53 protein-coding genes and 1 pseudogene (1 of these 54 only partly in view) are annotated in these 57,671 nt (G+C 46.4%); 28 read left to right on the top strand and 26 right to left on the bottom strand.

Features of this window, described 5'->3' with window-relative positions; translation table 11 throughout:
- Positions 1–1,325, top strand: the 3' portion of a protein-coding gene (locus BOW57_RS05220) for a hypothetical protein (RefSeq protein ID WP_129022521.1). The gene continues 58 nt to the left of window position 1, outside the view; the window shows 1,325 of its 1,383 coding nt (coding positions 59–1,383); the start codon falls outside the window, past its left edge; the stop codon is at positions 1,323–1,325.
- Positions 1,326–1,530: 205 nt separating this feature from the next.
- Here the strand turns inward: BOW57_RS05220 and BOW57_RS05225 are convergent, their stop codons facing one another.
- From BOW57_RS05225 to BOW57_RS05240, 4 genes are all read right to left on the bottom strand, one after another.
- The gene (locus BOW57_RS05225; RefSeq protein WP_129022520.1) at positions 1,531–2,604 is read right to left on the bottom strand and encodes a mechanosensitive ion channel family protein; all 1,074 of its coding nucleotides are present in this window, start codon (positions 2,602–2,604) and stop codon (positions 1,531–1,533) included.
- 109 nt (positions 2,605–2,713) lie between these two features.
- On the bottom strand, positions 2,714–3,763 hold the full coding sequence (locus tag BOW57_RS05230) for a succinylglutamate desuccinylase/aspartoacylase family protein (RefSeq protein WP_129053275.1): 1,050 nt from the start codon (positions 3,761–3,763) through the stop codon (positions 2,714–2,716).
- 370 nt (positions 3,764–4,133) lie between these two features.
- Positions 4,134–4,496 (bottom strand): hypothetical protein, encoded by a 363-nt coding sequence (locus tag BOW57_RS05235; protein ID WP_129022518.1) that lies wholly within the window; start codon positions 4,494–4,496, stop codon positions 4,134–4,136.
- Between the two features lie 211 nt (positions 4,497–4,707).
- Complete coding sequence (locus BOW57_RS05240; protein WP_129022517.1) at positions 4,708–5,097, bottom strand: hypothetical protein; 390 nt, start codon at positions 5,095–5,097, stop codon at positions 4,708–4,710.
- Between the two features lie 267 nt (positions 5,098–5,364).
- On the opposite strand from BOW57_RS05240, the gene BOW57_RS05245 reads away from it, so the two are divergent.
- The 11 genes from BOW57_RS05245 to BOW57_RS05290 all read left to right on the top strand — a co-directional run bounded on the left by BOW57_RS05245 (position 5,365) and on the right by BOW57_RS05290 (position 18,904).
- Positions 5,365–6,786 (top strand): DUF6602 domain-containing protein, encoded by a 1,422-nt coding sequence (locus BOW57_RS05245; protein ID WP_129022516.1) that lies wholly within the window; start codon positions 5,365–5,367, stop codon positions 6,784–6,786.
- An 83-nt stretch (positions 6,787–6,869) separates the two neighbouring features.
- On the top strand, positions 6,870–7,328 hold the full coding sequence (locus BOW57_RS05250; RefSeq protein ID WP_129022515.1) for a GNAT family N-acetyltransferase: 459 nt from the start codon (positions 6,870–6,872) through the stop codon (positions 7,326–7,328).
- A gap of 260 nt (positions 7,329–7,588) precedes the next feature.
- Positions 7,589–7,912, top strand: coding sequence for a DUF6660 family protein (locus BOW57_RS21030; protein WP_371413511.1), 324 nt, complete (start codon positions 7,589–7,591; stop codon positions 7,910–7,912).
- Positions 7,913–8,085: 173 nt separating this feature from the next.
- Positions 8,086–12,402 (top strand): CusA/CzcA family heavy metal efflux RND transporter, encoded by a 4,317-nt coding sequence (locus BOW57_RS05255; protein ID WP_129053276.1) that lies wholly within the window; start codon positions 8,086–8,088, stop codon positions 12,400–12,402.
- A gap of 65 nt (positions 12,403–12,467) precedes the next feature.
- On the top strand, positions 12,468–13,757 hold the full coding sequence (locus BOW57_RS05260; protein ID WP_129053277.1) for an efflux RND transporter periplasmic adaptor subunit: 1,290 nt from the start codon (positions 12,468–12,470) through the stop codon (positions 13,755–13,757).
- A 279-nt stretch (positions 13,758–14,036) separates the two neighbouring features.
- Positions 14,037–14,453, top strand: a complete 417-nt coding sequence (locus BOW57_RS05265; RefSeq protein WP_084607884.1) for a Fur family transcriptional regulator — start codon at positions 14,037–14,039, stop codon at positions 14,451–14,453.
- Positions 14,454–14,507: 54 nt separating this feature from the next.
- On the top strand, positions 14,508–15,389 hold the full coding sequence (locus BOW57_RS05270; RefSeq protein ID WP_129053278.1) for a bestrophin family protein: 882 nt from the start codon (positions 14,508–14,510) through the stop codon (positions 15,387–15,389).
- A 32-nt stretch (positions 15,390–15,421) separates the two neighbouring features.
- Positions 15,422–15,877 (top strand): MgtC/SapB family protein, encoded by a 456-nt coding sequence (locus BOW57_RS05275; RefSeq protein ID WP_129022511.1) that lies wholly within the window; start codon positions 15,422–15,424, stop codon positions 15,875–15,877.
- Between the two features lie 81 nt (positions 15,878–15,958).
- Positions 15,959–18,022, top strand: a complete 2,064-nt coding sequence (locus tag BOW57_RS05280) for a heavy metal translocating P-type ATPase (RefSeq protein WP_129053279.1) — start codon at positions 15,959–15,961, stop codon at positions 18,020–18,022.
- Positions 18,023–18,288: 266 nt separating this feature from the next.
- The gene (locus BOW57_RS05285; RefSeq protein ID WP_129053280.1) at positions 18,289–18,558 is read left to right on the top strand and encodes a hypothetical protein; all 270 of its coding nucleotides are present in this window, start codon (positions 18,289–18,291) and stop codon (positions 18,556–18,558) included.
- Between the two features lie 121 nt (positions 18,559–18,679).
- A complete protein-coding gene (locus tag BOW57_RS05290) occupies positions 18,680–18,904 on the top strand; it encodes a hypothetical protein (protein ID WP_041515732.1) in 225 nt (74 codons plus the stop codon).
- Between the two features lie 86 nt (positions 18,905–18,990).
- Here the strand turns inward: BOW57_RS05290 and BOW57_RS05295 are convergent, their stop codons facing one another.
- From BOW57_RS05295 to BOW57_RS05325, 7 genes are all read right to left on the bottom strand, one after another.
- Entirely contained in the window at positions 18,991–19,869 is an 879-nt protein-coding gene (locus tag BOW57_RS05295) for a diacylglycerol kinase family protein (protein ID WP_129022508.1), read from the bottom strand.
- Between the two features lie 3 nt (positions 19,870–19,872).
- On the bottom strand, positions 19,873–21,831 hold the full coding sequence (locus tag BOW57_RS05300) for an LTA synthase family protein (RefSeq protein ID WP_129053281.1): 1,959 nt from the start codon (positions 21,829–21,831) through the stop codon (positions 19,873–19,875).
- Between the two features lie 121 nt (positions 21,832–21,952).
- Positions 21,953–23,218 carry a HAMP domain-containing sensor histidine kinase gene (locus BOW57_RS05305; protein WP_241687388.1) on the bottom strand — a complete coding sequence of 422 codons (1,266 nt, stop codon included), beginning with the start codon at positions 23,216–23,218 and terminating at the stop codon, positions 21,953–21,955.
- Positions 23,215–23,889, bottom strand: coding sequence for a response regulator transcription factor (locus tag BOW57_RS05310; protein WP_129022505.1), 675 nt, complete (start codon positions 23,887–23,889; stop codon positions 23,215–23,217). The genes BOW57_RS05305 and BOW57_RS05310 overlap by 4 nt, the downstream gene beginning before the upstream one ends.
- 317 nt (positions 23,890–24,206) lie before the next feature.
- On the bottom strand, positions 24,207–24,857 hold the full coding sequence (locus tag BOW57_RS05315; RefSeq protein ID WP_129053283.1) for a DUF1345 domain-containing protein: 651 nt from the start codon (positions 24,855–24,857) through the stop codon (positions 24,207–24,209).
- 39 nt (positions 24,858–24,896) lie between these two features.
- A complete protein-coding gene (gene eptA, locus BOW57_RS05320) occupies positions 24,897–26,417 on the bottom strand; it encodes a phosphoethanolamine--lipid A transferase EptA (RefSeq protein WP_129053284.1) in 1,521 nt (506 codons plus the stop codon).
- Positions 26,404–27,303: a phosphatase PAP2 family protein gene (locus tag BOW57_RS05325; RefSeq protein WP_129053285.1), complete on the bottom strand. Its 900-nt coding sequence runs from the start codon at positions 27,301–27,303 to the stop codon at positions 26,404–26,406. Before BOW57_RS05325 ends, eptA begins: the two co-directional genes overlap by 14 nt.
- Before the next feature lie 358 nt (positions 27,304–27,661).
- Between BOW57_RS05325 and BOW57_RS05330 the strand changes: the two genes are divergently transcribed.
- The 3 genes from BOW57_RS05330 (at position 27,662) to BOW57_RS05340 (ending at position 34,199) form a co-directional block, all read left to right on the top strand.
- Positions 27,662–27,907: a hypothetical protein gene (locus BOW57_RS05330; RefSeq protein ID WP_041515741.1), complete on the top strand. Its 246-nt coding sequence runs from the start codon at positions 27,662–27,664 to the stop codon at positions 27,905–27,907.
- Positions 27,908–28,032: 125 nt separating this feature from the next.
- Positions 28,033–29,079 carry an MBL fold metallo-hydrolase gene (locus tag BOW57_RS05335; RefSeq protein WP_129053286.1) on the top strand — a complete coding sequence of 349 codons (1,047 nt, stop codon included), beginning with the start codon at positions 28,033–28,035 and terminating at the stop codon, positions 29,077–29,079.
- Positions 29,076–34,199: an ATP-binding protein gene (locus BOW57_RS05340; protein WP_129053287.1), complete on the top strand. Its 5,124-nt coding sequence runs from the start codon at positions 29,076–29,078 to the stop codon at positions 34,197–34,199. The genes BOW57_RS05335 and BOW57_RS05340 overlap by 4 nt, the downstream gene beginning before the upstream one ends.
- Positions 34,200–34,264: 65 nt before the next feature.
- Here BOW57_RS05340 and BOW57_RS05345 read toward each other — a convergent pair whose 3' ends face one another.
- On the bottom strand, positions 34,265–34,543 hold the full coding sequence (locus BOW57_RS05345; RefSeq protein ID WP_123902595.1) for a hypothetical protein: 279 nt from the start codon (positions 34,541–34,543) through the stop codon (positions 34,265–34,267).
- Positions 34,544–34,547: 4 nt separating this feature from the next.
- Positions 34,548–34,949: a hypothetical protein gene (locus BOW57_RS05350; RefSeq protein ID WP_041515745.1), complete on the bottom strand. Its 402-nt coding sequence runs from the start codon at positions 34,947–34,949 to the stop codon at positions 34,548–34,550.
- A 441-nt stretch (positions 34,950–35,390) separates the two neighbouring features.
- Here BOW57_RS05350 and BOW57_RS05355 point away from each other — a divergent pair, with 441 nt between their 5' ends.
- The 3 genes from BOW57_RS05355 to BOW57_RS05365 all read left to right on the top strand — a co-directional run bounded on the left by BOW57_RS05355 (position 35,391) and on the right by BOW57_RS05365 (position 36,759).
- The gene (locus tag BOW57_RS05355) at positions 35,391–35,855 is read left to right on the top strand and encodes a hypothetical protein (protein WP_129053288.1); all 465 of its coding nucleotides are present in this window, start codon (positions 35,391–35,393) and stop codon (positions 35,853–35,855) included.
- Between the two features lie 65 nt (positions 35,856–35,920).
- A complete protein-coding gene (locus tag BOW57_RS05360; RefSeq protein ID WP_129053289.1) occupies positions 35,921–36,313 on the top strand; it encodes a hypothetical protein in 393 nt (130 codons plus the stop codon).
- 14 nt (positions 36,314–36,327) lie between these two features.
- On the top strand, positions 36,328–36,759 hold the full coding sequence (locus tag BOW57_RS05365) for a DUF1810 domain-containing protein (RefSeq protein ID WP_129053290.1): 432 nt from the start codon (positions 36,328–36,330) through the stop codon (positions 36,757–36,759).
- Between the two features lie 23 nt (positions 36,760–36,782).
- On the opposite strand, the gene BOW57_RS05370 is transcribed toward BOW57_RS05365, so the two are convergent.
- From BOW57_RS05370 to dinB, 4 genes are all read right to left on the bottom strand, one after another.
- Positions 36,783–37,226, bottom strand: coding sequence for a hypothetical protein (locus BOW57_RS05370; protein WP_129053291.1), 444 nt, complete (start codon positions 37,224–37,226; stop codon positions 36,783–36,785).
- Positions 37,227–37,237: 11 nt separating this feature from the next.
- Positions 37,238–37,861 carry an SOS response-associated peptidase gene (locus tag BOW57_RS05375; protein ID WP_129053292.1) on the bottom strand — a complete coding sequence of 208 codons (624 nt, stop codon included), beginning with the start codon at positions 37,859–37,861 and terminating at the stop codon, positions 37,238–37,240.
- A 144-nt stretch (positions 37,862–38,005) separates the two neighbouring features.
- On the bottom strand, positions 38,006–41,059 hold the full coding sequence (locus BOW57_RS05380; RefSeq protein WP_129053293.1) for a DNA polymerase III subunit alpha: 3,054 nt from the start codon (positions 41,057–41,059) through the stop codon (positions 38,006–38,008).
- Between the two features lie 3 nt (positions 41,060–41,062).
- Positions 41,063–42,244, bottom strand: a complete 1,182-nt coding sequence (dinB, locus tag BOW57_RS05385) for a DNA polymerase IV (protein ID WP_129053294.1) — start codon at positions 42,242–42,244, stop codon at positions 41,063–41,065.
- 436 nt (positions 42,245–42,680) lie between these two features.
- On the opposite strand from dinB, the gene BOW57_RS05390 reads away from it, so the two are divergent.
- The gene (locus tag BOW57_RS05390) at positions 42,681–43,130 is read left to right on the top strand and encodes a response regulator (protein WP_129053295.1); all 450 of its coding nucleotides are present in this window, start codon (positions 42,681–42,683) and stop codon (positions 43,128–43,130) included.
- Between the two features lie 76 nt (positions 43,131–43,206).
- Here BOW57_RS05390 and BOW57_RS05395 read toward each other — a convergent pair whose 3' ends face one another.
- Together BOW57_RS05395 and BOW57_RS05400 are read right to left on the bottom strand one after the other, a co-directional pair.
- On the bottom strand, positions 43,207–43,503 hold the full coding sequence (locus tag BOW57_RS05395) for a hypothetical protein (RefSeq protein ID WP_129053296.1): 297 nt from the start codon (positions 43,501–43,503) through the stop codon (positions 43,207–43,209).
- A 174-nt stretch (positions 43,504–43,677) separates the two neighbouring features.
- A complete protein-coding gene (locus BOW57_RS05400; RefSeq protein ID WP_129053297.1) occupies positions 43,678–44,967 on the bottom strand; it encodes a hypothetical protein in 1,290 nt (429 codons plus the stop codon).
- Positions 44,968–45,302: 335 nt separating this feature from the next.
- On the opposite strand from BOW57_RS05400, the gene BOW57_RS05405 reads away from it, so the two are divergent.
- Complete coding sequence (locus tag BOW57_RS05405) at positions 45,303–46,820, top strand: MauE/DoxX family redox-associated membrane protein (RefSeq protein ID WP_129053298.1); 1,518 nt, start codon at positions 45,303–45,305, stop codon at positions 46,818–46,820.
- Positions 46,821–46,921: 101 nt separating this feature from the next.
- A complete protein-coding gene (locus tag BOW57_RS05410) occupies positions 46,922–47,191 on the top strand; it encodes a DUF6520 family protein (protein WP_129053299.1) in 270 nt (89 codons plus the stop codon).
- Between the two features lie 67 nt (positions 47,192–47,258).
- On the opposite strand, the gene BOW57_RS05415 is transcribed toward BOW57_RS05410, so the two are convergent.
- The gene (locus BOW57_RS05415; RefSeq protein ID WP_241687389.1) at positions 47,259–47,693 is read right to left on the bottom strand and encodes a S9 family peptidase; all 435 of its coding nucleotides are present in this window, start codon (positions 47,691–47,693) and stop codon (positions 47,259–47,261) included.
- A gap of 62 nt (positions 47,694–47,755) precedes the next feature.
- On the opposite strand from BOW57_RS05415, the pseudogene BOW57_RS05420 reads away from it, so the two are divergent.
- The 7 genes and pseudogenes from BOW57_RS05420 to traN all read left to right on the top strand — a co-directional run.
- A pseudogene (locus BOW57_RS05420) lies at positions 47,756–48,211 on the top strand (TraG family conjugative transposon ATPase); the annotation flags it as partial.
- 29 nt (positions 48,212–48,240) lie between these two features.
- The gene (locus BOW57_RS05425) at positions 48,241–48,873 is read left to right on the top strand and encodes a DUF4141 domain-containing protein (protein ID WP_129053301.1); all 633 of its coding nucleotides are present in this window, start codon (positions 48,241–48,243) and stop codon (positions 48,871–48,873) included.
- A gap of 2 nt (positions 48,874–48,875) precedes the next feature.
- On the top strand, positions 48,876–49,874 hold the full coding sequence (traJ, locus tag BOW57_RS05430) for a conjugative transposon protein TraJ (protein WP_129053302.1): 999 nt from the start codon (positions 48,876–48,878) through the stop codon (positions 49,872–49,874).
- 20 nt (positions 49,875–49,894) lie between these two features.
- Positions 49,895–50,518 carry a conjugative transposon protein TraK gene (gene traK, locus BOW57_RS05435; RefSeq protein ID WP_129053303.1) on the top strand — a complete coding sequence of 208 codons (624 nt, stop codon included), beginning with the start codon at positions 49,895–49,897 and terminating at the stop codon, positions 50,516–50,518.
- 9 nt (positions 50,519–50,527) lie between these two features.
- The gene (locus tag BOW57_RS05440; RefSeq protein ID WP_129053304.1) at positions 50,528–50,779 is read left to right on the top strand and encodes a nitrogen regulatory IIA protein; all 252 of its coding nucleotides are present in this window, start codon (positions 50,528–50,530) and stop codon (positions 50,777–50,779) included.
- Between the two features lie 17 nt (positions 50,780–50,796).
- On the top strand, positions 50,797–52,119 hold the full coding sequence (gene traM, locus BOW57_RS05445) for a conjugative transposon protein TraM (protein WP_129053305.1): 1,323 nt from the start codon (positions 50,797–50,799) through the stop codon (positions 52,117–52,119).
- A 19-nt stretch (positions 52,120–52,138) separates the two neighbouring features.
- Complete coding sequence (traN, locus tag BOW57_RS05450) at positions 52,139–52,999, top strand: conjugative transposon protein TraN (protein WP_129053306.1); 861 nt, start codon at positions 52,139–52,141, stop codon at positions 52,997–52,999.
- Positions 53,000–53,171: 172 nt separating this feature from the next.
- Here the strand turns inward: traN and BOW57_RS05455 are convergent, their stop codons facing one another.
- The 6 genes from BOW57_RS05455 to BOW57_RS05480 form a co-directional block, all read right to left on the bottom strand.
- Positions 53,172–53,918, bottom strand: coding sequence for a hypothetical protein (locus BOW57_RS05455; protein WP_241687390.1), 747 nt, complete (start codon positions 53,916–53,918; stop codon positions 53,172–53,174).
- Positions 53,919–54,033: 115 nt separating this feature from the next.
- Positions 54,034–54,840, bottom strand: coding sequence for a PRTRC system ThiF family protein (locus BOW57_RS05460; RefSeq protein ID WP_129053307.1), 807 nt, complete (start codon positions 54,838–54,840; stop codon positions 54,034–54,036).
- Positions 54,837–55,565, bottom strand: a complete 729-nt coding sequence (locus BOW57_RS05465) for a PRTRC system protein B (protein WP_129053308.1) — start codon at positions 55,563–55,565, stop codon at positions 54,837–54,839. The genes BOW57_RS05460 and BOW57_RS05465 overlap by 4 nt, the downstream gene beginning before the upstream one ends.
- Positions 55,558–56,727 (bottom strand): hypothetical protein, encoded by a 1,170-nt coding sequence (locus BOW57_RS05470; protein ID WP_129053309.1) that lies wholly within the window; start codon positions 56,725–56,727, stop codon positions 55,558–55,560. The genes BOW57_RS05465 and BOW57_RS05470 overlap by 8 nt, the downstream gene beginning before the upstream one ends.
- 22 nt (positions 56,728–56,749) lie before the next feature.
- On the bottom strand, positions 56,750–56,968 hold the full coding sequence (locus BOW57_RS05475; protein ID WP_008463865.1) for a PRTRC system protein C: 219 nt from the start codon (positions 56,966–56,968) through the stop codon (positions 56,750–56,752).
- Between the two features lie 11 nt (positions 56,969–56,979).
- On the bottom strand, positions 56,980–57,633 hold the full coding sequence (locus BOW57_RS05480) for a PRTRC system protein E (protein ID WP_129053310.1): 654 nt from the start codon (positions 57,631–57,633) through the stop codon (positions 56,980–56,982).
- Positions 57,634–57,671: the final 38 nt, after the last annotated feature.

Consider the following 57,671-nt stretch of genomic DNA (forward strand, 5'->3'; position numbering starts at 1 on the left):
AACTGCTGGACGGCTTTCCCGGTGAAAGCGGAGATTCGCAGTTTGATGCGAGACTGATTTATAACCAGAGAAGACCTGAAGAGGCGCAGCTGATTATTTATTATAAGCCCTCTGATCATCTGTACGAGAAATTCAGAGCACTTGCAGAAGCAGGAACCAGCATCCTGGACTTGGTAAATCCTGCATTATCGCCATATAAATGGGTGAACCCGGAGTTTTTTGAGTTTTCTGAAAGCTCTCTGATAGATTTTCATGGAACTAATTATTTCGATCATGACAAGAAATCCGTCATACTGGTTATTCGAAATTTCTGTCTTTTCCAGAATGGAAGGTATGCCGCTGACGCAAGATTCAGCCTGGCAGACAATGCCATTTCCCATCTCACAGGATATATCCAGTACGGCCAGCTTGGAACTTATGATTCAGATGACAAATTCATTGAACGGAACCATAACAGATGGACCAGGTTTGGTCCTGTCGAATTTATGCTTTCATTAAGCCATTCCTATAAACAGGGCGAACCAAAGAAGGATTTTGTAATAACCAGAGATGCGCAGCTGGCTCTAAGGGATGACAGCGAAAAAGTTAAAGATCTGGAGCTGCTTTCCCTCGGAGAAGACTTATGCCTGCTGATGTCCCTGTACTGGGAGAAGAACATTGATTTTTTCAATGCCCTGCTCAGGGTGAATGATAGGGATAATTTTGGCACCAGAGAAGTCTTTAAGCTTTCCGGCGAAAACTTTGATTCCTCGCAGGAATTTCATTTGAAGGACAAATATCAGAATATTTACGATTTTGCAGATTCGGTAAATTTTGAGAAATTCCAAACTTTCAGGGAGCTTATACAGGAGGCTGTTCCCAGACTCGTAAGGATAAAGCACCTTGATGATATTTCAGCTTTCATGGTTCTTTACAACATCGTTGAAAAGTTCAGGAACTATTTTCTAAATGAGCCCTTGGACGGCAGTGCTTTCACTGTCAAGGAAGAATATGCTTTTACAGGATCAGAAAGCTCTATTAATAAGTTCATAAAAAAGAAGATAAAAGAAATCGGTGAAATAGTCGCGGACGCAGATAAACAGGAATTTGATTCTAAAGCTTTTGAGAAAGTATCCTTTATTAAAAAGACCGGCCTAATCGATCAGTTTGAGGGTTTTATAAAATATCTCCATCTGGATCCGAACGATTATGATGTGGAATTTGGCCAGCTTATTAAAGTCAGGAACCTGATTTATCATGGAAATCCGCCCGACAGGGATTTATCGCTCTGTAATAAGGAGCTTAAAGCGCTTGTCTATGATATCATACTTGCCATTATTGCCTGATACTTTTTAGCATTCCGCTTGTGATGCCTTGGGAGCCTATTTTAAATATCGGAGCAGCCAAAATGGAAGGGAAAACGATTATTGACCATCAAAACCATTCGCCTGCGCTTTATGTCAGCAGAAAAAGAGACAATTATTGGTTAATTGTCTCTTTAATAAATGTGAAGATTTTTCAGCGAAAGAATATCGCCTAGTATGTTGTTATTTAGTTCCTTGCAACTGAGAATACCGGAAGGCTTTCAATCTGTATGGTCTGCGTTGGATATGCAAGCTCAATTCCTTTTTCTGTAAAGGCACTGAAAATTTCAAGATAGACGGCCTGCTGGGCGTCCATATAGAAATTGTAATCCGGGTCATCGACGTAGTAGACGAATTCAAAGTTAAGGCTGAAATCCCCAAAACCTGAAAAATGCCCCCTGTCATAGCTCAGTTTATCTTTCGAGGCTATTATTTCTCCAACAATACCGGGAATGTCCCTAAGCTGCATGTCAGTGGTCTGGTAGGTGACACGGATTGCGAAAACAATCCTTCTTCTTTCCATCCGTTTGAAGTTGCGCAGCCTGGAGTTGGTCAGGTCTGTATTGGAACAGACAAGCTGTTCTCCGTTCAGGGTTCTGATTCGGGTGGTCTTAATCCCGATATATTCGATAACGCCGCTGTCTGTGCCCACCGTTACAAAATCTCCGATTTCAAATGGACGGTCAAAGAAGATGACAAAATAGCTGAAGAGATCTCCAAGCACGGTCTGTGCCGCAAGCGCGATAGCGATACCTCCGACACCCAGACCCGCTACAATGGTTGTCACATTGTAGCCCATATTATCAATCAGAAATACGGCGCCTAATAGCCAGATGATGATATTGACTATGGCGATAAGCCCGCCTGCCTGCTTTTCTTTGCTTTCGCTGTCCTGGTCGCGTTTGATAAAGGACAGCACGAATTTTTTGAAAGCGGCAATTATTATTTTGATTACAAAAAAAGTGATGGCAATCATATATGCCGTATGAAGAATTTTTTTTGCCCTTAGGCCCAAGGCCAAAGTCTGCAGGGCAAAATAAACGGTGCTTATGTACAGCAGGGGAAGAATGTTCTTCTCAATGACTTCCATTGCGAATTCATCCCAGGATGTGGCGGTTGCAGCTGCCCATTTTTTGAGCCGCTTGAAAATGTACACTTTGAATATTTTTATAATCGCGAAAAGGACAATTATAATTATCAGTGCTGTGAGCCATTTAGATATTGTGTTTCCCCAAAGCGGGGTGGTTAAAATCTCATTCATGATCTTTGATTTAATTGTGTTAAAGAAATGGATAGAGGTATGCAGTGCGCAGCGTAGTTATCTGTCTTGGCAGAAACTGCTCCAAATCGAAATCCAGCAGATATTTCTGCTATTGGATCCTGTATCCGATGCAGATTACAGTTTCGTCAGCATTTACAGCATCTGCATCTGTTTTATAAAGTACGGTGCCCGACTCGGGCGCTCTGAGAGTTTTTTTCCTGTTGCCGAAAATATCGGTCAGATAGCCTATCTTCTGGCTTTCTTTGATTTTATCCCCTGGCTTAATGGAGCTGCAGAATATGCCCTGAAATGGAACCTTTATACAGGCCTTTCTGTTATACCTGGATTTCTTTGCGCGGGAAGGCTTTGTTGTGCCATTGTTGTAGATTTCCAATTCTGCCATAATCCTGTAAAGCGTTTCTTCAGCCGGTGGCTGGCTGGAGGATCCCTGTTTTTCATATCCGCCTAATGTCATGCTCAATGACGGAATTCCCAGCCTGACCGCCTGCTTCACGGCACATTTTGAAGGCTCTCCTGATGAGAGCGGGTACGGATGGCTCAGGATGGTGCCGAGTCCGCTTGCTTCGCTCAGGCGGTACGCCAGCATTGTCTGCTGCATGAATTCCGCATTGTCGTAGTAGCACATAAAAGCTATCGGTTCACTGCCGCAATAGCAGCCGTTCAGCTCCAGAAATACATCAGTGGCGTCAAAGACACCAGTCGAAATAAAATCGGCGATCAATTCTGCCGCGGTTCTCTTGGCGCTGCCCGGAAAAGCATCGGAAAGATGGGACATTCGGATGTTGTGGGATTGGGAGCTGCGGCCGCTGTAGCGCTGCACATCAGCGTCGGGAATTATAATGAGGTTTCCCTTGAGCTTTTCAGGCATTATCTCACGGCGAAGCTGCAGCAGGGAAGCGGCGGCGGAAAATCCGCCTTCGCGGATTCCGGCGGCTAGGGTAAGGGTTGGACCTTTTTCACGCCCCCTGATTAGGGTCACGGGAAGATCAGCCCAGACCGAATCCGAGGATTTCAAACAGATGACCGTATCGGTTATGGAAGCATCCTGTTTTTCGAGGTATCTCTTAAGCGAGTTTTTTTGTGACTGGGCGCTATGGACTGCCAAAAGTGATATAAAAGAAAGAATTAAATTTTTCATTGCATTAAATGATCGATGGTTATTCCGGCTGAATACAGAATAGCCATACTGATTTGCAGACCGTCGGCGGGTCTGGTTTTAATTGGTTTAAACAGGTTTTCAGCTGTATTGGAAAGCGCAGCGGGAGTGCGGGCTGCCATAGTTTTACAGGGCATATCAGACTCTTGAAGCCGAATGCTAAAAAACGGGCTTTTCTCGTAAGCCGGCACTTTTTATATATGATCTTGCAGCTGGATAGGTCGCTGTTTTACAGGCTGGAAATCGCAGGTTGCAGCAGAGAACATAAAAAACGGCCTTCTTTTACGATGTGATGAGCGTACTATCGATAGTTAAGCCAGCGAATCGGTAAATTTGAAACTGAATTTTGAGTCTAAAAGAAATGGAGTCTGTAGAGGGAGTTTTTTGAAGCGTCTGCAAATGCAGTGTTCAGCTTAAAATAGGCGGTGCTTTTGCTATGAGGAAGCGATAGCGCTTCATCAGTAAATTTTTCTGATAGCGATTTTAATAGCGCAGGGGTTTTATGCTTTTCTTTTTTGTCCTGGGAAGAAGCGCTTATGCGGATTTTCTTTTTGCTATGGGGCGCATCTACGGCGCACTGGTGGGCTTTCCTGCCTGAAATATTCTGCATCTCGGCGCAATCGGCAAGCACGGAAGAGACGCTGTGGATTTCAACGCCGTAAAGCATTCGCATGGCAAGGAGCGCCATTATCAATATGCCTTTAAAATGCTTCATGCTTGAGGGGAAATGCTGATTTTAATTGTTTGTTCCGGCCAAATATAACGCATTTTAAAGAAAATCAGCCGGCATAAAAACAAATATAGCAAAGATTTAACTTCGTCCATTTGTGCAGTAATGCCTATCCAATATTTAAATGCAGTGTCCGCAGCAGAGTGCAAAAATAATGCTGCGGACCGATAAAGGAAAATGCTTTTTCGTCCTTTTTCTATTCTATGGCTAAAATGGCGCGCTCTTCGGGTTTGCTTGACCACTGCACCTGCCAGACACGGCCGTCAAGCTGGTCCAGCAGAATGAAATTGTATATATTGGTGGTGGGGCTGAGGACAAATCTGCTGTTTTTTTCCTGATCGGGTGCGGCGAGCGCCTTGAGCGAAAGGGGAGACTCGAACCTGTTTTTTCCAGTGTCCCACTGGACCTGCCACATCTGTCCGTTTCGGGTGTTGAGTTTGATATAGGTCCACATATTGTTTGTGCTGTAAAGCCTGTATGCAGCGTCGATGCAGGGAAATGCATTGGTGCCGGAAGAAGGCTGGTTCTGGGCGGATGCGCTTATAGCCATTGCGAAGAACAGAAGAGAAAATAAAGTTGTTTTCATAATTTTCAGATTAGTTAATCAGCGGTAAATTAATGTTTTATAAAAAAAAAACAAATAACGTGCCGAAATTTGAGTGATCTCCAAATGCAAGAGGCTCAGGTGCGCTTTACGGTCTGAGCCGATAATTAGCGGCAGTATCTGGCGTAGGGCGAGAAATGCTAAGAAAAAAAATGGTAAATTCGCCTTGCACTGCAGCATTTCCTAGTGTATAAACTTGAAGAAAAACTGTAATGCCCAGTTTTAAATATTAACCTAAAAAACATCAGATTGCCGACAAAAGATTATTTAAAGTTTTTATTGGAAGGGAAACATCTTATTGTAAATAAGAACGACCATTATAACGCTGCCATGCTTGGGCAGATTTCGGAAATAGAGGAAAATGCAGTAAAATTTTTGTGGCACTCAATAGCTCCGGACGCCATGGCAAAAGGAACGGTCAGATATACAATAGAGGAGTTTGAGCAGCAGGTCGATCCGTTTTTAATTGTTGACAGGCGCCGTTCATTCGATTCGGGTCCATATCTTGATCTGCAGAAGAAGATCAGAAAAAATTGGCATATATTTATCAATACGCTGCATTTCTCTGACCAGTACCGATTAAAGACCGCTGAGTGCATCAATGTATTGGTTAAAGAACTTGGGGTTTCCGTGTCGGATGCAGAGGGAATAATTAAATCGCATATCGCACTCAATTCATTAAGATATGTCAAATTGAAGAGGGATGAGTTTATTGCTTTGAGTCCCGACAGGATCGAACTAGAAAACAAGAAAAGATATCTTTCCTCCATCTCAAATGAAATAAAGAGCCAGAGCGAGAGGATCAATTATGTAATAAGCCACGGACAGACTGTTGGAAATTATAGAGAGCAGCTTTTTATTTCCGTACTTCGAAAATATGTGCCAAAAAAGTTTCATGTGGCTACAGGATTCATCGAGGGCAGCAGCAAGCAGATCGATATCATAATTTACGACCAGCATAATTATATTCCGGTTTTTAGAGAGGATGATCTGGTCGTGGTCAAAAAGGAGGCCGTGATTGCCGTAATCGAAATTAAGACGACCCTTGATTCCGGTACACTGGCAGATTCGCTGGAGGGAATAGATAAAATATTCGACTCAGGTATGAGCTCCGTACCTTTCTTTAAAGGCATATTTGCATTTAACACTGATTTGACAAATAAATCGGCGGCTGTAACTATAGGCAATTTCTACAAAAAAAATGAAATCGCTGCAATCCATCATCATCTGGATGTGGTGTGCGTTCCCAATGCAGTTTGCGCGTATATTGATTACAGCGGGATTGATGCAGAGCAGTGTTCTTCTCCAGTATTATATACAGTTGAAGATTCAAAAGGATTCAGCGTTGGGGAATCTTTTTTCCTCCAAAGGCTTTTTGCCTTTCTTGAAGTTGAGAATTCGGCAAAAAAAATCAACGGATTATACTTTAGCGAACTTCGCGAGACCGCGGAGTCATCTCCATACGGAAGGCTGACGGAGGAGAATTGGCTGCCGTACAAGACTTTTTTTACAGAAGACAGGAGCACCGCTCATCTGGATCTCGATGACAGTGAGATAATGGAGATCCAAATCAAAAACGTTAAAGAGCGCATCAGAGATGTCAGGAAATGGATGGACGGAGCCGTTGACAGGGAGTATTTGATTGAAAAATATAATAACATTGCTTACTAGCTTTGCAGGCGTATTGTGGGAACTACTGCACTGAAAAGGCAGTTTAATCTCATAAGAAGTTTATTTTAAATCAATTAAGCAGTATGAGTTTAAAGTTTAGAAGAGCAGAAGCGCACGATCTGCCCGAAATCATCAGGCTCCTTTCTGATGATGCCCTTGGGCAGCACAGGGAGGATTTCCAGCTTCCTTTACCTCAGGCCTACATAAAGGCGTTTCAGAAAATTGATGCTGATCCCTCGCAGGAACTTATCGCCGTCACTAATGGGGCTGGAGATCTGGTCGGAACCATGCAGCTGAGCTATATCCAGTATCTTACCTATCAGGGCGGAGTAAGGGCGCAGATAGAGGCGGTCAGGATAAGGAGGGAAGACCGAGGAAAGGGATTCGGAAGGCTTATGTTCGAGTGGGCCATAAAGCGTTCAAAGCAGAAAGGGGCACATGTGGTCCAGCTGACCACAGACAAGAAAAGGCCAGAGGCTTTGAGGTTTTACGAGAGCTTGGGCTTTATGCCGACCCATGAGGGAATGAAGCTTCATATATAAATATTGCATTGCCGGTATGAAGGCAATTATGTCTTCATTAAGCGGAAGAAAAGAAGAAAAGCAATTTTTTTTTACCTAATCTGTCGATAATTCAGAATGTCTACAAAATTGGGTTGTTACTTTGTGTAACATAAAATTATGAAGGAATTAATCCTTGCCTGAAATCCGGATATGCGGCAGCGGGTAAGTTTTTAGTTTGCTTACAATGTAGCGGGTCACTTTGCAATCGGATTGCATAAACTATTTTATACATTTGTCCCATGAGATGGAAAACAACAATATTATTACTTTACATTCTAGGGCTGCTTGCAGTTCCATGCAGTGATGTATACAATAGCTGTATTTCCTCTAAAACTGCGCAGAAAGAGCTGTCGCATAATCACAGCAGTGATAATGACGACCACTGTTCGCCATTCTGCCAGTGTTCGTGCTGCAGTGTTTCGGTAATAAAGTTCAGCTTTAAAATGCCGGACCTTAATCTTCCCCAGCAGCCTATCAGTTCAAGGAATACTGTCCTAAAAGACTGCCAGGTAAATTCAAGCTATACCGGCAGCATCTGGCAGCCGCCTAAATTTTCCGTTTAGATTTTTTCGTAGTGCGCATACAGCGCAAAGTGATTTCCGGCAGGCATCTAATGTCCTGCAGGGACTGACAGTGCTTTACCGTAACCATTCGGAATGCCCGTGCGCACTTCATACTTTCCCCATACATCGATGGGTGAACAGTCTATTTTCTAAACGTTAAAATTAAATGCATAGTGTTAGATAGTATAATTAAATTCAGTATTAAAAACAAAATCATTATTGGCTTAATGACTTTGGTCCTCATATTATGGGGCTCATGGAGCGCAACCAAACTGCCCATAGATGCCGTTCCTGACATCACGAACAATCAGGTTCAGATTTTCACAAGCTGTCCTACCCTTGCAGGCCAGGAGGTGGAGCAGCTGGTGACATTTCCAATTGAGCAGAGCATTGCCACTGTTCCAAAAATCCAGGAAATCAGAAGCATATCAAGATTCGGGCTCTCGGTAATTACCGTTGTGTTCGATGATGAAACGGATATTTACTTTGCCAGACAGCTTATCAGCGAAAGATTAAAGGAGGCAACCGACAGAATCCCCCAAGGGATAGGAACTCCGGAAATGGCTCCCGTGAGCACGGGTCTGGGCGAGGTTTACCAGTATATAATCCATCCTAAAAAAGGAAGCAAGAATAAGTATAATGCCAAAGACCTGCGCACGATGCAGGACTGGATTGTGGCAAGACAGCTCTACGGAACACCCGGCATTGCAGAGGTAAACAGTTTCGGCGGCGAGCTGAAGCAGTACGAGGTTGCCGTTAACCCGGAAAGGCTCCGCGCCATGGGGGTAAGCATCCCGGACATCTTTACGGCACTTCAGAAAAACAACCAGAATACCGGGGGAGCATATATCGATAAAAAACCAAATGCCTACTTTATCAGAGGCATAGGTCTTGTGACTTCTTTGGACGACGTCAAAAAGATCGTGGTTAAAAATACAGGAGCCGCTCCGATCTATGTGAGCGATGTTGCCGAAGTGAGATTCGGAAAAGCTGTGCGCTACGGAGCCCTGACCTATAATGGGGAGGTTGATGCCGTTGGGGGCGTTGTGATGATGCTGAAGGGAGAAAACAGCAACGAGGTGGTGAAACGCATCAAGGAGAAACTGCCTACGATCCAGAAATCGCTTCCTGCCGATATTGTAATCGAGCCGTATCTTGACCGTACGGATCTTGTGGGCCGTGCGATCAGCACCGTTGAGAAGAACCTTGTTGAGGGAGCCCTGATCGTAATTTTTGTATTGGTTTTATTCCTTGGAAATTTCCGAGCTGGACTGATCGTGGCATCTGCCATCCCTCTGGCCATGCTTTTTGCGCTGGGGCTTATGAATGTATTCGGGGTGAGCGCCAATCTGATGTCGCTTGGAGCAATTGATTTTGGTCTGATTGTCGACGGTGCGGTCATCGTTGTGGAAGCTACGCTGCATCATCTGGCCATGCGCAAGTCGCTGAACAGCCTGACGCAGGAGGAGATGGACGACGAAGTTTTCGAGTCGGCGTCGAAAATACGTACAAGCGCGGCCTTTGGAGAAATTATCATTTTAATTGTATATATCCCGATTCTTACCCTTGTGGGCGTTGAGGGGAAAATGTTCCGTCCGATGGCACAGACCGTAGGATTCGCAATCTTTGGAGCCCTGATATTGTCTCTGACCTACATCCCGATGATGTGCGCGCTGTTCTTGTCTAAAAAGCCGCAGCACAAGGAGACTTTCAGCGATAAGATGATGAACAGAATCCAGAATATCTACCAGCCGCTGCTTGCCAAAGTAATTGAAATTAAATATGTTATTGTTGGAGCAACTGGCGTTGTATTCCTTGCCGCTATATTCTGCTTTACAAGAATGGGAGGAGAGTTCATCCCGCAGCTGCAGGAAGGGGATTATGCATTCCACTGCATCCTGCCGCAGGGAAGTTCGCTGAACCAGAGCATCGAGACCTCAATGCAGGCTTCCAGGATCATCAAGCAGTTTGACGAAGTCAAAATGGTGGTCGGAAAAACCGGTGCTGCAGAGGTTCCCACAGACCCGATGCCTCCTGAGGCTACCGATCTGATGGTTGTCCTAAAACCTCAGAAAGAATGGAAATCGGGCAGGAATTATGCCGAACTAGCAGATGCGATAATGGAAAAGCTTGAAGTGATTCCCGGGGTTTTCTTTGAGAAGAACCAGCCGATCCAGATGCGTTTCAACGAGCTTATGACCGGTATCAGGCAGGATGTTGCCGTAAAGATATTCGGGGAGAATCTCGATACGCTTTCACAGTATGCCAAGGAGGTCGGACAGGTTATCCAGAGCGTCCCGGGAGCAACCTCGCCGCAGATTGAAAGGGTGAGCGGCCTTCCTCAGATCAATATAGAATATGACAGGACCAGAATTGCCAATTACGGTCTTACCATCGAAGATGTAAATGACGTTGTCAGCACCGCATTTGCAGGAAAAAGCACCGGACAGGTTTATGAAAACGAAAGACGTTTCGACCTTGTTGTGCGTCTTGACAGCGTGCACAGAAGCAGCATAGACGATGTCAGCAACCTTATGATTCCAACCAACACGGGAGTCCAGGTGCCTTTGTCGCAGGTTGCTAAAATCGACTATAAACTAGGGCCTGCCCAGATCAGCAGGGAAGCCGGCAAGAGAAGGATTGTGATCGGATTCAATGTCAAGGGCCGAGATGTGCAGAGCGTAGTGCAGGACATCCAGAAAAAGCTTTCTGAAAAAGTGCAGCTGCCTCCCGGGTATTACTTTACCTATGGAGGACAGTTCGAGAACCTTCAGGCGGCCAGCGCAAGGCTTATGATTGCGGTGCCGGTGTCGCTTCTATTGATTTTTGGGCTGCTTTATTTCACATTCCGTTCATTTAAGCAGGCTATGCTGATCTTTACTGCAATACCTATGAGTGCAATTGGGGGGATTTTTGCCCTAATGCTTAGAGGGATGCCGTTCAGCATCAGTGCCGGAATCGGGTTTATTGCATTGTTCGGGGTGGCGGTTCTGAATGGAATCGTGCTTATCGGAACATTCAACCAGCTTGAAAAAGAGGGTATGAGCAACATTTTTGAAAGGGTAAAAGAGGGCACCATCACTAGGCTTCGTCCCGTGCTTATGACCGCTATGGTGGCATCGCTGGGATTCCTGCCGATGGCCATCAGCAGCAGTGCCGGAGCGGAGGTTCAGAAACCGCTTGCCACCGTTGTAATCGGAGGTCTGGTAACAGCCACGTTCCTGACTCTTTTTGTGCTGCCTTTACTTTATATCATTTTTAATACAAAGTTTGACTTTAAAGGAAAATTTAAATTGAGAAACACAACCGCCATCATTGTATTGTTTATTGCGGGTCTCGGCTCTGCAAATGCGCAGCAGAGAATCCCGATTGAGAGGGCTGTCGAAACCGCACTGCAGAGCAACCAGCAGCTGGACATCAATAAATCTGAAATCCAGGCTGCCGGGCTGAATGTAAAAACGGCCGTTGATATCCCTAAAACAGGCGTTTTCGCTGAGAATGAGGATTTGAGGCCGTCGGACAGGACAGGGATTCTGAAAATCGGAATCTCACAGAGTTTTGCGTGGCCGGGCCTATATGCAGCCAGAAAAAGCTATTTCAAGAACCAGCTGCAGTACAGCCAGCTTAATACAGCGCTTTTGAACGCAACGATCAAAAGGGATGTGCGCACTGCCTATTACAAGCTCTGGTACCTTCAGGACAAACAGCTGCTGTACAAGCGTCTGGACAGCATCTATACGCAGCTTTCCAAAACTGCCGAGGTTCGCCTTAAGGCCGGTGACGTGGCGCAGCTGGACAAGATTGCGGCCGAAGCCAAACTTCTGGAACTAAAAGCTTTTTCGGACCAGAACAGAAAAGACATGACCGTGCAGCAGCAGCAGCTGATGATGCTCATGAACCTGAACGAATGGCTGCTTCCGGTGGAAGCGCCGCTGGGCAAAGCGGAAGTCAGCTTGTCTGAGGGCGGGGGACTGCATCCTCTGCTTACCCTTCAGGAGCAGAATGTGAAGATTGCCTCGTCAAATATTTCGGTAATCAGAAACAGCAACATGCCTGAGCTGTCGGGAAGAGTCTTCAGCCAGAGGCTTTATGGGCTGGATGATCCATATACGGGATTTTCGGCCACTGCATCATTTCCGCTTTTCGGAGCCGTATCTGCCCATAACAAGGTAAAGGCGGCAAAGGCGGAAAAGGAAGTGCAGGAAAAGAATCTTGCCTACCAGACCCAGCTTCTGGCTACGCAGAAGAATTCTTCGGCGGCAGAGATTGAAAAAAACCTTTCGCTGCTTAATTTCTATGAGACTTCAGGGCTTAAGCAGGCAGAGGACATCATCAAAGCTTCGACACTGAGCTACCGCTCGGGGGAGATCAGTTTTGCCGAGCTTGGTCAGTTTCTGACCCAGGCAGTGGGAATCCGCCAGAATTATCTTGATGTATTGAACCAGTATAACCTTTCTGCAGTGCAGTTTGACTATTTCAACAATAAATAAATAATATAACAGCCTGTGGGACAGGCACATTCTTCCCACAGGATAATTTTAAATATAGAGCATAGATGAAACTCAAAATCCAATTATTAATCGCGGCCGCTGCAATCTTCTCTCTTGCAGGCTGCGGACAAAAAAGCAATGAAAGCGAAACTGGAGCTAAAACCGAAAAGGCCGAGGGAGCAAAAGAAGAGGAGCACGGCGAGGAGGAAGCTGCCACAATTGCGGTGCTGACCAAGGAGCAGATGAACTCTGTAGGGGTTGAGCTGGGCACTATCGAGAACAAGAACCTGACCGCAGCCATTAAAGTCAACGGCGCGTTAAGGGTTCCCAACAATAACAAGGCCAATGCCACCTCTCTGTACGGAGGCGTGATCAAGACTCTTAAAGTGCAGCTGGGCGACCAGGTGCGCAAGGGCCAGGTGATTGCCACTATCGAGAACCCGCAGTTTGTGCAGCAGCAGGAGGAGTATATCACCATCAACAGCCGCATCACCAATGCGGAGCAGGAGCTGCAGCGCCAGAAAGACCTTCAGGCGGGCAATGCCGGAGCCTTAAAAAATCTTCAGAATGCCACTGCCGAGGTAAGTGCGCTGCGCGCCCGCAAGGCTTCGCTGGCTAAGCAGATCCAGCTTATGGGGATCAATCCGGCAGGGATCACCCCTTCGAATTTAAGAGCGGCATTAACGGTTACAAGTCCGGTTACCGGCACGGTAAGCGCGGAATTTGCGAAGATCGGAAGCTATGTTGACGTTTCATCTCCTGTTGTGGAGATAGTGGACAACCAGCTGATCCATCTTGACCTTCAGGTTTTCGAGAAGGATCTTCCCAAGGTAAAGGTGGGGCAGAGCGTAAGCTTCACCCTGACCAATAACCCGGCGGTTTCCTACACGGCTAAGGTGTTCAATATAGGGTCATCTTTTGAGAACCAGAGCAAGAGCGTTGCAGTGCACTGTACGGTTACGGGCAGCAAGACCGGGCTTATCGACGGAATGAACATCACTGCCCTTGTAGGGGTGGGCACTGCACTTACAGCAGCAGTTCCCAATGATGCCATTGCTGAGGCGGACGGTAAATTCTACATTTTCGTGAAAACGGACAAGAAACCCGAGGAGCATGAGGAGTCGGAAGCTGAGGGAGGCGCCGACGAGGGGGAAAAGCACAGTGCCGAAGAGGAGAAGAAAATCGATGCGGCAAGCATGAATTTTGAAAAAGTGGAGGTCACCAAAGGGGTTTCAGAAGTGGGCTATACGGCAGTTACGCCGGTTAAGGAAATACCTGCCGGATCGCAGATTGTGACCAAAGGAACCTTTTTTGTAAATGCCAAACTGAGCAATTCGGGAGGCCACGAACATTAAGAAATTGAAGGATTTAATGCAGGTTCCTGTTCGACAGAGTGTGTTTGCCTGTGATTAACCCGGATAATTGGAGACCCTCCCCCTTGGTCTTTAATTGATGGTCTCGAACGGGAAAACCTGCATTAATTTAAAAAATGCCGGCAGTCAGGGCCGATTATGAAGTATCTGCCTGCTGAAAAGTGGATCCGAATGCTGAATTTAAAAATAAGCTTCGTAAATTTACTGTAACTGCCCAGCCGATAGGCCTTGCTGCCGGTTTATTTTTAATGTAAAAATTATATGAAGAAAACAACGGAAGAAGCCTTTAACAGCAAGAACATACGCCTGACCACGATGCGTATCCTGATCTATGAGTACATGCAGACGCTGAGTGAGGCTCTGTCTCTGGCCGATATCGAGAAATATTTCCATAAGGCCGACAAGGTGACCATCTACAGGACTCTCCAGACTTTTCTGGAAAAGGGCCTCGTGCATAAGATCATGGATGAAAACCAGGCCAGGTACCGCTTATGCGCAGATTCATGCGAGCAGGAAGAGCATAATGACAGGCATCTGCATTTCTACTGCAGAAAATGCGGGCAGACCACCTGCAGGGAGGAGATCATTCTTCCCGAAAGCCTGACAGGCAGCCTGCGGATCGACGAGATCCAGATTCTGGCCAAAGGAATCTGCGAGAAGTGCCTCACTGCATCATAATTCAAATCAGATAATTGTGAACAAAGGATAATTGTAAAATTTTAATTTTAAGCTATGCTGTTAAACCGCAGAATATCAGTGCTGTACTTTGTGAGGGAAATAAGATCCCAGATTATTCTCATTGTCATTTTTGCCGCTGCAATCGGCATGCTGGATATGCTTCCCGTTTTCAGGAAAGTATCCCTTCCGCTCAGCATTCCGGCCCTTGTCGGAACGGCAGTCTCGCTGCTGCTGGCCTTCAGGACGGCACAGTCCTATGAGAGATGGTGGGAAGCCAGAATGGTTTGGGGTGCGATTGTAAACGATTCGCGCACCCTTGTCAGACAGGTAATGCAGTTCGCATCCAAAGAAAACAGCCAGATTGCAGACCAGTTTGCCGAAAGGCAGATCATCTGGGTGTATGCCCTTGGCGAAGCGCTGCGCCGCCAGCCCTTCAGCCCAAAGGTGGAAGACTATCTGAAGTTCCATAACATAACCGGGACGAACATTCCCAATGCGCTGCTGGACAGGCATTCGCAGAGCGTTGCCGAAATGGAGCAGAAAGGGATCATAACGGATTTCAAGACCGTGCAGCTCAATGAAACCATATCTCGCCTCTGCGATCACATGGGAAAGTGCGAACGGATCAAAAATACGGTCTTTCCAAAGTCATACAGCCTTCTGGTGCACACGCTGATCTATGTTTTTGCGGCCATACTGCCCTTCGGGCTTGAGGATTCCCAGCTGGCGGTTGAACTGCTGCTTACCATCCTGATTCCGCTGCTGTTCATTGCGATTGAATCAACTGCCATAATCATGCAGGATCCTTTTGAGAACACGCCTGTGGATACGCCGATGACTTCGCTGGCGCAGACCATTGAAATCAATCTCCTTGAGATGACCGGCGCGAAGGATGTTCCCGTAAAACCTAAGAACATCCTTTATTATGAAATGTAGCAATTGGGCTTTCTTCCAAAAATCGGAATCCAATGGATATCGGGGTTGAACTTTATATGTCAGCCAAGCTGCTGCTGGCTGCTGCCCTGGGCGGCCTGATCGGGCTTGAAAGGGAAAGGGAACAGCAGAATACGGGCGTGAGGACTTTTGCATGCATCTGCGCGGCCTCCTGCCTGTTTGTTTCCATTGCGGCCCATCTTACGGAAGATGTATCGGCTGTTGCCCGAATGCTTGCCGCCATTGCGACCGGGCTGGGATTCATAGGGGCGGGGATAATTTTCAGGGACCAGCGGAACCTGCCCAAAGGCATTACAACCGCCGCGGGCCTTTGGACCACATCAGCGGTTGGAATGGCCATAGCACTGGATATGCTTGTAATTGCCGTTTCGGCGACACTCATCATACTGCTGATTTTCAGCGTGAACCATTTTTCATGGTACAGAAGACTGGTCGATAGATTAATCAAGAGTAAAAAAAGGACTAACTAAACCAATGGACTGCCTTTTATCGGCACCGGGACACTTCAGGAAGAATGGTGCCGAATTTTTTAACCTTATAAACTATATATCATGGAACACAAACATAAATACGATAAGAACGGGAAACAGATCTGCTGCACGCAGACCGAGAAGGTGTATGTGCAGGCCGGCGCAAAGGAACTTCTGAAGGGGCACACTCCCGATGACGGCCACAACCATGCGCACAGCAGCGTCGACGGGCACAGCCATGCCCACACCGATGATGACGGCCATAACCACAGCACTGCCGAAGGCGGAGCGTTTAAGATGTTCCTTCCTTCGATAATTTCATTGGTGCTGCTGCTTCTTGCCATTTCTTTTGACAACTGGATCAAGCTGCCGTGGTTTTCGGGCACCCTGCGGTTCGTGTGGTACCTGGTGGCCTATCTGATCGTCGGATTTCCGGTTATCAGGGATGCCTTCAAAAGCATCACCAAAGGGGAGATATTTTCCGAGTTCCTTCTGATGAGCATAGCCACAGTCGGCGCCTTCATCATTAAGGAATATCCTGAAGGGGTTGCGGTAATGCTTTTTTACGCCGTAGGGGAAGTTTTCCAGACCCTTGCCGTATCAAGGGCACAGCGCAACATCAAAAGCCTTCTGGACCAGAGGCCCGATGAAGTGACCATCGTCGCAGACGGAAAGACCAAAACAATCAAAGCCGAACAGGCCCAGATTGGGGATATCATCCAGCTGAAACCAGGAGAAAAGCTTGGGCTTGACGGGGAGCTTCTAACCGACAGCGCTTCATTCAATACGGCGGCCCTTACAGGGGAAAGCAAACCGGACACCAAATCCAAAGGCGAGGCGGTCCTGGCGGGAATGATCAATCTCAACGTGGCGGCACAGGTGAAAGTCACCGCGGCCTTTACCGACAGCAAGCTCAGCAGAATACTGGAACTTGTACAGAATGCGACCTCGCAGAAGGCTCCGACAGAACTGTTCATACGCAGGTTTGCCAAGATCTATACGCCCATTGTGGTTTTTCTGGCTATCGGAATCTGCCTTCTGCCTTATTTCTTTGTGGACAATTATGATTTCAGCAGCTGGCTTTACAGGGCTCTTGTCTTTCTGGTTATTTCCTGTCCGTGCGCTCTTGTCATTTCCATACCGCTGGGCTATTTCGGCGGAATCGGTGCGGCCAGCCGCAACGGGATACTGTTCAAAGGGAGCAATTTCCTTGACGTGATGGCCTCGATCCAGAACGTGGTGATGGACAAGACCGGAACGATGACAGAAGGGGTTTTCAAAGTGCAGGAGACTGTCTTCAAGCCGGAGTTTGACAAGGATGAGATCCTGAAAATGGTCAATGCGGTGGAGAGCCAGAGCTCGCATCCTGTTGCCACGGCAATCCATGAATACGTGGGTGAGGTGGACAGCTCGATAAAACTGGAAAGCACCGAGGAAATTGCGGGCCACGGACTGAAGGCATTAATCGGCGGAAAGGAGCTGCTTGCGGGGAACTTCAAGCTTATGGACAAGTTCGGCATTTCTTATGATGTCGATCCGGCTTCGATAGTATACACGACAATTGCGGTTAGCTATGACAAAAAATATGTCGGGTATATCACGATAGCGGACAGCATCAAGGAAGACTCGCAGCTGACCATAGACCTGCTGCACAAGATGAATATCAAAGCGACAATGCTCAGCGGCGACAAGGGAAGCGTAGTGAAGTTTGTAGCCGACAAGCTGGGGATTGACAATGCCTACAGCGACCTGCTGCCGGAAGACAAGGTAAACAAAGTGAAGGAGATCAAGGCGCAGTCTGGAACGGTTGCCTTTGTCGGTGACGGAGTGAACGATGCGCCTGTGGTTGCGCTCAGCGATGCGGGCATTGCAATGGGCGGGCTGGGAAGCGATGCGACCATAGAAACCGCCGATGTCGTGATACAGGACGACAAGCCTTCAAAAATACCCATGGCCATCAATATCGGCAGGCAGACCAAGAAGATCGTATGGCAGAACATCACCCTGGCTTTCGTAGTCAAGGGCGTAGTGCTCGTTCTTGGAGCAGGCGGGCTGGCCACGATGTGGGAAGCCGTATTTGCCGATGTCGGCGTATCGCTGATTGCGATTCTGAATGCGGTGCGCATCCAGAAAATGAAATTCTAAATTGGATAATTCAAAGATTCTAAAGGCTTAAATCCAAAAGGTTTAATGCTGCTGTTTAGCTGCCGGCCAAATGATATCCGCTTCCGGATAATCATCTGGCTCAGACGGCAGGGATTCTTTGTGCCCTTATCCAATCGTAATATCCATCAGAAATGCCTGCCGCAACCACACAGGCAGAAATATCAAACGTGCAGTTTTACCGGCAGTTCATGGTAATGCAATGCCGTATCTGCAGGTATAGCGCATTGAATCGAATTTTATGCGAAATGAAAAAACGAAAGAAGAAATACTATCCCAACATACAGAAGACATCGAGGGGACAGAAGGGCAGGCCGGTTAGAAAGAAGAACAGGTATTCGGCTGTCAATATCGGAAAAACGATCATACTGGCAATTCTGGGAATTGTGATTGTTCTTGGAATTTTTGCCAGGGCAAGACATTTCATCCTGTACCATGTGCAGGACAGGCCGCATGAGCAGGCCAACGGGAAATTGACCAATGAAGGCACCGGACGCCTTCCTGAATCCCCGAAATGAAATATATAAGAAAAATATAAAAGGCGATTGTTAATTCAAAACCGCAGGCTTTTTCGAAGGTTCTGCGGTTTATTCCATAAAAAAAATAAACCGGGCATTTAAACCAAATGATTAGCAGAATATGAAAAAGTATGCCAATATTTCCAATGTAATCCTTACCATTCTAAGGGACAATCCTGATCGTGATTTTGCTCTGGAGGAGCTTTCGGGCTTAATTTTTCCGACAGATCCGATACAAGAGGAGAAGCATAACCAGGCTGCCGTTCTGGATGTGCTGATTTTTCTGGACGACCAGAAAATGATCCTTCTGGATTTTGAGACGGACCGCTCAAGGCTTGCCAAATAGAACTGATAAGATCAAGGGCGGCAGCTCGTATTTCCGGAGAGCCTTCCCCGAAGGGAAGACAGTTCCGGAAAAGCTTAATTAAGCTTTCAGACCAGCACGCTGAGTGCGGCCGGCTCTGCCGAAATTGTGCAGCTGTTGGTCCTTAATTTATAATGCTCCCCGTCGATCTGCGCATCGGTGAAGATCTTCATCGGCATTTGAATCTGCAGGCTGTTTACCAGATGGTGCTGGGCCTTCTTGAATCTGCTTACCGAGCGGTTCAGGATATGGTATCCGAGGGCTATTTTTTCGAAAAAGGAAAGCTCGGGAATGAGAACCAGATCCAGTTTTCCATCCGTCAGCAGTGCGCCTGGGGTAAGGCTCATGCTGTAGCCCATTTCATTTGAATTGGAAACAAAGACCATAAAGGGCTTTATTGGTATGACCCTGTCGTCGAAATATATTATGGCGGGCTGCGCATTATACTCAAAGGCAGCAGCAACTGCAGCCTTGATATAGGCAAAAAGCATCCTTTTTCCCGAATTCTCATACTTTTTTACAATCATCGCGTCAATTCCGATGCCGGTGTTGCTGAAAAAGTAATGCTGGTTGATCCTGCCGGCATCGATCCGCAATTTTCTTCCTTCCCTGATAATTTCAAGAGATTTTCCGATATCGCGCGGAATGTTCAGATGCGATGCCAGTCCGTTTCCCGACCCCACAGGGATGATCCCCAGCTTCACATCGGTGCCGATAAGGCGTGAAGCCACCTCATTGATGGTTCCGTCGCCTCCGCAGGCCACGATGATGTCGGGATTCTGCTCGAGCGCTTTTTCGGTGAGAATCAGGGCGTGCTTTCTGCTCATGGTGTAATCAGTGCTGATCTTATACCGGTCAGCGGGAAAGAACTGCCTGATGTAAAAATCGGGCAGGCTGTGGCGCCCTCCGCCGGAGACTGGGTTTATGATGAAATGTATGTAGGTCATTGCTTATTTTAAAAGTTTGTTTGTAAAAAGGTAATCAGCGGTCTGGTACCATGCGATGGTCTCTTCAAGAAACGGTCTGTCCATCGGCAGGGTCGTGAGGCTGTTGTCTGATTTTTTCCAGCTGTAGAAGGCCTGCTTCTTCTGGTCGGAGAGTATCATGACCCGGCTGCCTTTCATGAGCGCGAGCTTGCGGTATGTCCCCAGAAATGCCCGCTGCTCGAAATCGGGTTCAAGGATGTCCCTGCCGAAGAAATCGGATTCGTAGTGCCATTTGAACATCGAAAATACGGTAGGCCAGAGATCGATCTGCGAGCACTGCTTATCCACCTTGCGGCTGGCCGTATCGGGCATATTGACGATAAAGGCGGGGATATGGTAGTTGGCAATGTCGATCTCATCCTTTCCTGCGCTGCTGGCGCAGTGGTCGGCAACGACAATGAAGACGGTATTCTTGTACCAGGGCTTTTTAGACGCTAGGGCAAAGAGCCTTTTCAGGGCATAGTCGGCATACTTGACAGCCCCCTCGCGTCCCGTTCCCGACGGGATGTCTATCCGGCCTGAAGGATAGGTGTAGGGCCTGTGGTTGGAGGTGGTCATCACGAAATTCAGGAACGGCTTTCCTTCCTTATGCTTCTGGTCGGCAGTGCTGATCATTTTATTGAAAATGTCCTCATCGCAGATTCCCCATGCATTTTCAAAGGTGACCTCGCTGTCTGCGATATTATGCCTCACTGTGCTGATGCGGTCGCTGAGCACGCTTCCGCGCCCGCGGTCATAAATGCTGAAGCCGTTGCCTCCGAAATAGGAGTTCATGTTGTCGAAATAGCCGTCGCCGCCGTAAAAAAAGCTGCAGTCATAGTTTTTGGACCTGAAGACATTGCTGATGGTGTAGAGGTCCTGGTTTTCCGGCCTTTTGACAATCGACTGTCCCGGGGTTGGAGGTATGCACAGTGTCAGCGCCTCCATGCCGCGCACGGTTCTGGTTCCGGTGGCGTACATGCCGGTGAAAAAGACGCTCTTCTGGGCAAGGCTGTCCAGGAAAGGGGTCAGGTTCTGCCTGTTTCCGAATTCGGCCATAAAATCCGCACTGAAGCTTTCCATGAGGATAAAGACCACGTTGCTGCGCTGCAGCGGCGACTGGGCGTCCTTTATGCTGCGGTGGATCGAGTAGCCTGTGGTGGCAAAGGATACCGTGCTGTCGGCCAGTTTTGATTTGACGATGCTGAACGCGCGGTCATTGCCGATGGAGGTGTAAAACTGCTCATACTTCATCTGGTTATTGCGGAAAGCGGCAAAAAAGGCATAGATGCCCGATTTGGAAATTTCGGAATTGTAGCGGTTGGGCGACCATTCGGCCTGGCTGCTAGAAATAAAAGTGATATAAAAGGATGCCGCGGCCGTGAAGAGCAGCAATATGGAAACCCTCTTCACTATGTCCACGTTGTGGGCGAATGCGGCGGCAAAGGCTCTTGATCTGTAAAAGGCGAAAAGCACAAGTGCGGTAACTATCACGACAGCTGACACGAGAAGCGCCAGAGGATAGGACTCCTGTATATTGGCAATGACCTCGTAGGTGTAGATCAGGTAGTCCACCGCAATGAAATTGAAGCGGGTCCTGAATTCCTCCCAGAAGGTGATTTCGGCCAGAAAGGTGAAAACCAGTATAAAAACATTCAGCGCCGTAAAGAACCAGATTACGATCCTGTCGGCCAGCGAGCCGGTCCATCGTCCCGCAAATACGGTATAGTAGAGAACGGCAGGATAAGAAATCAGTGCGATGGTTCCGATATCAAAAAAAAGCCCTGTAAGGAGCGTGCGGATGACATCAAAAATGCTTTGCGAGACCTGGCCATGCTGCCAGATAAAAAGGATGATGCGCAGCAGCTGCGAAAACAGCAGAAACCATGCAATAAAATGAACCAGCAGTGCGTATCTGCCGGTTCTGATAGACAATTTACCCATAACTCAATAATAACTCAGCAAAGTTTACATTGCAATGTTGTAGTCATTCTGAATTTTTGGTTTTTATTAAGAAATATTAACCGATTGTGCATAAAAAAAGCAGAGCGGCAGGATGCCCGGCCTAGAACTTTACGCTGAAGCAGTGGAAATCGTTATGATAGGAGTAGGAGATCTTCCAGCCGCTTATCTCGGTTATCTTTCTGATAATGGCCAGACCCAGCCCGCTGCCGTTTGCCGAGGTGCCGCCGCTGAAGAAACGTCCGAAGAGCTTCTCGATGGGAAGCGGTTCGACCGTACCGGTGTTGAGGATCATCAGCTCGCGGTCCAGGATCCTGATTATGATATTTCCCTCGGTGCGGTTATGGCGGATGGCGTTAAGCACCAGGTTGTTGATCAGGATTTCGGCAAGGACAGGGTTGGCTTCTATTTCAAGCTTTTCGGACAGCTGCACATTAATGGCGACCCATTTCTGGCCGGCCTGCTCGGTAAAGAAGTCCAGATGTTTTTCTATATGCTCATTGACCGAGATGCAGGTTTTTTCCAGATAGATCTCATGCTCTATTTTGGAGAGCAGCAGCAGATTTTTGTTGAGCCTGTTGAGTTTTGCCACATCCCTGCTCAAGGCGCCCAGCACCCGAGTCTGGTCCTTGTCGAGCCGCATCTGGAAAAGGGTGTCGATCTTGTTCTGGAACAGCGCGAGGGGCGTCTGGAGCTCATGGGCCGCATTTTCCACAAACTCGCGCTGGCTTTTGTAGATGGCCGTATTTTTTTCGATCAGCGCCTCAAGGCTTCTGTTCAGGCGTTCAAATTCGTCGATGTCGGTCTCCAGGAAATGGGGGGGCTTGTTCTTGTCGATCTCAAACTCATGGATCTGGTCCAGAGTGTCATAGAAGGGCTTCCATCGTTTGGATGCCGTTTTCTTGGAGAGCCATACAATGCCGATAAAAAGCACCAGAAGGATAAAGGTGAACATGCCAGCTATGGTGAACACCATCCTTTCCATTTCCAGCAGGTGGATCTTTTCGGTGTAGGTGTATTTTCTGCCGGCAATTTCCACTGGGGCGTAAATGATGCGGAAAGGCTCTTTTTCCTCAGCTGTGGAGTCTTCGATCATGGTGCCGACTATGGAATCTTTTTTTACGCCCATATCGGGCATAATGGTGAAATGCAGGTTGTACCTGTTCCAGGTCTTAATGTCTTCGGGAGTGAAATTGCGGCTGGACTGGTTAATGAATGCATTTTTATGCTGCACGAGCACCTCTTCGGTTTCGTAGATGAAAAGCCACTGGCTCACAAAGTAGAATATCGGAGCACAGATTAAAAGGATCACGGCGGCAAGCACGAGAAAATCCCTCGTGGTTTTGCCCAATAGTTTTTTACGATTCATTTTTCCCATTTGTATCCTTCGCCGTAAACGGTTTTAATATAGTCTCCCGAACCTGCTTTGGCGAGTTTCTTTTTGAGGTTTTTGATGTGTGCGTATATGAAATCATGGCTGTCTAGCATATCGGCCATATCGCCGGAAAGATGTTCGGCGATGGCGGCCTTTGACAGGACCTTGTCATTGTTGCCGATCAGGAACAGCAGAAGGTTGAGCTCCTTTCTGGTCAGTTCGAGTTTTCGGTCATTGACCAGCACTGTTTTGGTGAACACTTCGATCCTGATCTCCTGAAACACCACGCTGTTGCTTCCCCTGAAGTTCCTGCGCCGCACCAGCGCCTGCATCCTTACCAGCAGTTCGGCAAGATGGAAGGGTTTGGTAAGGTAGTCGTCGGCGCCCAGGCTGAAGCTTTCCAGCCTTGTCTCCAGGGTCTCTTTTGCCGATATGATTATCACCCCGTCGGTCTTGTCCTTGCTTCGCAGCTCCCTAAGGATGTCAAAACCGTCCCCGTCGGGAAGGCCCAGGTCAAGCAGTATGCAGTCGTAATCGTAATTGTCGATCTTATGGACGGCCTGCGCATAATTGTGCGCCGTTTCGCATTTTACGCCATTGTCCTTGAAATAGCTCTGTATGCTTTGAGCGATATCCTGTTCGTCTTCTATGATTAAAATTTTCATGATGCCATTTTCTTAGCGCCCCATGACAGTGCATATGCCCACTAAATTTAAGAATTTATGGCAATATGTGCGCTGCGGGGCATCATTTTTTTTTAAAACGGCGTGGCCGTTTATATATTACAGTCTGTAATAATACGGCTCAATTTTGAATTAATTCTGAATTTTTGCCTGCGGCGTGTTTTTTTGCCTCAAAAACTGCCTTAACCTATCCGGGCTTTGATAAAGATTCCCCCAGCCATGAAAACTGGATGCCGGGAGAATCAAATCAAAAAAAACACGGTTTGGGAACATATAAATGTTCTTGTAAGGCTTATTTTTCAGCGCTGGACCATGCTGGAAATAATATTGATGCTCAATGCCAGTATGGTGGTGTTGAACATAAAGGAAAGCACCCCGTGCACCAGCGCGGTCCTCCTTATCTTCCTGTCCAGTATGGCGACATCGGACACCTGAAAGGTTGTGCCGATCACAAATGAGAAATAGACAAAGTCGAGATAGTCAGGTTCGCCTTTTCCGGGAAAATCAAGGCCGTTGAGCGAATAATGGAGATTGGCGTATTTGAAGGCGAACGTGGTATGGACCACCGCCCAGGCCGTTCCCACCGATGAGAGGGTCATCACCACATGCAGCGCCAGCTCGGAACCGGTCTTCTGGTCGGCTGAAACATACAGCAGCACGATGCCCAGAAGGCTTACAGCCGTTGTAAGGAGCATGAACAGGGACAGCACAGCGCGTCCCGAGTCCTGGTCTTTGGCATTTTTCTTAAGCTCATCCACACGGCAGGTGAAAATTGTAAACCAGGAGAAAAACAGCTGGTTTAGCGAAAAAGCCAGCCAGACCGCCATGATGTGCACCGAAGGCCTGCTGGTTCCGATCTCAAGGACAAGGGCGGTGAGCAGTCCCGCCGAAGCGGAAATTGCCAGCCTTGACCTGTTGCTGAGCCGGTTTATAAATACTGTTCCATTCATTAGAAATTATTTTTATGGCTTGTGCCGGTTGTTTGAATGCTATTGGTAAATGTTCATATTTTCATCATAGATGGAGCTTTCTATATTCAGAAAGTTCAGCACACTGTGGAAGACATGGTACTGGGATGCGGTTTTATCGGCTTTCAGTTTTTTTGAGCCGGGCGAAACCCAGACAATAAAAGGAATCTCAAACTGCTCCCTTGGCGCAATGCTCATCGGCAGGCCGTGCATGTAGAGATTTTTTTCGCCGAGCGACTCGCCGTGGTCCGAAACAAAAATCATAGTGCTGTCAAAATCCTTGAGCTCTTTCAGGTTCTGGATCACGCGGCTGAGCAGGTAATCGGTATAGACTATCGTATTGTCGTAGGCGTTCATCAGCTCTTCCTTTGAACAGTCGGCAAGCTCGACGCTTGAGCAGACCGGATTGAAATACTGGAACGCCGGAGGGTACTTTTTGCTGTAGCTGGGACCGTGGCTTGTGCTGGTATGCAGCACCAGAAGTATCTTGTCCCTGCTGCTGGCCAGGATCTGCTCTTGGAAAAGGTTAAGCAGGACCTCGTCGTATGCGCATTCCCTGCCCGTACATGCAGCGCCCAGGTATTTCCGGTTCTGGTAATTTTTGATATGAAGCGGCGGCTCTCCCCAGTTGGCGGTCCTCCAGATGACCTCGACATCGTTACGGTACAGGTAGTTGGGCAGAATCTCATAGAGATCGTCGGTCTTTTTATAGTCCAGTATCGCCTTCACGCCGCCGGTGGTATAGGTTGCCGAGGAGACAGCATTGAAGATATGCAGGTTTTCAGTTTTGGAAAGCAGCGGATTGGTGTTCTTTGGATAGCCGTAGAGCGAGAAATTGGCCCTTCTTGCGGATTCCCCGATGACCAGCACCACAATGGATTTCTTCCTGTCCCTGATGCGGGCATCGGGAAGCAGGATTTCCTTCTGGTTTTTCCTGTACTGGTGCACGTAAAAGAGGGAGGTGTTGACCGCATAGGACCATGGCATAGCCAGCCCTCCCAGCTTTTTGGAATTCTTGTCTATCCAAAGCCAGCCGGCGGAATTGATAAAAACCAGCGCCAGCGCAACAAGCAGGCTTCCCGTACAGAGCGCCGCAAACCTTTTAAGGGGCTCCTTTACGATCTTTATCCTCAAGAGCGCCGCCGAGGGAATTATCCCGAGCACGAGCACATAAAGCACCAGCCTAACCGAAAAATAGGCGCTTGATTCCGCATAATTGGTGTTGAGGATATTCCCCACCATGCTTTCGTCTATGATCACGCTGTAGGAATTGATGAAATACAGGGCTGCCGCGCTGAGGGCAAAAAAGAGCGAAATGAGAATTCTGCCGAAAATTCCGGTAAGGTAAAGCAGCAGGTAAAAGACCAGGAAATCCAGCACCAGCATCAGCAGGATGAGGCTGGAGATGGTCATAATGCCGCTGAATCCCGCGTAATTCAGATTCCCGACCACAAAAGAGAAGAAGGGGATATGGAAGAACAGGCAGTTGGCCAGGCTGATTAAAGCCGCCATGCGGGCCGCCGGGAGTCTAGCTTTTAACATAAGCGGCTGTAATTTTATATAGTGATATGGTCAAAACGAATAAAGACAGGCAGAATATGAAAAGGTGCTCCTGCATGATCCTGAAGGCCAGCGCAAGCCAGCATCCCGTGAAGGCAATGATGAAGAAGGGGTGGTATTTCCTGTTTCCGATCCATTTCCAAATGCGGTACCTTGTTGAGATAAATATTCCGGCAAGGGCGCAGAAGTAGCCTATGATGCCCCCGACAAGAACATCAATGGGGTAATGCGCTCCCAGGGCAACCCTTGTGAGGACAAGCGCGAGACCCGCTGACACAAAAAGTGCGCACCAAAAGATCCTGTTTATCAGCCTGGCAGGCATAAAGGCAAACATAAGGATGGAGAGCGCCGTAAAAATGGTGATGGAATGCCCTGAGGGCAGGCTGTTGTGCCCTGAGAGAGTCCTTCCGATTATGGTAAAGCTGCCGTTGTCAAAAAAAGCTGCCGGCCTTGGGACATGAAAGAGCTTTTTCAGCACGCTGGAAAACAGGCAGGAAACCAGAAGGGCAGAGGCAAGAGACTCCCATATCTTAGGCGCGTGCAGCACAAAAATGCTCAGCAGCGACGCCACCACCAGGGTATTTCCGGTTTCGGTGAGATTGTACTGCATTTCGGGATATTGGGACAGGGCGGCATTCAGCATAAAGAAATATTCCCGCTGGATTAGGATATACGATTCGGCGCGCAGCGCATCGAACATGAAAAGGAATGCGGCGATGAGCAGCAGCAGCACCGCAGGCAGGAAAAAAAGCGAAGGCCGCAGCCTTGAGAAGTTGAATGTAACATAAAGGTCCAACAGGGGATTGGCCTTTTCGGATCTGATTTTTTCGATGCCCCCATCGGCATTTTCGAGGAATAACTGGCGCATTTTCTAGGACTTTGTTAATCATTGTTTTACACTGGCTTAACCAGGGCAAAACATATCGATTCTTTTTTCCCGAAAGTTTACAATCCAATTTTGTAATCATCCTGAATTTTCATTTCACAAACTTTTATTTTGGATAATTTTAGTGTTTATTTGTTTGTATATCAGATTATTAAAAATATTTTAAAATTTTCAGAAGAGCAGCAAGTCTCTCAATGCGAGCAGTTTTTTTTCTGCCGATCCAATGCGTTTTAACATTCGCCGGCGCATTATTTTAACACTGAAATTTTGCATGCGCCGAATGTAAATAGGTATATTTGGATTTAGAATCCACCCAAGACCAACGGTCAGATCTTTCAAAATGGAAAAAGCGATACGACTAAAAGTGAGAAAAGATTTGGATGCCCGCCAGCAGCATACCATCCTTAGGCTCAAGGGCAGCCTGATTTCCAAAGGCTATACCGAGATTATCCACATCCTGGACAAGGATGAGGAGTTTCATATCAATACCTTTGAAACACCATCTGAAAAGCAAGTAGAAGTTAAGCAGTATATCGCTGCATTTATAAATCAGGAAAACATCCTGGATACTGTAACGATCGAATAGTTTCAATTTTCAAATAAAAGCTGCTTCGGTTGTGAAGGCAGAAGCACTTTTTGGTTTTAAGGTTGCACATGCTGCAAATAATTGTAATTTTATAAAAAATCTTACTAAAAACTTTTGGCGCATTGATGAACATTGATTTTCTGGATGCAGGCTGTGCGGATGCCATCCATATTAATTTTAAAGGCACTGATGATAAAACGCACAACATCATAATTGACGGCGGCAGCGAGAAGAGCCGCCTTTATGAGTCAGGGCTCAGAAAGAGATTGCATGAAATAGCCAACGTCAGAAAAGAAATAATTGATATATGGATCATCACCCACATTGATGATGATCATATAGGCGGAATTCTCCGTCTTCTTAAAGATGCTGACCTTCTGAAAGCCGTGGATCTCTCCAGAACCACTTTCTGGTTCAATTATTCCAACTGGGACTATGACACCGGCATCCGGAGCAATAACTTAAAAAATGTTAAGCAGGGCATTACCCTTAGGGAGTACCTTGCAGCCCATTCACATGTAAAACAGGACATAACCGACAGCCACCCCCTGATTGATTTATGGGGAGCCAAATTGATTATCCTGTCTCCCGACAATGCAAAATACAATTCGCTTCTCAAGCTGTGGAAAAATGAGGAAGTGAGAATGAGAGATAATGAGCCTTCATCTTTAAAAAGCATTAGAAATAATGACTACGGCAGGAGGATTGAAGATTTCGATACTTCCAGGGAAGTGAAGGATGTTTCGGTGGAAAACGGATCAAGCATCAGTTTTATGCTGCAGTTCAACGGCGAATCATTTCTGTTCACTGCCGACAGCCATCCTGATGTTCTTGTCGCAGCTATCAGGAGAAGATTCGGAGGGCAGAAGATCAAGCTAAAGCATATGCAGATTCCCCATCACGGAAGCAGGTATAATACAAGCAATGCTCTACTGGAGCTGGTTGACTGCGAAAATTACATTATTTCAGCAGATGGATACAACCGTTCAAATCTGCCCAACAAGGAAACTTTAGTGAAAGTGCTTCGCGCCAATCCCGATAAAAACATCAATTTTTTTATCACGCAGGAAAATGAACTTACAAGGAACATTTTTAAAGCAGATCCAGAATTTAATATTAATCTAATATTTCCCCAGCCGGGAAACAGCCACCTTCACTTTGAAATAGGATGACAGCAGAGAAAGATTTTATAGTAAGAATTGAAAATCCCCATGGATTCAGCAGCGGACTTATATATTCGCCGGCCGGCCAGTCAGAAGAGGCCTATGTTTTTACGGCAAGACATGCTCTGGTTGGGGATAATGGGATTGCATGGGAATGCAATGAGCTGTCAGTCGGATTTCTTGCTGAAAATGGATGGTCCGAATATAAGCTGCAGGAAGGGGATGTAATATTATTTGGCGAAAATAATGCAACTGAAGATATAGGAGTACTGATAGTCAAAAAGCAATTCCTTCCCGTATCGCTTAACTATGATAAATGCCCTGAAATCTGCCTGGTGCCGGCTAAAGTCCATGAACTTGAGATAACAGGTTTTCCTAAAGTGGTTCTTAATCAATTAAAAAGAACGCTGCACCATTTGATGCCCCTTAAGGATAGAGATTACGAAAGGCAGATACAGATTGAAGTATCAGATCCCCTGACAGGGGAGTACAATGACGACAACCTTGTGGAAGGCTATTCGGGAAGTCCGGTATTTGTTAATGTGAATGGCAGATATTTCTGCTGCGGCCTATTTCTTGCCTATGAGACAAAAAATAAAAGAATATTGGGGATCGATCTTTCTCTGGTAAATGATCTTCTGGCGTCAAGATCGCTGCCCCTTTTATCATTGCTGCAGATAGAGACAGACCCTACTGTGCTTGAAGCAGCTGAAAAGCTTAATGAAAATTCTTTCAGGGTGCTTTCAAGAATACGAGACAGCGTTGGAAAAGTCAACCTGCCTAGGACCGAAATTTCAGCCGCTGCTTTGGAAGTTATAAAAAACGGCAAGCTGGCAATATTTACAGGAAAGCCGGGAAGCGGAAAATCGGCGATGGTTAAGAAGATTTTGGATGGACTAAAAAGCGATTTTGAAATATTTGCTTTTCAGGGCGAGCAGCTGGACAAAAAAAGCATCGAGGAGATATTTGCAGATAAGCCCTTCTGCTTCGGCATATCCCTTTCAGAGGTTCTTGATTCCCCGCAATTCGGTAAAAAGAAAATTTTCCTTATAGACAGCATCGAAAAAATACTTGAAACGGATAATGCTGAGACAATATTGGATTTTTTTGAACTGCTTTTTAAAAGAGAGGATATTACATTAGTGTTTACCTGCAGGAGCTATGCGGCCGAGCATTTAAAAATCCGTTTTTTAAGGCAGTTTCCCGCTTTTCCCGATTTTGATGTGCCTGCGCTTGATGCAGCGGAGCTGGAATACATCGCTGAGAGCTATCCGATGCTGAGAACGTTAGCAAAAAATAAATCCCTTTTGAAAGTTCTCCAGATTCCCTTTAATCTGGATAAGGCAGTGTCTTTACCTCAGAATTCGGTAAAAGATGATATTGATACTGAAGCTAGGTTCAAACAGATCATGTGGGAATATGTGATTGAAGGGCGCGAAAAGGAATCAGATCCCCGAAAAAGACAGCTGCGCGGTGAGACATTTATGGAAATTGCCCTGAAGAGGGCATCGGCAATGAGCGCATATGCAACTGTTGAGGATGCACGTGCTGACATACTTCACGAGCTGACCGCTGACCATATTATTGATCCAGAACCGGTATACAGAAGAAGCTTTGCGGCAGCTCATGACATCTATGAGGACTGGGCATTGACAAGGCATATTGACAGCAATTATCTGCAGTACATTGCTGAAGAGGGCAATTACGGCGCTTTTTATGATGCAATAGGAACCGCTCCGGCAGTCCGGCGAGCCTTCAGAATCTGGATATCAGAAAAAATACAGGCAATGGACGGATCTGCAGGCCAGCTCGTAAAATCAACCCTCAACGATTCGGCAATCCAAAACTACTGGAAGGATGAAATATTAGTTGCTGTCATGCAGTCGCATTACAGCAGAGATTTTCTGCGGGAAAACAAGGATTTTCTATTTTTAGATCAGTTTAAATATTTCATAAGGATAATTTTTTTAGTTCGGGTTTCGTGCCAGAAGCCGGATTTTTCCCTCCTGAACGCATTGGATGTGGACAAAAGGACTCAGGTATATCACAATATCAATCTGGTTCCCTACGGTGAAGTATGGGCCAATCTCATTGAATTTATTTTCTTAAACCTGAATCTGCTGCAGCCACAGATGAGATTGATACTATCAATGCTGCTGCAGTGGGAGAAAGGCCTGAAAAAAAACGAACCGTTTCCTGCCGAGGCCGAGCATGCAGCTAAAATTTTAATATGGTTTTACAGTAATTTTACATCAGGTGTCCCATCTGACCAAGGAAGGGCTAAAACTGAGAATCTTGAAAATGGAATATTAATGCTTTTCCGTCTGTCTGACTTTGTCAAAGATGAATTGAAATCATTAATAGAGGATGCGTTTAGAAATAAAAACAGGGATGCTGATTTTGAAATCGGCAATCTGTATGACAAGATTTTAGAGTATGCCCTTGACGGGTACGAAGGGCAGAAAATATGCAAAAATTATCCTGAACTTGTCCTTGAAATTGCAGAAAGCAAATGGTTTTATTATCCGCCGACTCCTGAGCAGATTGCAGAAATGAAGAGGCAGTCCATTCTGGGGCCGTACCACCGGTCGATGATGCACAGCGAGCAGGATTTCGGCTTCAGAAGGAGCACAGAAAGGCATTATTCACCTGGAAGCCCTTATGAAACGCCTATATTGAACCTTCTGCTGTATTCTCCCTTTGCAACTGTAGATTTTTTAGTGAAGCTATTTAATCACGCTGCCGATTCCTATATCAAGTCCGATTTCGGCCGGGACAATGAATTTCTGCATCCTGCCGACCACCGTTCGCAGATAACTGTTATAATGGACGACGGAAGAGAGATTAAACAGCATGCCAGCCCTTCATTATGGATGATGTTCAGAGGAACCTATTTTAATTCGCCCGATGTTCTGAAATCCTGCCTAATGGCAGCCGAGTGCTATCTGCTGCAGATCGGCCGGGATATAAAAGAGAACAAGCATGACCAGTACACTAAATTTTTAAAGGCTTCCTGGGACTACACCTTTGAGGCTTTTTTAACCAGATGCAACAGCGTCATGGGGTCGGCAGTGCTTATAAGTGTCGCTAATGAGCATATGGATCTTGCCGGAAGAAGAATTTTTCCTTTACTGAAAATAAGGGAGATTTATCATCTGGATTTCCACAGGTGCCTTAAAGAATCAGAAGCCTACACTCCTCTGAGCTATAAAAAGCACCGCCAGCTGCGCCACTTGCAGCTGCAGAACTTCCAAACACTAAAGCATAGAAGCAAAAGCATTGAAGATCTGGTTATGAACCTTAGCCTTGGCGAGTTTCAAACCGAAATCTTTGGGATCATAGATAATTTTAATCTGGAAAACCCGACAGACCAAAACTGGCGTTTTGCACTTGCTCGGATCGACCGAAGAAAATACAGAATTGTAAAAGAAGTTGAAAACGGCTATTTGCTAGAAACAGAGCTGGAAGGCGACTTAAAAGAAATTGTCGAGGATAATAAAATAAAGCAGGAAGAGAACCATACCGTTTCTTATGCAGCATACTGGTGCATGCAGAAATTTAAGCATGAAACCGTGGAAGAGGACAGTTATGAAAAATGGTCGGAGTTGCACAAAATCTCTGTGGATGCCCAGGATAATAAAAACATATCCAAGATGCATAAGCAGCCCGTGCTTGTGGCAGCAATGGGAATCAGGGATTTCTATTGGTCATTAAGCGCAGCAGAAAGAGAATGGTGTGAAACAAAAGTAAACGAGCTGTTTAAATACGAACTCTTCGAAAATAGACTGGAGCTGGATTTTATGAATTCAAGACACACTGTGTATGAGACAGAAGCTGCCTTTTCTGTTGTTCCAATTTTGATGCTCAAGTCGGATGAGACGCAAAAGAAGATGTACAAGCAGAATATTCTTTATTACTTAACGCATTTTCATCAGAGATCCGAGCACAATTCCCTGAGAGCGTCAATTAACAGCTACCTATGGAAGCATGATCCCGGTTTTGTATTAAACTGCATCTTCTGCATTGTGGAGTATTCAAAATTCTCGCACCTTAAGCACAGGCTGGAGCATTTAAGCGGATATAAATCTTATAAAAGAAATTTCTTTTCCATTATAAAAACAGCGCATCATAGAATAAGGTTAAAAATAAATCCGCATTATAAACCCAAAGGCCGCATTGCGGGGCATATCAAATACAACGATGCCCTTAAACAGTACAGAGCCGGTTTTGATACGATTATGAATAGGGTCGCTGAAGAGGAAACCCCAGTGCAGATTGCAATTCCTGAATATCAGTCAAATGCAGGCGACTGGCTTTTCGAAGCTTTAAAACTGGTGCCGGCTGAAACAGAACTCAAAATTCTGCGGGACTATTTCAAGAATGTCTTGAATTTCATTTTTGAAACCTTTGCAAAAGATTCCGATCCATATGACGACACGATCCATCATACCCTGCAGCAGTTTTTTCAAGAAAAATTTGCACTGTTTTTACTCAGCCAGCCTGAGGATACTGCAATTGAAAACTTTAAAGCATTAATTGACTGGGCTTATGCAGATGGCGTAAAAATCTTGTATTCCAATAAAAAATATGAATTTACCGTTAAGTGCCTGGAGGAAGTGGTAAACCAGTTTTTAAATGATGAATCCAAAGCGGCAAATTTCTGGATTTTATGGAGTTATTTAAGCCATAAGATTTTAACGGCTAAGACGTTTATTTTTGATAAAGCTTTTCTATTCAACCATCGCATACTGTTCTTAACGCAGTTGGATTGGAATCCCCTAAAAAATAAAAAGCATTTTTTTGAAACTTTTATACTGCAGGGGGGAGATCTTGAATCTTCCGGAAGATTAACTGCCGGCATTGGATTTGAGGAATTAATGCCTGACGCTGTCAGCTGGCTGGCTGAACGCATTAAAAAAGAGTGGCCCGGAAATAAAGACTGGGATTTTTATCTTGAAAAAATTATTATCCAGACCTATTATGACGGCCGCATGAGAAGAGAAATCACGGCAACCGCCAGACTAAGGAATGATTTTATTGCGCTGCTGGACAAGCTGATAGATCAGAGCGCTTCTTCTACAGCTTATATAATCCGTGAAGATTTCATATCTTCAAAAGGCCTGGCGTAAAATTGGTGACATGTTTCAGTAGCTCGGAAAAAAAACACAGAAAAGATAAAAAAGATTCACGGTATTTATGAACCGCACCATTTTGTCTTTAATGACTGTATCTTCGCCTTTAGTGCAGACAGGTCGTTAATCTCATGGAGATAAAACAGTCCAACTACAATATAATGGGAATTTGGCTTAACGTCTTCATTGAAGGTATCCGTAAAATAAAACTGCGGGTCTGCTGAATTATAAATTAAGGCATATGCATTATCAGGATTCGGAGCCGAGATGCATCCATTAAACAGATTTACAATCTCCTGATCAGTAAGCGCACATAAAAAGTGGCAGATTAGTTCATTCATGGTATTACTTGTAAAATTTATATTCAATTCCAAATTTAAACACCGATGCCGGCGTAGATCCGGTTGGGAAAAAACGGATAATTAAAGTATCGCTGTTTTTTTTAGCTGTGATCTTATAGCCTCTTTCTTCCATGTAGGTGGAGGTTTTGTCCTGAGCATCAATAATTTCAATTTTGGCAGGATTTTTTGAAACCTTAAATATGGAATTATGTGTGTTTTCAAATATAAAAATATTTCCCTGTTTTTCAACTGTAATGTAATCTGCAGAAGCGGTGTCCGAGCTCATGATGCGGTTAACTGCCCCTGCATTTAAATTATAAGTGGTTTCAACCATTTTGCCATAGCCCGGTTTCGAACTGCACGACATTATAACCGCCAGTATGGGCAGCAGCGTTTCTTTTTTCATTTAACCTTCTTTTACGTTAATAAAATATATCCTTCTGATCTAAAGTTTGATACACGATTTGAAATAAGATCAGGAATTAAATTTTCTCGGCATTATTGCCTGCTGTTTAAAGCATAACAGCAGATTTATTCTGTAAATGTAGCCCTATAGTAATCTCGAGGTTACGGTTTTCCGTATTACGCCAATTTTAAATTGATGGCTGAAGATACGAATATTCGTTTATATCTTCTGGATTTTTGGGTGAATCACCCAATGAAGAAAGCAGGTGGATTTTGATCCGCTAGTATCGGCAGAGCTTCTTTTCATTTCCCGCAGAAACGGGCATGGACTAAACAGCGGATTTAAAACTGCCGAATTTTAATTACTGTGCAGATCGTTTTTTTAGAAGGCTGGAATTAAAAAATTAGCTAACTTTAGGCATAAGAACTAATACATTACAGTATGGATATTGATTATCAGGACCGTAATATTTTTGAAACGGATTATATTTTCAGGATACAGACCTTTGAGAAGTACCTGGAAAGCCCCGCCGCATCACAGCAGCATTATGCAGAGTATAAGGCGGGACTCATTCCCAACATATTTTACGCGCATAATATGAAGGATGTCCTGAGCCTCTTCAAAGAAGAATATGATGATATAAAATCCGGACTCGAGCGCTATGAAACGGACGACAACAATGATTTTCCGATGCTCAAGTCCTACGTAAATACGGAAAGGGACCTGCGAAAAATATTGGACAAGGACCAGCTAAGAGACTATACCACACTGCTGGAACGCTCCTTTGACAGCCAGAAGACCGATGCAAAGGCCACAGCAGTGAGCCGTTTTTTTCTGTCTAGCCCGATATTGGAGAGCTATATCTATCAGATTGAGAAGGTTTTCGGAAAAGGCATCCTGGACTGATTTCGGATTTTCTGGTGAGATTTTCGGATCATATGCCGTCCTTTTAATCTCTTAATTTTCGATTTATGGAACTGCATTTTGAAGATTTAGCGCTGACCGTTAGAGCCGGAGAGCTGGACGTGCCTTACGGCCTGAGTGACGAGACCCTGTTTTTATCGGTCCGCAGCCATTTAGCCGGTGTGCTTGGTTTCGGAGGCACAGAAATTTTCTGTTTTGGACCGGCACCGGACAATACAGCCGACGGACAGGATGAGCTTCTGGAAGACGGCGTTTTCTACCGCATCATCGCCTATGGTAAAAATCTGGGGATAGACGCTGAAAGCTCAGCTGAAGAAATTCTGAAAGCCTATCGTAATCTGGTTGAAAATTTCGAGCCAAGGTGGACTTCAGTCTTCACGGAAGAGGGTTCGTACAAAAAAGAGGTGACCATTGAGCTTATGTATCAGGAAGTACTTTGAAAAAACAGTCAGTTATGGATCTGAATGAAGGCATAGAAAGATTTATGCGGGCGCAGGAAAATGTGCACCGGCAGGCACTGGATGAAATAAAAAACGGAAAGAAGCAGAGCCACTGGATGTGGTTTGTCTTCCCGCAGATCAGGGGTCTGGGTTTTACGGACTATAACGTGTATTTTGGACTAAAGGACCTGGACGAAGCCAGGGAATTTCTACGGCATCCGGTACTTGGCAAACGTCTTGTCGAGATTTCGCAGGCGGTCCTGGAACTGAACGGAAAAACCGCGCTGGAGATTTTCGGAAAGCCCGACGAGCGGAAGCTCAGGTCCTGCATGACGCTGTTCAGCAGGATTGCCGATGCGGATCCGGTCTTCGAAAAAGTGCTGCAGAAATACTATGGCGGAATTTTGGATGAGAAAACAATTTCCATTCTCGGGACTCAAAATTAGACTCTAATGATTCTACCCAAACCTCACAGGTCAACGTAGATAATTTTCACCTTCCCGCGGTGCCCGTCGATCAGGCTATTTATCTCACCGCTGAGCTCCCTGTATTTGGCTGCAGAATCTTCCATTTCCTGATTCTTTTCCATTTCCAGCCTATTGATTTTTTCCTCGGGAGTTTCCTGTGCCATTTCCATCTTCCGGTATTCCATTTCCTTGCCTGATGCACCATCATTTTCCAAAGCCTCTTTCTGCTGCCGCCTTCTGGCAGCTTTTGCCTCCCTGTGGCAGATGATGATGTAGTCTTTCAGCAGCCCGACGCATCTTTGCACATGCTCGCCGAAGCCGCCGTCCTCGTCAAGGAGTTCGTGAGGATAGGTGTAATTGATGATCTCCATTCGGGAATGCAGGTCAATTTTAAAGTATTCTATAAATTCTGAGTCTGTGACTCCGTTAAACTTATCCATTTCCATAGCAGCGTCATTTAAATTTGAAAGCCGATCAGGTTTCCCTGATAGGGAAAAGCGAAATCTTCGATTTTAACCGACTGGTCCAGCCATGCGGATTCGTCCTGGCGTTTGAGCATAATGGGCATCCTGAGCTTATGGTTATGGATGTACTGCATCAGGTCATTTGCTTTTGTAGTCACCATGGTATAGGTGTTTTTAATCTCATCGGTCACAGGATCCGTCCAAGAGGAATACAGTCCTGCAAAAGTAAAGATTTCATCATCCTGGGAATTGATCTGGTACTTGTCCTTGCTATTTCCCTTCTGGTCATTCCAGTGCCATTCGTAATAGGCAGAGGCGATTATCAGGCAGCGGTTGTGCGTTATGTTTTTAAAAGATGCTTTCTCTTCAATGGTTTCAATGCGGGCATTGAGCGTGTTTTTCCTGAACTCGATGTCTTTTGCCCAGGAAGGCAGCAATCCCCATGTGTAATCCGTTGTGATCAGATGCGGAGAGGAATTGAGTATCACAGGGATATTGGGATGCGAAAACCCGTTTATGAAATCCGACTGCAGATAGGTCTCCTCATTATCGAGCTCGGCGTTAAAGCGTCTTTTCAGATCTTCTATAGAGGCATTCTGCTGGGTGTAGTAACACATAATGGGTCTTTTATTATAATTGCAAACATTCAGGCGCACAGCAAAAAAAGGCGGCAGACTTCTTGTCTTTATCCCTGGGCTGCTGTGCGGGTTTCTGGCCTTCCATCAAATTTAGTTCATAATTAGGACTTTACATAAGAAAAATCAAAATTTCATTCTGTGGCGCGGCAGATTGATTTCATGCTCCTGCGGATATGGCTGGCGGTGCGTGCTGCTAACATCCTGCTTGATATTGTGCTGGGTGGTATACCTCTTGTCCGAGTCCGAATATCTGGGATCGGGAATGAAAGGCATTTTGGCCATCCTGGAAATGGTGATGGTCGGGAAATGGTAATCGATTTCGACAGTCCCCCGAAGCAGGTAGCAACCGCCTCCCTGAAACGGATTCTGGACCAGACTGTCAGGGAAATGCGCCGTATCAAAATAGGCCCCCTCATTATCGATCCATGTCCCGAAATACATGTTGCCCCTTTTGGTCGGCACCTGTTTGGTCGAGATCAGGTAGGCGAGCATGCGGACCTCTTTCTTATGGTATTTCAGAAGATCCCGCACCATCACATCCCCGCGGTATCTGGTTTTGAGCAGATCAAAAACGGTGCAGGAAACCGGGAAATTCAAAAGCTCGATCTCGTCAAAAGCATCCTCAAATACGGAGCGCTCCAGAACAGGCAGCTTAAATTCCTTTGCAGGCTGCTCGATGAGCATAAGCCCGCGGTTCTCATGCCTGAAATTATTCATCAGAAGGCTCACCTGCACCAGCAGCTGGTTTTTGGTTTTTCCCGTAAAGCGGAATGCGCCTATAAAAATCAGCGTCTTCACATTCTCAATTCCCATGGGCACCCTGTTTATGAAATCCTCCAGCGATTTATAGATGCCGTTTCTCTCCCTCTCATCAGCGATGAACTGCGAGAGTTTGGAATCAAGACCCTGCAGATGCATGAAGCCCAGATAGATATCGCTGCCGTAAAGAGCGGTTTCAAATCCGCTTCTGTTCACGCAGGGGGTATGGATCACAGCACCGGCCATCCGCGCTTCGTGCACATAGATTTCAGTTCTGTAGAACCCTCCCTGATTGTTGATCACAGCCACCATAAATTCAATAGGGTAGTGCACCTTCAGATAAAGGCTCTGGTAGCTCTCCACCGCATAAGATGCAGAGTGCGCCTTGCAGAAGGAATAGCCTGCAAAGGATTCGATCTGGCGGTAGATTTCCTGGCTCAGCGCTTCGGGATGCCCTTTTGCGGCCGCCGAAATAAAGAAATCGTCCTTCACTTTCTGGAGCGCCGCTTTAGAGCGTCCCTTGCCTGACATGGCACGCCTTAGGATATCGCCGTCCGCGGCCGAGAGCCCGCCGTAATGGAGGGCAATTTTGATCACGTCTTCCTGATATACCATAATGCCGTAGGTCTCTCCGAGCTCCTTTTCAAAGACCGGGTGAAAGTATTCAAATTTTGACGGGTTGTTATGGCGGAATATGTATTCCTTCATCATTCCCGACTGCGCCACTCCCGGACGTATGATCGATGATGCCGCTACGAGAGTTTTATAGTTGTCGCATTTCAGGCGGCGCAGCAGCCCGCGCATCGCAGGGCTTTCGATATAGAAGCATCCTATGGTTCTCCCTTCGGCCAGATAGACGTTTGCGGAGGGTTCGTTTTTTGAGATTCTCGTATCTCGGATATTGATGCGGATTCCCCTGTTCTTCTCAATTATCTTCACGGTATCGTCAATATGCCCGATGCCGCGCTGGCTGAGGATGTCAAACTTGTCAAAGCCGATATCCTCTGCCGTATGCATATCAAAGAGCACAATGGGGAATCCTTTCGGGGGCATTTCCAGCGGCGTGTAATTGGTCAGCGGCTCTTCGGAGATCAATATCCCGCAGGAATGCATGCTTCTCATATTGGGGTATTTTTCGAGCATCATGCCGTATTCCTGAACCAGCTTTACAATGGAGTTGGTCTGGTGGAGTTTCATGGGATTTTTCGCCAGCATATCCAGCTCGTCTTTAGGCAGGCCGAAAACCTTGCCGACCTCACGGAAAATCGAGCGGTATTTGAATTCCACATTCGTGCCGCAGAAAGCCACATAGTCGCTTCCGTACCGGTTGGAGATGTACTTCAGGATCACATCCCTTTCCTTCCACGACCAGTCGATATCGAAATCGGGAGGGCTCTTGCGGTTTTCATTCAGAAAGCGCTCGAAGTACAGGTCAAGCTCCAATGGGCAGATATCGGTTATGCCAAGGCAGTATGCTATAATGCTGTTGGCGCCCGAGCCCCTGCCGATATGAAGGAAGCCGCAGAAGGTGCTGTAGCGTATGATATCCCAGGTAATGAGGAAGTAGCCGCTGAATTCAAGGTCATTGATAACTTTGAGCTCGTTCTCCACACGCGCTTTTGCTTGGGCATTATGGCTCCCGTATCTCCATACCAGGCCTTCTTCGGCAAGGGCGGTCAAAAGGGCAATATCCCCTTTCTTGCTTTTGGTGTAATGCCTTTTGTTTTTCTGACTTTCAAAATCGTACTGAAAATTGCAGCGCTCGATGATATACCTTGTATTGTGGATGATTTCGGGATAATCTTCATACAGTGCGATAAGTTCCGCTTCCGGAACCATCACATCCGATTTGCTGCACCAGTCATCAGGTTCGAGTTTGGAGAGAAGCTCATTGAGGTCAACCGCGCGCAGGATCCTGTGCAGGTTGTATTCCCTTTTGGTGCGGAATACCACCGGCTGGAGCATTACCATTTCGGCGCGGCGTCTTTTCCACTGCGATACGACGAGCTTCTGCAGCTGGTCGGGACGTATGCCTATGTATTCATTATGCCGCAGCTCTTCCGGCGCATTTTCCAGAGGATAGATGATGAAAACATCCGAGAAGAACGGCGCTGTTTCGGGCAGCGGCTTCTTTTCAAAGTTATGCTCGGTCAGAAAGCGGTTCATCTGGGCGAGCCCCACGGCATTCTGCGCAAGGCCGATATAGCGCAGCTTGTGCTCCGAGCGGAATTCGATCCCTACCAGCGGTTTTATTCCTACAGCCTGGCAGCCTTTTATAAAATCATAAATCCCTGTGACGGTATTGATATCGGTCAGGGCTGCCGCCGTGACACCGCAATCCGCTGCCTGCCTGATCAGATCATCCAGCGGTATGGTGCCGTAGCGCAGGGAATGGAATGAGTGGCAGTTGAGAAACATGATTTATTTTTTTCGTTTTAAAATTTCGTCTTTGTTATTGGGCTTGAAAGATGCGCCGGCGCATCTCATCACGGCATCAAAGCCGTAGCGGTTCTTCATTCGGTCCATTGCCTGATACAGGGCGAGCATCTCCTCGGTGTCATTGAAAAGGTCGATCTGGTAGGTTCCCCTGACAAGGCCGCTGAAGCGCACACCGATTAGGCGGAGCCTCATCCTTCGCTGGTAGAGCTTCTCAAAGAGATCTGCGACCGTCTGGTTCAGGATATGGTCGGCCGAGGTATACTGCACACGGGACTGCTTGGTTTCGGTATCAAAGTTGGCGTAGCGTATTTTGACGGTCACAGTCGAGGCGAGCCACTCTTCTGCGCGCAGCTGGTAGGCCAGCTTTTCAACCATTCCCTGCAGGATCCTGCTGAGTTTCAGTATATCAATCGTGTCCTGGGAGAAGGTGTGCTCGGTGGAAATGGACTTTCTTTCCGTGTAGGGCTCCACAGGGGTGTTGTCGATGCCGTTGGCTTTCTTCCAGAGTTCGGTTCCGTTTTTGCCGATCATCTGCTGCAGGGACTCGGCGGGCATTTCGGAGAGCGTGCGGATGGTTCGGATGCCGATGCGGGAAAGAAGCTCAAAGGTTTTCTGCCCCACCATGGGGATCTTGCGGATAGAAAGGGGGTTGAGAAAAGACTGTACCAGATGCTCGGGGATCTCAAGATTCTGCTTCTGCTTTCCTTCGCCCGTGCCGATTTTCGATACGGTCTTGTTGACCGAAAGGGCAAAGGTGAGGGGCAGGCCCGTTTCCTTTGTGATGCGGTGCGCCAGCTCATCGGTCCACTTGTAGCTGCCGTAGAAACGGTCCATGCCGGTGATGTCGAGATAGAATTCATCGATGCTGGCCTTTTCCACCACGGGCGCCTTTTCCTGGATGATTTCGGTAATGTCATGGGAGAGCCTCGAGTAGAGCTCCATGTCGCCCTTCATGATTTTGGCCTGCGGGCATAGCTTCATGGCCATGTGTATGGGCATGGCCGAACGCACGCCGAATTTACGGGCTTCGTAGGAGCAGGACGCCACAACGCCCCTGTCCCCGCCGCCTATGATCAGCGGTATGCCGTTAAGTTCTGAATTGGAAAGCCTTTCGCACGATACGAAAAAGGTGTTCATGTCGATATGCACAATTGCCCTGCTCATGGTCTGTTCATTTTTATACAGATCAAAATTAGTACAGATAATAACAATTTATAAAAGTTGTTATGTTACAAATAGCAACAATTTTTAAAAATCCTTATTTTTCAGCAGGTAGGGAGAATGCAGAAAAAAGGGCGGAAAGGCTTTAATCAGAATTTACGGCTGATCGATCTTCGATGGAAAAACCTGTCTGATGCTGCCAATCGGATTTTATTTTTTACAGTTAATTCATTAAAAGCTGTTATTCTTTTTATGATTTTCAATGATTTAAGGCGATTTTTAAAGATTTTTCAGATAAAATCCATACCTTTAATTTCTATTAACCGCTCGAACGGAAATAATTCGATTATTTATCGATTTTCAAATCTTATATACCGGCTGTATAACTTTTGCAGATTCTTAGATTCTTGTCTTCTGTAACTGCATAAAGCATAAGGCCATGCTAAAGCAAAAGAATTCCCAAAAGGTTATTTATCTGGCAGATGATGATGAGGATGACAGAATGCTGTTCCTTGATGCCGTAGAGGAACTCGGACTTCCACTAACAGTCAATACAGCCGAAGACGGGCAGCAGCTTCTGTGCGCCCTTTATCAGGCGGCTGCAAGGCTACCTGAAATCATTTTTCTGGACATCAACATGCCTGTCAAAAACGGTTTTGAATGCCTTGAGGAAATACGGCGGGGAACGCTGCCGTTCAGCGGGGTAAAAGTGATTATGCTTTCCACCAGCAGCAATGCTGAAAACATAAACCGCTCCTTTGAACTGGGAGCCGATTACTATGCCGTCAAGCCCAGCACGTTCCAGGCCCTTAAAGATCTTCTGCAGAGCGTAATGGAAATGGACTGGAGCATTCCCGGAAGAAACAAGGCAGAATTCCTTCTGGTTTGAGAAGGAGTCGATCATAAAAAAATACAGCCCTGCAGTTCACACTGCAGGGCTGTTATTTTATAAATTAAAGCCGGTTTTACAAAGCGGCTTCTTCCTCTGAAAGTGCCTGATCAGATACATCTTCCTGAATATTCTCCGCAGCCGCTTCCCGGGCCGGAGCCTGCAATGCGGCAGTTTTTTTCATCAGGATATAAAAATCCCTGAGATGCCACCATGCCGGACAGCGATCCACAGGTCCGTTGAAGTTTCTGATGGTGCTGTAGCAGCTCCTGAGAAAAACCTGCGTATCTGTGATGTTTGCCCATTCCGTCAGTCTTACCTCCGTAGGCGGTGGATTGCTTTCAAAATAGCGTTTTATTTCTTCGTGGTTCATGCCGCAAATTTACGCAAAACCTCTGATTCGGCAAGGGCCGAAGGGGAGCTTCGCATTAAATGAACTGCCGATTTTCATGCTTTTTCAGCAATGTTCTGAAAACCATCTTAATACCTATGCCAAAACTGTAGGATTCAGTATTGCCTTATCGGATAATTTAAGCACTTAAAGCTGCTAACTGAAGTATGCCTGCAGTTTTGCAGGAATGGCTACGCCTTTCTGTATCAGTATAGCTTTGTAGTCTGCTGTAATCGGAGCTGCAGGCAGAAGGAATCTATCGAACCTCTTGATAAGCCAGTCTGAACTTTCAGGCCTGCTGTAATGCTCGACCAGCCTTAAAATAGTCTCTTCATCAGCTGGATACTTTTCAATCACATCTGCAATTAGATCTGCACGTTCATTGACCCATAAAAATGCCAACCCCCTTGCAAAGCTGTGACTTCGTATAATTTCACTCTTAAAAACGCTGAAAAAGCCGTTTGCCTGCAGAGTCAAATGATCGCTGACATCAGTAACATACTCATTTATTGACTTGACTGCGATTTCCATTGCATCGTTTATCTCATCCGGAGGTATCAAACCGTTTCTCAGGAAAGAGGAAAGTACTGCAAGTTTGTTCTGGCAGTGTTTCAGCTGGGTGGTCCAGAACTTTCTGACCTCCTCAGGCGTAAAATTAAAGCTCAGCACTTTATCCGGATGCTCGGATAAAAAGCCCCTCAAATATTCATTATTTTCTTTAATGATTGCGATCATGGGTACATTTACAAAATCTCTGCTGGCTTCAAGGCTTCTGTTTGTAAGGATTAGCATCTGATGTGAAAGCCCGACAGTATATGCGCCGCTGTTTAGCAGATTGTTCCAGAATTCATTTAATTTTGACCTCTCCACTGAGAATTCAATCTCCTTTACAAGAGGCGTGATGTCCTTGTCAGGAGGAGTTACCGTGTAATCGAAATGCCTAACCATCTTATTGATCAGTGACTGCATGCCGCCCTCTATCGTTATTTTGGACAGATTACTCTGCAAAAAATTCCAGAAGGATTCCACATGCGAGTTGTCGATGATATTATCCTTGTAATGAGCGCAGTCGTTTCTTCTGTCTTTCCAATACCTTATCTGCTGTCGCAGGTTTTCTGTAATATTAAATATAGGATCCTTAGTTCTCGACCGTGTAGTCATATCTATCTTTTCCCTTCGCTGCACCGCGTCAAAAACATTGGATTCCCACTGGTCTTCATTGTGCAGTTTTGCAATCAGATTATCCCATTCCCCCTGCGTAATCAATGATGGTTTTGTGCCGCTGATGATCCTTTCCTTAAGGATGGTAAGAAGAGCAAGATAGGAAAATAGGAGCGATGCCCTGTTGGCGCCTGCCTTGTAGCAGGTAACAGCATCTGTAAACAACACGCTTACGTCTTCTGAAAAGTTGTTTTCAGCAATCCAGCTTTCAATTTTTAGTTTCATTTAAAATTAGTTTATGGCGTTAAAAAAGCATCAAATTTACAGAAATATTGTACGGCATTTTATTATGCCTTTGAGTAAAACTATAAGTTAATCAAAAGGATTGCAAAGGAACCTTACTTTGAATCTATTTATAAATTTTAAAGATATCTCTTTTAGCTTTCAACATGCAAAATGATAAGTAAGTGGAAAAATTGATCAATTTTTATAAATTATGGACGAATTTTCGTAATAATGATTCTATTTAATTGCTCTAATTTGGCACATTGAAATCAAGCTGTAATCGGAATCTCGTTTACTGTTCACTTAAGGTACGGGAGCGTAAAAAAATCACGAGTATGAAAATGTCTCAATCTTTTAAATGTGCAATTATTGAAGCAGTCTGCCTGCTTTATATCTTACTATTTGTTTATGCAGCGGTAAGCAAACTATTGGATTTTGAAAATTTTCAGTTGCAGATTGAGCAGTCTCCGCTTTTAAGCGCTTTCGCAATTTGGATAAGCTGGATTGTGCCATTATTAGAAATGATTATTGCCATTCTGCTTATGATTAGAAAGTCACGAAGATTTGGCCTGTATCTCTCAATGTGCCTGATGACGATGTTCTCCGCCTATATCTTTATAATGCTTCATTTCAGTTCTTTTGTTCCTTGCTCCTGTGGAGGCATTTTAGAAAAAATGAGCTGGGATGTTCATCTCGTTTTTAATCTTATTTTCGTTGGTATGGCAATAACCGCTTTATTATTTTATCCTGATTCAAAAGGCAGAAACACTGGATATCAAGAAAAAAGGAAGACTGCCAAATTGATACCGGCTATTACAGTTTTAAGCATTGCTACGGTGATTATTTTATTTCTTTCTTCAGAAAATATAATGCATTACCAAAATCCTTTTATCAGGCGTTATCCTCTCCATCCTGCTGAATTTGCGAACAGGATAGATTTGAAATTCAATTCTTTTTATTTTGCAGGTGCCGACAATGATAGAATTTATCTTGGAAATTACAGTACACCCGATCAGATAGTATCTTTTAATGCTAACCTTCAGGATAAAAAAATAGATAAAATAATATTTGACCCTAAAGAGATACCGTTTAACATTGTTACCACTATTGTAAATGGACAATATTTTTATCTGCTAGACGGGAGTGTTCCCAAGATTTTTCGCGGAAAAATTAAAGACTGGAAAATTACAAAAGAACTCAAAGGCAGTCCGTATTTTACCCGCGCGGTGCCTATGGACAGTATCTCTATTGCCTTTAGATCAAATCATGCCGAAAAATCCGCAAATATTTTAGGAGTGCTTAAGGCAGAAGATAGCCCAAGAGTGCGATATAATAAAGAATTATTGGAGAAGCAGATTGACGGTATTTTTGATACTGATGGAACACTACTGTACAGCGAAAAATTGCAGAAAATAGTATACCTGTATTTTTACCGGAATCAATTTATTGTTGCAGATAAAGATGGAAACTTACGTTACAGGGGGAATACAATTGATACAATTGCTCATGCTAAAATTAAGGTCAGAAACTTTAAGAATGGAACCGAGCGTGCAATTTCTTCCCCTTCATATGTAGTGAACCCCCATGCCGCAGTTAACGGCAATTTGCTTTATGTGCACTCGGCAGTAAAAGGCAGATCAGAAAATGAAAAGTTCTGGAATCAGGCTTTTATCATTGACGTTTATGATCTGAATAATAAAAGTTATTTGTTCAGTTTCCCAATTTATCAGACAGGAAGTAAAAAAATGGACTCTTTTTTTGTGACTTCCACGCACCTTTTTGCGATAATCGGAAATGACATGGTAGTTTATGAACTTAGGGATAAACTGATTAAAGAAATTAAATCTATATAAAATAATTTTAAATATTAATGATAAACTTGGCCAGTTTCAGGAATTAAGATCGAACACCTGTATAAAATAGTAGATCGAATTTTAATTAAAACAACAATATCATGAAAACGTTAAATTTTAAAAACATTTTGCCTGCGCTGGTTATGGCTGCAGGCATTGGCGGAGCTTTCCTAACCACTTCAATGCAGAGTGCTCCGGAGAATGCACCAAAAAATGGATTTACAAGAAATCCAAGTACTAATAAGTGTACTTCTGTGCAGACCAACTGCGATGATGTGCCAAAACCTGAAATGTGCCGCATTAATGGACAAATCGCATATGATAAGGTGGGCAATAACGATTGTTTGCAAGCTTTGTATCGTCCGAACTAGTGAGGCATATGAAGATAAATTTTAAAGAGAAGCAATGCAGTGCCTCATAGGGCACTGCATTGTTGCATTAATTTATGCCCTCAGTTATCCATTTTTTATCCTGATTATTTTTTAAAAAATAATCAAACCATTCCAGTACTTTTAGGGTAATGTGTTTCTGATTAGCTGCATCTGTAAGTACGTGGCTTTCATTTGGGTACAGCATCATAATGCATTTTTTTCCGAGCCTGCGTAGCGCCAAATAAAATTCATAGCTTTGATGCGCATCTACCTGCATGTCAGATTTTCCAGTCCATAATAATACCGGTGCGGTAATTTTTTCCGCCTGCATTATTGGAGAATTATTGTAATAGGATATTGGGTCTTCATAAGGGGTTTTGCCCATATTCCATTGCTCACTTTGGAAACGCCACATATCTGGTTTCCCTGATCTCTGGTTTACGGTAAAATAAAAACTATTGAGGTCAGTAATTCCCCCGCTTGCTATTGCAGTGGCAAACATGCTTGTCTGCGTTGCAATGAAGGCAGCCTCATACCCTCCGAAAGAATGTCCGATAATTCCGGGCGGACTATATCAAGTACCTTTTTAAAACTGTACGAAAATTCTTCGGAGAAGCGATAGTGGTGACCCAGGAAGTTGACGATATCATAAAATCGCCAATTGTCAAGGAAAGCATCATCAACAATTCCGACTGCAAAATCCTGCTGGACCAGCGCAAGTACATGAACAAGTTTGATGACATTCAGGCCATGCTTGGCCTTACCGACAAGGAAAAAGCGCAGGTGCTTTCCATAAATATGGACAACAGCGCCACCAGACTATACAAGGAGGTTTGGATAGGTCTCGGGGGCTCGCACTCTGCGGTCTATGCCACCGAGGTGAGCCTGGAGGAATATCTGGCCTACACGACAGAAGAAATCGAGAAGATGGAGGTCATGCAGGCAGCCGCAGAACTGGACGGAAACGTGGAGCTCGCCATCAAGAAGATTGCCATGCTTAGGCGTGAGAAAGAAAAGTAAAATATATAGTAATCTAAAATCAGATAAAAATGAAAAAATATCTATCAATGGTTTATGCGGCGCTGATGCTTGCCGCAGCACCCTACGCAAATGCGCAGTTTGTGGTAACCGATCCGGCCAATCTGGCTTCTGGCATACTCAACAGTGCCAATGAAATCATACAGACTTCCTCCACGGTTTCCAATGTCGTCAAAAACTTCAAGGAAGTGCAGAAGGTCTACAATCAGGGAAAGGAATACTACGACAAGCTACAGGCGGTCAACAACCTTGTGAAGGATGCGAGAAAGGTCCAGCAGACCGTTCTTCTGGTGGGCGATGTATCGCAGATCTACGTGCAGAATTTCGGGAAGATGATCAATGATCCCAACTTTACGCCCCAGGAGCTCATAGCCATCGGCAACGGCTATGCGGCGCTGCTGGGTGAGAGCACCGAACTGCTGAAAGAGCTTAAGCAGATCGTCAGCACCTCAAGCCTGTCGCTCAATGATAAGGAGCGCATGGATCTGATCAGCCGCATCTACAAGGAGGTGAAGGAGTACCACAGTCTGGTTAGGTACTATACCAACAAGAACATATCGGTGAGCTATCTCAGGGCAAGAAAGAAAAACGATGCCAGAAGCGTGCTTGATCTGTACGGAACCTCCAGCCAAAAGTACTGGTAGGCATGGAGTTCAATAATCTCCATGAGGTGCTGCGCTCGCTTTACGATGACATGATGCCTCTTGCGGGGGACATGGCGGCCGTGGCCAAGGGGCTGGCGGGACTCGGAGCCCTGTTCTACGTGGCGCTGCATGTCTGGCAGGCGCTTGCAAGGGCGGAACCCATTGATGCCTATCCGATGCTGCGTCCCTTCGCACTCGGCCTGTGCATCATGTTTTTCCCGACAATCGTTCTGGGAAGCATCAATGCGGTGCTGAGCCCGATAGTCAGCGGAACGCACGGAATGCTGCAGGGACAGGTTCTTGACCTGAACAGGCTGCAGCAGCAGAAGGACCAGCTGGAATATGAGGCGATGGTTCGAAATCCGGAAACTTCGTATATGGCCTCCGACGAGGAGTTCGACAAAAAACTCGATGAGCTGGGATGGTCGCCCACGGATATCGGAACCATGGCGGGGATGTATATGGACAGGCAGGCCTATCAGATGGAAAAGATGATAAAGCAGTGGTTCCGGAACTTTCTGGAGGTTCTTTTCCAGGCGGCGGCTCTGGTTATCGATACCATCCGGACTTTTTTCCTAATTGTGCTTTCCATTCTTGGCCCCATAGCTTTTGCCATATCAGTCTGGGATGGTTTCCAGTCGACGCTAACCCAGTGGATCACCAGATATGTGAGCGTCTACCTCTGGCTGCCCGTAGCGGATCTTTTCAGCTCCATGCTGGCGCGCATCCAGTCGCTGATCATTGAAAGGGACATCGAGATGCTTTCGGACCCGTCCTTCATACCCGACACTTCCAACACCGTTTACGTGATTTTCATGATCATAGGCATTGTGGGCTATTTCACGGTGCCGACGGTGACGGGCTGGATCATCCAGGCTGGAGGCGGAGGCAATTTCATGCGCAATGTGAGCCAGACGGCCATGAAAGCCGGCAACATCGCCGGAGCGGGCGCCGGTTCCGCTGCAGGAAATATAGCAGGAAGGCTGGTCAGCAAATCTTAATAACCGCTAAAACTACAAAAATGGAATTCAAGACTTTAAGAAACATAGAAAACAGTTTCAGGCAGATCAGGCTCTACGCGATTGTCTTTGCGCTTCTCTGCACGGGAATCACGGGATCCGCCCTTTGGTGGTCCTACCGTTTTGCCGACCTGCAGCGTGAGAAGATCTACGTGCTGGACAACGGGAAATCCCTGATGCTGGCACTCTCGCAGGATGCATCGGTCAACAGGCCCGTCGAGGCCAGGGAGCATGTGAGGCGTTTCCACGAACTCTTCTTTACGCTCGCCCCCGACAAATATGCCATTGAAAGCAATATGAAGCGCGCCTTCAGCCTTGCCGACAAAAGTGCTTTCGACTATTACAAAGACCTCTCAGAGAAAGGATATTACAACCGCATTATATCGGGCAATGTGCAGCAGCGCATCGAGATTGACAGTGTCGTGTGCAGTTTCGAATCCTATCCATACCCGGTCAGATCCTATGCGAGGGAATTCATCATCCGATCCAGCAATGTGACCCAGCGAAGCCTTGTGACCAGCTGTCTTCTGGTAAACTCGGTGCGCTCGGACAGCAATCCTCAGGGCTTCAATATTGAAAAATTTGCGGTGGTTGAGAATAAGGACATCGAAGTTATTGATCGCTGAAGAAACAATATGAAAAAGATCTTAAGAAATCTGGACAGGTGGACGGGGGCTCTTGACAGGAGATGGGACAGGATGCCTCTGGAAAAGCAGCACCGGTTCATAAGGCTGTTTTTTTTGGGCTATGTCCTGCTGACCGCAACAGCGATAACCAAGGTGTGGCGGGAAAGGTCAGAGAACTGCCGCATAATGGTTACCGGACATATAGATAATCCAATGGATAGGGACAAAAAAGACTGCTATCCGGCAGTTAAACCAAAATAAAAAAAGAAAGGAAATTTATGAAAACAAAAGAAAAAAAAGCGGGTGTCATGATTAGGGAATCGGCTTCGGAAAATCAAATGGATCGTGAAGATTGGAAAACCGGCAGGCTGGAGACGCTGAAGAAACCTCTGATATTCGGTCTGATGGGCATCGTCTGTGCGGGATGCCTCTACCTGATTTTCAGGCCTTCTTCCGACAGCGGAAAAAAGAAGGATATAGGGCTCAACAGCATCGTTCCGCAGGCCGCGGACAATGAAATGCAGGGCGACAAGGCGAAAGCGTACGAGCAGGAGATGCTTGAGCAGAAGCAGGAGCAGAAGCGCAATGCGCTTACCACGCTGGCCGATTACTGGAAACAGGACAGTGTAACGGGAAATGAGCAGCCCGCAGCTGAACATCCAGTGCTGCCGGGAAGACTTGAATCCAGAGAATCAAATTCGGGACTCAGCACGTACCGAAATGCGCAGAAAGAACTTGGAAGCTTTTACAAGGACAGCGGCGGAGATGCCGATATGCTCCGCAGGGAGGTTGCGGAGCTAAAATCTGAGCTTGCCCAGAGGGATGCTGCGCCTTCGGTGACGGTCGACGGACAGCTGGCGCTTATGGAAAAGTCGTATCAGATGGCCGCCAAGTACCTGCCTTCAGCACCTGGTGCCCAGCAGCTGCAGAGAGCTGACTCGTCTGGACTTGCAAATAGGCCATCCAATGCAGATGCGCCATATTTTGCAGGAGCTGCGCCTCAGAGGAAAACTACCGTATCCGTTCTTCGCCCTACGGCGGAAGCTGGTGCGGATGCTGGACCCGGCGTGCGGCTGAATGCCCGATCTTTTTACACGGCGGATGCCAAAGAGCGGGAGGTTCGTGTCAGGAACAGCATCAAGGCCTGCGTGGACCAGACGCAGACGGTAATAGACGGGAGCGCGGTGAAGGTTCGTCTTCTGGAGGATGCCGGCTTAGCAGATGGCACTCTCGTAAAGGGAACGGTGCTTACGTCCACGGCCAGGATGCAGAACGGACGCCTTCAGCTCAAGATCAGCTCCATGGTGCTGAACGGCACCATTACGGCTGTGGATATAAACGTTTTTGACCTGGACGGGCAGCAGGGGCTTGCGGTGCCGTTTTCGCAGGAGAGAACGGCTGCCGGGCAGATGGCGGGCAATATGGGACAGCAGTCCGCAACGAGCCTGATGCTGACCCAGTCGGCAGGACAGCAGGTTGCGGCCGATCTGAGCAGGGGCGTCCTGCAGGGGATTTCCGGCTATTTCTCCAAAAAGGTAAAGACGCCCAAGGTTATGCTTAAGGCTGGCTACCACCTTTTTCTGGTTTCGAAAAAACAATAGCAATCAAAAGAATATAAAGATGAAAAGATATTATGAAAAATACTGGACGGCGCTGCTTGCAGTTCTCTGGGTCCAGCTGTGCTTTCCGCAGAGCAGCCTGCCGGTTATGGACGAGATCAAGGCCTGCGGTTTAGGCATAACCTATGACAAGACTTCGCACCTGATTTTCCCATCGGAAATCCGCTATGCGGATCTGGGAAGCGAGCTGCTTATGGCAGGAAAGGCGGAAGATGCCCATAACGTGCTGCGGGTAAAGGCAGCTGTAAGGGATTTTGAGCAGCAGACCAATCTTTCGGTCATGACCATCGACGGGCATTTTTACAGTTTTGATGTGAATTATGATCCTAATCCGCAGACCCTGAACTACAGCATACGAAAGTCTGGCAGCATTGGATCTGAGGGAGCCCTTTTTGAGAATCTGGGACAAAGTCCTCCGCTGATGGTGGAAACACTGATGCAGCGCATCTATGAAAGGGACAAGCGTGCGGTTAGGCATATAAGGACAAGGAATGCCGGAGTGGAATTCAGGCTGAAAGGGATCTACGTCCATGAGGGAAAATACTATCTGCATACCGAGCTGAGAAACAGCAATAATGTGCCTTACAGGATTGATTTTCTCAATTTCAAGATAGCCGACAGGAAGAAGGCCAGACGAACTGCGGTACAGCAGACAGCCATATTGCCTCTGCGAATCTACAGGCCGGTTGACCAGATCAAGGCTGGAGGCTCAGAGCATAACATATATGTGCTGGACCTTTTCACCCTCGCAGACGGCAAGCTGCTCCTTATCGAGATATACGAGAAAAACGGCGGCAGGCAGCTGACCCTAAAAATTAAAAATTCGGACCTGCTGAAGGCCTGTCTTCTGAATAATCCATAGAGGAAATCCGTGCAGGACAGAAGTGCATGTCCGACGTAAATTCCTTAACGTGCGGACAAAATAAAACCGGCCAGATAGGTCGGTTTTTTATTTTATGTAAAATTTTAAGATATTGTTTTGCAATGTTTTAAGTGCTACAGTCTTAGGCTCGGCTTTAAGCCTGTTCTAGCGTCTACAGACCGCTGCGTTTGCCGAATACGGGCTGGAGAACGTCCCAGAGTTGCTGTTCCAGGATCTCCACAATGAAGCGCTCGACGGCCTGGTCGCTTTGCGAAATTACCTGATAGGCCGATATGGCCAGCTCATAATCCGCATCCCCGTCCCATTTGCAGAGGTGCATGGCATAGGTGCGGGAGCTTTGCGTTCCGAGATGGTCTTTGACCCTTTTTCTGAAATCCGTTGTCGAGCTTCCGACATAAAGGATCGATGATGATTTCCTATTGTACTTGGAAAGATTTACCCTGTCCTCGTTTTTTGTTTTGAGAAGGTTAAGTGCATGATATGCTTCAAATACGTTCAGCATTGCCTTCAGTTTGGAGGCGGACTTGATTTCAAATACATAGATCAGCGGATAGCCGCTTTTGGCAATTTTGTGGAGATGTTTTTTAAGCACATTTTTGTCCCTGAACTCGGAGCAGTGGAATGAGGTTTCCAGAAACGGTTTTAACGTAATTTGTGATATCTGCTGCGATACATCAAGGGCAAACCGCTCCGATTTTCTGACAAGGTCCTTTGTATCTATTTTCATTTTCCGTGGAATAATTTCAAATATACAAAATGATTTATCTGCATTGAAATAAAAATACCGGTGTCTAAAGGGGTTTCTTTTGCTTCTTTTCTTTGGACGCCGGAGCGGAAAGAAAAGAAGCCCCCAGGAAAGCTCAAGGGATGTGGAATCCCTTATGAAAGCTTCCTGCATCGCTTAGGGTAAAACGGCGCTCTGTGCCTTTTGGCATAAGGGATGCACCCCCAAAACGCAAAAAGGCGCTCCCGACCAGAGGAAGGGAGTCCTTTTTGCCCCCCGCATCTGCGGGTCATCCCACTTTGAGGGGATTGGACTGGAAGTTTTTGAGGTTCAGGAAGAATCCCCTGTTTTCGGTCATCCCGAAACGGAACAGATTCCAAAGGAGCGAGCATCCCAACTGCGCAAGGGAGGAATTGATGAACAGATCCTGCTTTTCAAGGCTTTCGGCAAGCGAACAGCTAGGTGTGCCGTCAAGCGCTTCGGATTCTTTGAGCAGTTCCCCGAATTCGTCGGTCACAAAGGGCAGGACAGGGACAGTCTGATATATTTGGGAATCAGGCTGTCTGATTTTTGAAATGGAGGACAGTACGACCTGACCCGTATACTGGCTGTTGCCGAAATCCATCCAGTATTTTGGAGTGTCCCTCTGCGGGCTGTTTCGTTGAATTGAGGCGAGGATTTCCGCAACATCAAATCGGGACTGCACGCTGTCCGTGCAGGTGATGTAAAGGTTTGCCTGTGCATTTTTTGGCGGTCTTCCAAGCGCATCCTTTTGAAATTTCACGCTTTCAGCTTTCCAGTCCGTACCCATAAAGCGGTTGGCACGGTTGATAAGGGCAACGGATTTGTACAGGCCTGTTTCGCAGGGAGCGAAGCGCTGTCTGCCGAGATTGGCATCGGTTATCAGGTCGTCATCCCAAAGGCGGACGGACAGTCCCGCATGTCCGAGCGCTATAAGGCTGTAATTCATTTCCATAAGGGCGGTCAGCACTTTCGAGCCTGTACCGCCTGCGCCTATAAGGTTTACGGTCAGCGGGTTTGCAGGGCTGATGAGATAGGGGTCGGCAAAATGCATTTTGGTTTTAACGGTTTTCATGATAATAGGCTTTTAAGTGTTCTGCTGTTTTTTTTCAGTACTTCGTTTGGGAAAGGTCGTCCTGATTCAATGAGGGCTTTCCACAGGCTTATGCAGCAGCCTTTTACGGGACTGTTGTTACCCATAAGGTGGCTGAAGTAGCTGTTGAAGAAATAATCCTCCCAAGCGTCTGTAAATTCTTCAAGCGAGGCGGAGTTCTTAATCCTGATGCTGACCGACCCCATGCAAACCCTTCCGTCCTCGTAGATGTTCAGCAGAGGTGCGTGAAATAGCGGTGTCTTCTCTGTAGGTCTTCTGTTTCCGACAACTGCAAAGACCCTGAGACTGTTTCTTGTCGCCTGCCATATCATGGCGGGCAGGCTAGCCCTGCCGTCCGCAATGCCGAGGCTTTCTATAAAATGCAGGGTTCTTTTTTGGGGTTTGGTGTACCAAAGCACAGCGCCCCTTTCAAGGCTTGGCACAATATGCAGTATGTTTGCGGGCAGGATGCCTTCGGATTTGAGAAAGGCGGTCTGCTTCTGTTTTTCGGTTACCAGTGCCTTTGCTAGCGCCTGCGCCTCACGCTCAGTCAGCGGGTGTGCGTTGACTGGCGTTCCGTCCTCGTCCATATCGAAATGCTCCACATACACCGTTCTTTCAGCAGACTGGCTCTGATAGAATACAAGTGCGGAGGTGGGATGGTAAAGCACGCCCAACTGGCTGGTAATATCTTTTGGATTATTCATCGTCGTGTAATTTATAGTTGTACAGCAGTTCGCACAGGTCATCCAAAAGGGAAAAAAACCTGCGCTCGAAATCCAGGCTTTGGTGCGTGTCGGCATTATCGTCGAATCTTTTGAAGATGGTCGGCTCGTGCATCTGGCTGTATTCGTTGAACTCATTGTTGATGCTTTGTTCAAGGGTTTCATAGAGCCATCCTTTGGTATGCGAAATAAAGGAAATGTATTTGTGCATCGGGATGCTTTCGCTTTCTTCTTCGTCCTGCCCGTCCCCAGAGCAGGCGGGGGCGTTTCGGAAAATTCGTTCGTTTGGATAGTCGCTGAACAGCCTGTGCGCTTTTTGTGCAGCCGACAGGCATTCCCTGTCGAATGCATCACGGCATTTGAAGGCGAGCAGGCGGTGTTCAAAAAACGTCAGGTTAACGGGGTTGAATATCTTTTTTTCGATATAGTCCCCTATAATCTCCGCCTTGTCAAATTCAGCAACTAGACGTTCGGTCTGCTCGCTTTCGTCGTCCTGTTCCGTCCATTCCCTGTGCATTTGGTACATCCAGTAGAGGTAGCTGTCCTGCTGTCTGTAGTAGGGGACTTCCGCAATATGGTACAGATAGGAAAAGAGGCTTAACAGCAGTTTGGCATTTTTTCTGCGCCCCGCACCGTGATTCATCCAATACAGCGGTTCAACGGGGATGTAATACAGGGTCGTGCCTGTATCGTGGGTCTCCTCGCTGACTAGGCAGGTTTCCGCCCCTTCCTGCATCAGACTGATTTCGGGGCAGTCCGCGTACTGTTTTTTCAGCATCCGCTCCGCATCCCATAGCGAGAGTGCAAAATTGTACGGATACTCGAAACAGTCGGTCTGCATGGATGTGATGCCGTAATGGCTTCTGAGATGCGCAAGGGATTTGTAGAACTGCGGCTGCATTTTGCTGAGTTCCATGCGGGGCTGTGAGGTTTGGAACTGCTCCAGTTTGGGCAGGAATATTGTTCTCAGAAAATTATCGGAAGCATTCCGACAGGGACTGATTTTGCTCTGTCTTTCTGAATTTCGCCCGCATCTTTGGGTCTGTGCATCCAAGCCATGAAATTTCCCAGCTGGTCGTGCAGCTGTCTTTGTCTTTTCTGCCGCGGCAGGCTTATTGTGCCTGCTATCGTTTTTTTTCTGCATGGTTCATTGCCTTTAAATTAGGTTATCCTTTTGTTCCCATTACGGTTTCGAATCTGTATTCCACCGCATCGTCCCTGATGACTGGCGCTGAAATTTTGGAGGTCGTCAGGATAGGGTATGTCGGGGCGTAGAAATTCAGCACCGCCTCGACGCTCCATCTAGGTTCGGGGTCGCTCAGCCTTATCTGCTGACCCTTTTCAATGATTATGAAAACCCGCTGTAGGTGTGTTGCTAGTAACATATCGCTGCATTTTAATATTCATATTCCTCTTGGTCTTCTTCTTCCTCTTCATATTCCTGCTCCTCAAAGGACATTTCCTCATCGGGCTGAATCTCTGCATGTTCGGGATAGAGCGCCTCTTTGGGCGGTTCGGGCTTTTCCTGTTCTGAACCGAAAAGGCTCGGAGCGGAGAACCTGTCCGACAGGGATGTTCTCTTTCTGCGTATTTCGTCGGCTCTGTCGGGAAATTCCGCCGCTTCGGGAACTTTCATCCAAGCCTCACGGAATCTGCCCTGTTTTTCCAGTTCTTCAGCCTTTGTCATGGCATCGCTGAATCTTTTGTCTTTGGCTTCGTGCTGCTTTTTCTGCGCATCGGCTTTCTGTTTCTCCTTTGCCGACTGCATTTTCACCTGTTCCAGCTGTTTCATGAAAGATTCCATGTCTGCCATCAGTCCCGATGCGCTCTGCATCGGGGCGGTAATGGTGTGAAAGAAACCGCTGTCGAGTTCCTCTGCTGTTCCTCTCAGGTTGAGCGGGGGTATGATGTTTTTGGCATTGTCCCCGCAGGCTTCGTTTTTAAGCATGACCGATACGACAAGGATGCCTTCGGTCGATTTTGCGATGGTCAGGTGCAGATCCCCTGAAATGTCCATCTGTCTTATCTGATTGAAAAAATTGCTGTTCATAGCTGTAGATTTTAATGTCTGTTTTTTATCGGCTTCAC

The sequence above is a fragment of the Flavobacterium sp. YO64 genome (assembly GCF_004119505.1).
GTDB classification, from domain to species: domain Bacteria; phylum Bacteroidota; class Bacteroidia; order Flavobacteriales; family Flavobacteriaceae; genus Flavobacterium; species Flavobacterium oncorhynchi.

Coding starts and splice junctions, on each gene's coding strand:
- BOW57_RS05225 (WP_129022520.1), bottom strand. CDS start 2,604: ATGAATGAGATTTTAACCACCCCGCTTTGGGGAAACACAATATCTAAA.
- BOW57_RS05230 (WP_129053275.1), bottom strand. CDS start 3,763: ATGAAAAATTTAATTCTTTCTTTTATATCACTTTTGGCAGTCCATAGC.
- BOW57_RS05235 (WP_129022518.1), bottom strand. CDS start 4,496: ATGAAGCATTTTAAAGGCATATTGATAATGGCGCTCCTTGCCATGCGA.
- BOW57_RS05240 (WP_129022517.1), bottom strand. CDS start 5,097: ATGAAAACAACTTTATTTTCTCTTCTGTTCTTCGCAATGGCTATAAGC.
- BOW57_RS05250 (WP_129022515.1), top strand. CDS start 6,870: ATGAGTTTAAAGTTTAGAAGAGCAGAAGCGCACGATCTGCCCGAAATC.
- BOW57_RS21030 (WP_371413511.1), top strand. CDS start 7,589: ATGAGATGGAAAACAACAATATTATTACTTTACATTCTAGGGCTGCTT.
- BOW57_RS05260 (WP_129053277.1), top strand. CDS start 12,468: ATGAAACTCAAAATCCAATTATTAATCGCGGCCGCTGCAATCTTCTCT.
- BOW57_RS05265 (WP_084607884.1), top strand. CDS start 14,037: ATGAAGAAAACAACGGAAGAAGCCTTTAACAGCAAGAACATACGCCTG.
- BOW57_RS05270 (WP_129053278.1), top strand. CDS start 14,508: ATGCTGTTAAACCGCAGAATATCAGTGCTGTACTTTGTGAGGGAAATA.
- BOW57_RS05275 (WP_129022511.1), top strand. CDS start 15,422: ATGGATATCGGGGTTGAACTTTATATGTCAGCCAAGCTGCTGCTGGCT.
- BOW57_RS05280 (WP_129053279.1), top strand. CDS start 15,959: ATGGAACACAAACATAAATACGATAAGAACGGGAAACAGATCTGCTGC.
- BOW57_RS05285 (WP_129053280.1), top strand. CDS start 18,289: ATGAAAAAACGAAAGAAGAAATACTATCCCAACATACAGAAGACATCG.
- BOW57_RS05290 (WP_041515732.1), top strand. CDS start 18,680: ATGAAAAAGTATGCCAATATTTCCAATGTAATCCTTACCATTCTAAGG.
- BOW57_RS05295 (WP_129022508.1), bottom strand. CDS start 19,869: ATGACCTACATACATTTCATCATAAACCCAGTCTCCGGCGGAGGGCGC.
- BOW57_RS05300 (WP_129053281.1), bottom strand. CDS start 21,831: ATGGGTAAATTGTCTATCAGAACCGGCAGATACGCACTGCTGGTTCAT.
- BOW57_RS05305 (WP_241687388.1), bottom strand. CDS start 23,218: ATGAATCGTAAAAAACTATTGGGCAAAACCACGAGGGATTTTCTCGTG.
- BOW57_RS05310 (WP_129022505.1), bottom strand. CDS start 23,889: ATGAAAATTTTAATCATAGAAGACGAACAGGATATCGCTCAAAGCATA.
- BOW57_RS05315 (WP_129053283.1), bottom strand. CDS start 24,857: ATGAATGGAACAGTATTTATAAACCGGCTCAGCAACAGGTCAAGGCTG.
- eptA (WP_129053284.1), bottom strand. CDS start 26,417: ATGTTAAAAGCTAGACTCCCGGCGGCCCGCATGGCGGCTTTAATCAGC.
- BOW57_RS05325 (WP_129053285.1), bottom strand. CDS start 27,303: ATGCGCCAGTTATTCCTCGAAAATGCCGATGGGGGCATCGAAAAAATC.
- BOW57_RS05330 (WP_041515741.1), top strand. CDS start 27,662: ATGGAAAAAGCGATACGACTAAAAGTGAGAAAAGATTTGGATGCCCGC.
- BOW57_RS05335 (WP_129053286.1), top strand. CDS start 28,033: ATGAACATTGATTTTCTGGATGCAGGCTGTGCGGATGCCATCCATATT.
- BOW57_RS05340 (WP_129053287.1), top strand. CDS start 29,076: ATGACAGCAGAGAAAGATTTTATAGTAAGAATTGAAAATCCCCATGGA.
- BOW57_RS05345 (WP_123902595.1), bottom strand. CDS start 34,543: ATGAATGAACTAATCTGCCACTTTTTATGTGCGCTTACTGATCAGGAG.
- BOW57_RS05350 (WP_041515745.1), bottom strand. CDS start 34,949: ATGAAAAAAGAAACGCTGCTGCCCATACTGGCGGTTATAATGTCGTGC.
- BOW57_RS05355 (WP_129053288.1), top strand. CDS start 35,391: ATGGATATTGATTATCAGGACCGTAATATTTTTGAAACGGATTATATT.
- BOW57_RS05360 (WP_129053289.1), top strand. CDS start 35,921: ATGGAACTGCATTTTGAAGATTTAGCGCTGACCGTTAGAGCCGGAGAG.
- BOW57_RS05365 (WP_129053290.1), top strand. CDS start 36,328: ATGGATCTGAATGAAGGCATAGAAAGATTTATGCGGGCGCAGGAAAAT.
- BOW57_RS05370 (WP_129053291.1), bottom strand. CDS start 37,226: ATGGAAATGGATAAGTTTAACGGAGTCACAGACTCAGAATTTATAGAA.
- BOW57_RS05375 (WP_129053292.1), bottom strand. CDS start 37,861: ATGTGTTACTACACCCAGCAGAATGCCTCTATAGAAGATCTGAAAAGA.
- BOW57_RS05380 (WP_129053293.1), bottom strand. CDS start 41,059: ATGTTTCTCAACTGCCACTCATTCCATTCCCTGCGCTACGGCACCATA.
- dinB (WP_129053294.1), bottom strand. CDS start 42,244: ATGAGCAGGGCAATTGTGCATATCGACATGAACACCTTTTTCGTATCG.
- BOW57_RS05390 (WP_129053295.1), top strand. CDS start 42,681: ATGCTAAAGCAAAAGAATTCCCAAAAGGTTATTTATCTGGCAGATGAT.
- BOW57_RS05395 (WP_129053296.1), bottom strand. CDS start 43,503: ATGAACCACGAAGAAATAAAACGCTATTTTGAAAGCAATCCACCGCCT.
- BOW57_RS05400 (WP_129053297.1), bottom strand. CDS start 44,967: ATGAAACTAAAAATTGAAAGCTGGATTGCTGAAAACAACTTTTCAGAA.
- BOW57_RS05405 (WP_129053298.1), top strand. CDS start 45,303: ATGAAAATGTCTCAATCTTTTAAATGTGCAATTATTGAAGCAGTCTGC.
- BOW57_RS05410 (WP_129053299.1), top strand. CDS start 46,922: ATGAAAACGTTAAATTTTAAAAACATTTTGCCTGCGCTGGTTATGGCT.
- BOW57_RS05415 (WP_241687389.1), bottom strand. CDS start 47,693: ATGTTTGCCACTGCAATAGCAAGCGGGGGAATTACTGACCTCAATAGT.
- BOW57_RS05425 (WP_129053301.1), top strand. CDS start 48,241: ATGAAAAAATATCTATCAATGGTTTATGCGGCGCTGATGCTTGCCGCA.
- traJ (WP_129053302.1), top strand. CDS start 48,876: ATGGAGTTCAATAATCTCCATGAGGTGCTGCGCTCGCTTTACGATGAC.
- traK (WP_129053303.1), top strand. CDS start 49,895: ATGGAATTCAAGACTTTAAGAAACATAGAAAACAGTTTCAGGCAGATC.
- BOW57_RS05440 (WP_129053304.1), top strand. CDS start 50,528: ATGAAAAAGATCTTAAGAAATCTGGACAGGTGGACGGGGGCTCTTGAC.
- traM (WP_129053305.1), top strand. CDS start 50,797: ATGAAAACAAAAGAAAAAAAAGCGGGTGTCATGATTAGGGAATCGGCT.
- traN (WP_129053306.1), top strand. CDS start 52,139: ATGAAAAGATATTATGAAAAATACTGGACGGCGCTGCTTGCAGTTCTC.
- BOW57_RS05455 (WP_241687390.1), bottom strand. CDS start 53,918: ATGCAGGAAGCTTTCATAAGGGATTCCACATCCCTTGAGCTTTCCTGG.
- BOW57_RS05460 (WP_129053307.1), bottom strand. CDS start 54,840: ATGAAAACCGTTAAAACCAAAATGCATTTTGCCGACCCCTATCTCATC.
- BOW57_RS05465 (WP_129053308.1), bottom strand. CDS start 55,565: ATGAATAATCCAAAAGATATTACCAGCCAGTTGGGCGTGCTTTACCAT.
- BOW57_RS05470 (WP_129053309.1), bottom strand. CDS start 56,727: ATGCAGAAAAAAAACGATAGCAGGCACAATAAGCCTGCCGCGGCAGAA.
- BOW57_RS05475 (WP_008463865.1), bottom strand. CDS start 56,968: ATGTTACTAGCAACACACCTACAGCGGGTTTTCATAATCATTGAAAAG.
- BOW57_RS05480 (WP_129053310.1), bottom strand. CDS start 57,633: ATGAACAGCAATTTTTTCAATCAGATAAGACAGATGGACATTTCAGGG.